This is a genomic window from Lysinibacillus sp. UBA5994, from assembly GCF_002429725.1.
Classification (GTDB): Bacteria; Bacillota; Bacilli; order Bacillales_A; family Planococcaceae; genus Lysinibacillus; species Lysinibacillus capsici.
This window is the reverse complement of record NZ_DJAU01000029.1, coordinates 1-57,671: the sequence shown is the minus strand read 5'-3', so window position 1 is coordinate 57,671 and position 57,671 is coordinate 1. Positions and strand designations below refer to the sequence as shown.

Below are 57,671 nucleotides of genomic sequence, written 5' to 3'. Positions count from 1 at the left end.
AATAATCGTATTTCACCTACATATTGTTCACTCATCCTTCATACCCCCTATTCTGTTGGATACATACCGTAAAGAGCAATAATGTAACTAATTGTTAAAAACGGCATTACATTGTTATGAGAAGCGTTTCCTCCCACACTTGAAACAATGGCGGCATTCATTGTGCCATTTGGTGGTTGTGTCGAATATTGTATATTTTTTGCCCAAACAGCATTTTCTGGACTAGGGGTTGTGCCATCAAGAGAAGAAGCTTTTACCTGATGTGTATGTGCAGGAAGCTGTGACGAGATTAAAGTGACGGTTTCCACCCCTCCCATTTGACCATTGACAAAGGTAGTACCAGTAGTTGGATTCTGTCCTTGATGTACTACAACCCTGCCTTGAAAATTTGGTAATGCAAAGGTTGATTGACCATCTCCCCCATAGGTTGTGCCAATCAAAGAAAAAAGTATTTCATTTTCGGAAATAGATAATAGTTGACCATTACAAAGAGCCCAGCCGTCTGGGGCATAATCGCCAGCAAATAATCGAATTTCTCCAACATATTGTTCCATTCTTAAAACCTCCTTACAAAATATTGCTTTACCTAGCACATTACAATAACAAGGTTAAAATTAGGTTAAAAAATATATTTTTCCAAAATGGACTAACCCACCTACCATTTAATCCAAAATATCAATACAATGTTGTTGCTTATAAGAAAGATTTAAGAGATAAAAGTGGGTAATGATATTACATCTATAAAAATATTAAACTAAATACCTAAAACCAGAATTCGTTTTTATTTCTGAGAATAAAAATGTCAAAAGCTATCGAGAGAAAACTTCTCGATAGCTTTTGTCTACAGTCTGAACATACTAACATTAATATGTTTTTATTTTATTTTTTCTTTTAGCCACTTTTTTATGCAACCTTTGAATAACTGAACGTGTTTCATCTAAATGATCCACTGTTTGCTCATAGGCACTCGTCACTACCCCCATAAATAAAATATCAATGACAAGTAACTGCGCTAGACGTGAGGAAGTGGCACCACTTCTAAAAGTTGCTTCAACATTGGGAGATACATATAAACAAATGTCTGCTAGGCTAGACACTAGTGAACTACCATAGCGCGTTAAACTAATTGTAGTGGCTGGTGTTTGGCCAGCTATTTCAAGGATTTTAGCCACTTCATGCGTTTCTCCAGAGAAGGAAATACCTACTACCACATCCCCCTTCTGTGCATTGACAACGGCTGTAGCTCCTAAATGCAAATCCACAAATGCCCTACTATTTTTATTGATTCGTAAAAATTTTTGATCCGCATCCATTGCTGCTATACCTGATGCACCCACTCCAAAAAATATAATTTTACGGGCTTGTGATAAGGCCGTTACGGCACGCTCCAATTCAGCAATATCTATTAAATTAGCTGTTTGTGTCAAAATTTCACTACTTTGCATCGTTACCTTCTCTACAATCGATGGCAGCGCTTCATTCGCCTCAATATCTCGATCTTCAACTTTAGCATGTTGTAAATCACCAGCAATGCGCAATTTCAGCTCTTGAACACCACTAATATTTAACGATTTACACAGCCGAATAACTGCGGCACTACTTGTTTGACTTGCCTCTCCTAGTTCAACCGCTGTCATTTTTATAGCCTGTGTTGGGTGTGCTAATATATAGCTTGCCACCTTTTTTTCGGAGAGTGGAAGCTTTTCGCACATTTCAGCAAGCATAATTAAACCCGCATTTATTTTTTCCATTTTTCCAGCTCCATCTCTAGATAAAAGGAAGTTATCCATGTACCTCCTTCATCAATATTTCTTTAGAGACACCGCTCTCCGCACATGCCCTTCTGATTGAGCAAGTAATTCCGTCGCCTCTTCAATCGTTGTATTCGTCAGTACCACCACAATCGCGAGCTTTACTTGATAATTGTTTTGCTCCAGAACACTTTCAGCCTGACTATAAGAAACTCCCGTTACCTCACAGACGATTTGTTTGGCTCTCTCTCGCAATTTAAAATTACTAGCATGAACGTCCACCATTAAATTTTTATAGACCTTTCCAAGCTTAATCATGGTTGTCGTTGTAATCATATTTAATATTTGTTTATGAGCTGTTGCAGCCTTTAGTCTTGTAGAACCTGTTAAAATTTCTGGTCCTGTAATCACCTCTATTGCAATATCTGCATGCTTACTAATAATAGAATGAGCGTTGCTCACTAAGCTGATTGTTTTTGCCCCTAGTTGTTGAGCATAATTTAATGCTCCTTTGACAAAAGGCGTTCGACCGCTTGCTGCAATCCCTATCACTACATCTCGGTTTGTTAGCTGTTGTTTCTGTAGTTCAACCTCTCCTAATGAAAGATCATCTTCTGCACCTTCTATGGCAATCATTACTGCATCTGCTCCTCCAGCCAATATTGCCTGCACAAGCTTTGGTGATGTACTAAATGTAGGTGGACATTCTACGGCATCTAGCAAACCAATTCGCCCACTTGTCCCTGCACCAACATAAAATAATCTACCGCCTTTCTTTAGTGCATCCACAACAGCTGTGACAGCCTGCTCGATTTCAGGTAAAACCTTTGCTATGGCTAATGGTACTTTTTTATCCTCTTCATTCATCAGCTTTACAATTTCAATAGTGGACATTAAATCTAGATTTGTCGTATCTGGATGATAGCCTTCAGTCGTCAGTTTTGTCATTCGTTCCATTGAAATCAAATCCCTCCACACTATTTTTCATGGATACTCATCCAAGTTCCTTTTACCTTTCGTTGTAAAGCCTCTGTGATTGGAATTCCTTCACTGAGAAGTCCATTAACGAAAGCTCCTATAACAGGTGGCACCTCTGGTTGTATTAGTCGATTAGGTATTTTAGCAAGCTGTAATTTTTCTCGAAAGCATTGAACAAAATAAAAATTTTCGAATAAACCTCCACATAGGACAATAGAGTCACCTTTTAGCTGAGGCTCTTTTTTCAACATTATTTGGATGAAATGAGTTAAATGATGAGCAGCGTGTTCAATAATTTTTTGTGCCCTATCATTATTTTGCTCTGCTAAACGCAACACCACACGAGCTACGGAGGCTATGAGTACACGTGGCTGTGGATGCTCATAAACATGCGTAATAATTTCAGTAGGATTCTTTAATGCTAGCTGCTCCATAATAGTCGCTGTAAACAGATCCTCATTCACGCCAATAGCATCATAATGTCGCGTAATCAATCGCAATGCCTCTTGCCCAATATAGTAGCCACTGCCCTCATCTCCTAATAAATAACCCCATCCTCCAACACGACTAACTTGATGATTTTTTCCAACTGCATATACGATGGAACCCGTTCCTGCTATCACAACGAGCCCTTGCTGTGTAAATGTGCCGCTAGTAAGTGCCGCTACCGCATCATTGGTGATGGTTATCTTACAGGAGCTAGCAGGGAAAAGGAAGCTAATCCATTGCTCCCAGCGTTCTTTATCTAACTGGCGATCGCCCCCTGCCACACATAAGAACACCGCAGCAATATCATTATTTGTTGCATCTATCTTTTGTAGTAACGTGGCAAGGAGCTTGATAATATGTAGCCTTACCTCGTCAGGTGGCGTTGATTTTATATTCGTTCCAGCTCCTTCAACAAAAGCCAGCACTTCCCCTTTTCTTGTCCCAATCACTGCACGAGTTCTCGTCCCACCACCATCGACCCCAATAATGTATTGCCTATTTAATGGCACCAGCCGTCAGCCCCTCCATAAATTGCTTTGAGGCAATAAAGAATAATAGGATCATTGGTAATGAAGCTAATGTTAAACCTGCAAAAAGAGAGCCCCAATCTGCCGAATGCTCACCAAAAAGTGACATCATTCCAACAGGTATCGTCCGTTTCATTTTTTCTGTAATAAAAATAAGTGGGAAGAAGAAATCATTCCATGAAGCAATAAAATTTATAATAACCACTGTTCCAAGGGCAGGTCTCATTAACGGTAACATTACATGCCAAAGAACTCTTAAGTTCCCCGCCCCATCTATACGGGCTGCTTCCTCTAATTCATAAGGCATTGTTTTAAAAAAGCCAGTTAAGATCAGCATGGATAATGGAATACCTGTCGCCATGTTCATCAAAATTAAAGACCATAAGGAATTTATCAGTCCTAAATCACGCATTAATATAAAGAGCGGGACAATCCCCAATTTTATAGGAATCATCATGCCTAATAAAAAAATAAAGAACAATGCATGATTCCAAGAAAATTTAAAGCGAGCAATATAAAATGCAGCCAGTGAACAAACAACCACTATTAGTATCACAGATATAATACTGACAAATAGACTGTTTAGAAAGTATGTTGTAAATGGAATTTTTGCTAATAATGTACGATAAGTATCTAAGCTAAAGCTAGTCGGTAAACCCAATGGATTTTTATAGATATCCACGCTCTTTTTAAATGAAGATAAAATCATTAACAAAATTGGATATAAACTAATGGTCGCCACCGTAAACACCACAAGATAATAAAATGGTCGAACCCAAATAGCGCCTTGCTTCACTATAATCACCCCTTACATTTGAACATTCTTTTTATTGGTAAAGCGTAAAAATAGCGTGGTACAAACTAATATAAATAAGAATAGTACTGTAGCTAACGCCGAACCCAACCCAATAGCTGTTGCCCCAGAAGCGGTAGAGCTACCAAATGCTAAACGATAGAAAAACACAGCTAACGTATCTGTAGAATAGTACGGCTCTCCCATGGAGCCCTGCATTGCATATACTAATTCAAATGCTTCAAATGACTGGATAAATGTTAAAATGCCCATGATCATAATTGATGGCACCATTAAAGGCAAGTAAATCGTACGCAATAAAGTAAAACCCTTAGCGCCATCTAACTTTGCAGCTTCGACTAACTCACTTGGGATCCCTTGAAAGCCAGCAAGAAAAATTAAGACACCAAAACCTAATCCAAACCAACAATTGACTAAAATAATGGCGATTAACGCCGTGTTGGGATCACCAAGCCAAGCCTTTTGTAAAGTTTCAAGACCTAATTTCTCCAAAATGACATTTAAAGTACCAAAATTCGGATTTAGAATGAGCTTCCATAAGAAACCTACAACAATCACTGATAATAATCGCGGTAGAAAGAAAGCAGCCTTAAAAAACTCTGCACCTTTAATTTTTTGATAAATAATAAAGGCAAGAAAGAAGGCTAATCCATTCATCACAATCATTTGCACAACAAAATAGAGGACATTATGTTTAAAGGCATTCCAAAACATGGAGCCATAGGGTTCTGTCGTAAAAAGCGTCACAAAATTTTGGAAACCGATAAAATCACCACGAGCCATCCCTTTCCATTCAAAAAAACTATAGGATAATGCCGCTATTATCGGATAAAGCACAAACAACCCATAGATTATTAGTGCAGGAATAGGGAAAAGATGGATAGTCCACCTTACTCTCGATTTCCTCCTTCTTACTGATGGAGCTGTATATTCTCTTATCATGAGCAGCCTCCTTTTACTAATCATGAAACAACAAGACCCCTAAACTCCTTATAGCACTTCAGGGGTCTACTGACTTGATACTTTCATTATTTTTGAAATGGCGTAAACCAAGTTTTAGCGTTTTCCTGTACTTTTGTGGCAACCTCTTCAGGCATTACTTGACCTAAATACATGCCTTGTAGCTCACTTTCAAGCAAGCTCTTTGTTGTTGGGTCCCCACCAGTAAAATTAGTTACCCACATATATGGCGTTGCTTCATTTGCAGTCGAATGACTAATAGCATTTAACAATGCATCGTCAGAGGTAATACCTGGAATAGCGCTGATCATAGAAAACTCTTTTACAAACAAATCGCCAAACTCCTTAGTTGTTAAAAATTCTAAAAATACTTTAGCTGCTTCTTTATTTTTCGAATTAGCATTGATCGCAAATGAACCATCTACCCAAGTCGTCACTGTTGTATTACTCTCTTTAGATGGAATAGGAAAATAACCTAAATCTAAATCTGGATTCATTTCTAATACAACAGGAATTTCCCAGCTACCTAACGGAAACATTGCCGCGTCTTCTAGTGCAAACAAAGTACGGATATCATCCATTCCTAAGCCTTCTGAATTGACAGGAAAATACTTTTTCAAGTCATTCATTACTTGAATGGATTCAATAAACTTCGGATCTGTAAAATCCTTTTCTCCTGCGAGCACTGCTTGGTAAAAGTCATTGCCCTCATAAACAGCAGGACCGACAATACCGTGGAGCAACGATAATAGCCAGCCTTCTTTTGTACCCATTGCAATTGGTGTAATACCCTTTTCTAATAATTGGTCATTTAATGCTATGAATTCATCCCATGTAGTAGGAATTTCAAGATTATTATCTTTAAAAATCTTCTTATTATAGAAAAATTGTGTAGAGCTTAAGTTAATTGGTACACCGTACTGATTCCCTTGGTCATCACGAGAAGCCTGTAATGCTTCTTCAGGAAATACATTCAATCCATTTAAACCGTTTATTTTCTCAACATAACCTGCCTCCGCAAGCTTCAATCCAGCTGCATAAGGACGTAAGTGAAAAATATCTGGACCCTCTCCAGCCTGTAATGCCGTATTGAGGACTGTATTATATTCAGTATTTTTAGTTGGGTTAAATGAAACATGTATTTCAGGATGTTGTTCATTGAATAAAGCAATCACTTTTTCATACTTGGCAACATCTTCTGTGCGCCAACTCCCTATTGTTAGCGAAACCTCTTCAGTTTTCGATTTCTCTTCATTATCAGGTGTTGTTGAGGTCGTTATTTTCTCGTTCGTGTTACAGCCTACTAAACCCACAACGAGTAATAAAAGAAGCAGCAATAACCATTTACTCTTTTGTCTCATACCAGCAGATCCACCCTTCATATCAGTAATTTTTCATAAATCATCGTATGAAGCTTCTCTCTAATCCTTCCCATGTTTGTATTTCTCCCATAATGCACAGCATTCGTTAGTAAAATGACAAATGCCTTTTTTACAGGGTCCATCCAAATACTCGTGCCTGTAAATCCTGTATGACCAAATGAGCCCTTGCTCCACCTCCTACCAAAACAAAATGATGCTTCATCTCCTCCCCATACTTCAAACCCAAGTCCCCTCGTTTTAAAAGTTTTCGTATAGGCAAGCTCTAACCATTCATATGGAATTACACTTTGTTGCTTGATCCCCAACCAAATTTCCGCATACTTTGCTAAATCCTCTACACATGAAAATAAACCTGCACTACCAGCAATACCATCTAGTAATAAAGCTTTCTCATCATGGACTATTCCCTGTACAAATTGACCTGCCACCATTTCTGTAGATGCTGCAAGCCTTCTTGTATGCACAGGCAGTTGAAAACATGTATGATGCATGCCCCATGGCTTAAAAACCTCTTGCTCTACAAAACTTTTTAATGAAATGCCAGTAACTTCCTCAATCACCTTTCCTATAATAATCATACCTAAATCACTATATTGCACTTGTTCATTTGGCTGCCATACTACATCACTTGCCAGTACCTCCTGCAGGATGTCACGCTTATGATGTCTTTTAACTACAGGTGTTAAATCTGCTGGCAATCCTGAGCAATGCTGCAATAAATGCTGGATTGTAATAAGAGGATAATTAAAATCAGGCAAATAGGTTTGGACTGGATCTGTTATATAAACTTGATTTCGACTCATCAGGAGTAAAATAGCTGGGAGTGTTGCGACAACTTTTGTTAAGGAGGCTAAATCAAACAACGTATTACTTAAAATAGCTTGCTCGCTGCCATCCTCAGCAGTATAGGCTCCATAATTGCATGAAAATAGCCTTCTTTCTTGCTGCTGAACAATTAATACAGCACCTGGAATTTTCTGTTCTTTCACTAAGCCAGTTATATATGCATCTACCAAGGAAGCACCCCACTATTAAATATCTAAATTTTCTGTAAATTAGTATTATCATATAAAATAAAATGATGAAAAATAACACCAATCCTAAAATTTTTTTTCATGTTTACTCAATAAAAAAAGCCCTAGCCAGTAAATATATACTGGCTAGGGCTACTTTGATTATTTAGTTGGTTTTTTTAAATCCATTGACGCTGCTGCGCTTTCAACTTTTACGCGTTTCAAGAAGAATGCAAGTACCACTGCAATCACTGTTATACCAGCTGCAATTAAGAAGGAATGCGTAATACCATCTAATAAGGCAGTTTGCATAATCTGATCTTGCATTTGTTGCATTTGCTCTGCTGTAGGCGCTGCTCCTGATTGTGCAGCATTCGCTTTGGCTTCTGCAATTAATTCTTCCGCTTTAACTTTTGTACGATTATTCATAAATGTTACAAGGATCGCACTACCGATTGCTCCTGATACCTGCTGTAATGTATTGTTAATCGCTGTACCATGTGGATTCATCATTTGTGGTAGTTGATTTAAACCGTTTGTCATAATAGGCATCATGACCATCGACATACCGAACATACGAATTGTATACATCGATACGATATATGTGTAGCTTGAATCAATTTCTAACTTTGTTAAACCGAAAGTTGCGATTGTTGTAATCGTTAATCCAATAATGGCTAACACACGTGGACCAAATTTATCGAAAAGCTTACCAGTGATTGGTGACATAATCCCCATAACAAGTGCTCCTGGAAGCATCATTAAGCCTGCTTCAAATGGTTCGATACCACGGATAGACTGTACATATGCTGGTGTTAAAATCATCCCTGAGAACATTGCCATAGAGACAATAACTGAGATAACAGACCCTAAAGCAAACATTGGATATTTATAGATACGTAGTTCCAGTAATGGCTCATCCATTTTCAGCTGTTTAACAACGAAAATAATTAAAGCGATGAAGCCAATTGTTATTGTGCCATATACCCATGGACTTGACCAACCTTTATCTCCTGCTGTACTAAAGCCGTATAAAATACCACCAAATGCAACTGTTGATAAAAGTACTGAAAGGAAATCTAAGTGAACTTCACGTGTCTCCATCACGTTTCTTAATTTCCAAACACCAAATAATAAACTAATTAAAGCAAATGGAATAATCATTTGGAAAAGCATACGCCAATCATGATGTTCCACAATATACCCTGATAATGTAGGACCAATTGCTGGCGCCATAATCATAACTAAACCAAAGATCCCCATTGCTGCCCCACGCTTTTCTTTCGGGAAGCTTGTTAGCATAACGTTCATTAAAAGTGGTGACATACTAGAAGCTCCGGCTGCTTGCACCATACGACCTGCTAGCAGCACGCCAAAATTAGGAGCGAAACCTGCCATAATTGTACCAATTGTAAAGATAGACATCGCTGTAATAAATAAATGTCTATTTTTAAAGCGTGTCACAAAGAATGCTGAAGCAGGCACTAAAATACCGCTCACAAGCATATACCCTGTTGCTAACCATTGTACTTTTGAATAGGTGATCCCAAAATCTTTCATGATTGTTGGTAATGCCACATTCAACAATGTGTTATTTAGAAAAGCAACAAAAGCACCCACAAATAGAATAGCTATCATGCCATAAGGGGGCTTTTTCATTGTTTGCTCACTATTCATTTATATCCCTCAATTCTTTCTTGTGTTTTACGATAAAACTTATTTTATACTCGTAGTCTACTTTTTTCAACAAATAAGTTTATATTTTTTATAAACGTTGATATAAAAGCATTCCAAGTGTAGAATAAGAGTATAATATTATAAAAAAGGTGAGGTTATGAACAAAAGAAAAAGACAAATTATAACAGCAGCACGTGAACTTTTTATTGAAAAAGGCTTTCTAGATACATCAATTAATGACATCATCAATGCGGCTAAAATCTCTAAAGGTACATTTTATAATCATTTTACTTCGAAAAATGAATGCTTAATCGCCATCTTAGATGAAGGTCGCGAAGAAGCTAGTAATCGTCGCCATGAGCTCATTTATGGCAAAGACCCTACAGATTTAGAGGTATTGACGCAGCAAGTCGCTGTTCTCATGTATGTCAATCGTGAACATAATTTAGTACAGATATTCGAATCCATCTTCCAATCAAGAGATAAAGAACTAAAAAAAATTATTATTAATTACCATTTACAAGAACTAGAATGGCTCGCCAATCGTCTAGTACAAGTCTTTGGAGAAGAGATTAGCCCTATTAGCTATGAATGTGCTGTTCAAACACTTGGAATGATTAACCTCACTCTACGTGCTGTCTTTATTGCCGATTATAAATATATCAATCGAGAAGCTATTGTACGTGTAGCATTGCGCAATATTAGCGTAATTATACCCACTATGCTTGAGTCAAAAGAGATTATCGTAAGTGTTGAAATGATCAATACCATTCAAAATGTCGTGAACTATAAAACCGTTACAAAAGGAATGGTTATTGAACAACTACAAGGATTTACAAAGGGATTATCGAGTAACGAAACAATGGAAGGTTTGGAGTATGCACAATTCTTATTAGAAGAATTGCAGAAAGAAAAACCAAAGCTTTTTATCATCGAATCACTTCTTACACCTTTCCGTAAGGCTTTCGTCGGCACAGAACATATCGCAGAGGCCCGTGACATCGCCAATAACTTATGGCGTTACGTAAAAATTGAACAGCCCGCTGAACGATGTACGAAAAATAAATAAAAAAAGAGGTATCAAATGAACACTTTGATACCTCTTTACTCTGTTGAATGAAATTAAGTTCTATGAAAGACCTTTGTACAGTCTTAAGAAAGCTCAGAGATTCACCTTAATGACATTGAAATTTTAGCACAAAGATTGTCCCATCCTTACCTGAACGGACACTAATTGTGCCATTGTGTAAATCAATGAGCTGCTTCGTTATGGCTAGTCCTAGCCCTGTTCCTGTTATATCGTCTGTTGTATTCGTACCTCGATAATAGCGTTCGAATAGATTATCGAGCTCCTCCTGTGGAATACCAGGTCCTTGATCAGCAATGGTAAGCATTACTTCTTTACCAGTATGTTGTGCTTCCACAATTACCTTCGTGCCTTCAGGGGTATATTTTTTCGCATTGGTAATTAAATTATCCATTATTCGCTTGAGTAAAAGCTCATCCGCTTGTAACAACACATCACCATACACCTTCACACACACCTGTTCGTCTGCAAATTGTGGTAGCCATGTTGCTAGCGGCAGTACCACTTTATCTAGCTGTATGGCTTTATTTTTTAATTGATACGTATACGTCAAATCCTGAATAAGTGCATCCATATAGGTTGCCTTTTCCTGCATGGTCTGTGCAAAAATACGCATCTCATCCTTTGTCCACTCATAATCCTCCGATGCCAGCATCGTTGAATAACCGTAAATTGAGCTTAACGGGGTCTTTAAATCATGCGATAAACCTGTTATCCACTCCTCCCGTAATTGCTCTGCATGCTTGATTTGCCTTTCATTTGAATCAAGTCGCTCTGATAAGTGATTGAGTGACTCTTCTACTGGTTGAAACAGTTTAAATTTTCTTTTCAACTTACCTGTCTTTTTATGATGGATTTTTTTGTCACTAATCTCACTGTAATCGAATTGGGTAAGTCGCTCAATGCGCGATATCACATAGACAAGTGGTCGCACGAATTGACGTGAAATACTAATAGATAAGAAAATAACGCCCAACAGCAAAATAATATGTCCCCCAAAGAAGATAGAAACAAACAGTACCATTGCCTTATTAAAAGGCTCTTCAAATGGCTTATACGATGGATTAGGCATTCTTACAACAAATGTCTTATCGTTGGCTAAGGCTGTACTTTGCTTCAGCTCCGCATGCTCGAAAATATCGTATTTTTCCTCTAGTAATTGTGGCTTATTTAGCTTCTCATAACGTTCGCCTATGACCTCAATTCGATTCCATTGCTCGTCATAAATTTCAACACTAGCTTTATTTTCTTTTAGACGTTGCTGTGTTACAGCTGAAATGTCCCCTGTCGCTGTCCAGTTTTCAAGCGCATCCTCAAAAAGTGGTTGCACAGGAGTAGTTGGAAGAAATAATAAGTAGTAATTCGGCAATTCCCATGTATGCATGCCTGGTTGCTGCAATGCCAATATTTCACTATCTGACTTTCCACATAGACCACATGTATCTCCTGTATAATCAACAATCGTCATGGTTGGATCAAATAAATAAAGCTGTCCAACATTTTCTTCAGCTCTCTTCACTAAATAATCAGCAATTTTAACTGTCTTCCCTTGCTCTACAACTGCATCATCTTCGATTTCAAAGGAGCTCATCACATGAATGTTGTCACCAACACGGTCATTGATAAAAATAGCAAAAAACACCAAACTCATAATAAAACCTGAAATGATCAATAGATAGAATATGATGAAATACGAAACAAAGCGGAGTGTTAATTTTCCAGCAGGCTTCATGAAGAAATGTCCCCAACAAGCTTATAGCCAATGCCTCTGACAGTAATAATGCATGTTGGCTTTCCAGGATTTTTTTCTATTTTTTCTCGCAGCTTTCTTATATGTACCATCACTGTATTATCATCAAATAAACAATCACCCCATACACGTTCGTATATTTGCTCTTTTGATAACACTTGCCCTGCATTGTCACATAAATATTTTAATAAATGAAACAAGCGACCACTGATTATTTCCTTTACACCGTCTACCTCAATTTCTGCTGCATCAATGTCAAATGTAAAACGGCTGCAAGTAAATATGTGATTTTCTGGTACACCTTTTTTCTTCATATAACGGACTAGCTGCACCTTTACTCGTGCTACAAGCTCTAAGGGGTTAAATGGTTTTGTAATATAATCATCTGCACCATTCATAAAACCACGAAGCTTATCTGCATCACTACTTTTTGCGGTTAAATAAAAAATAGGGGCATCACTTTTTTCTCGAATACTATTCGCAATATCCAGCCCACTTCCATCTGGTAGCATGATATCTAATAGATAAAAATCAAATGTTTTAGTATTCATTTCATCTTTTGCTTCTTCAATTGTATTACATAAGGTAATATTGTTAATTCCTTCTTTTCTTAAAATGATTTCAATCATTTCAGCAATGGCACGTTCATCCTCTAACACTAAAATTGATGCTTCCTGCATTTCCTCACCTACTTTTAAGATTACTTTAAGGTAGTCATTATTTCACCATAAGCTTCCCTATTTATTATATGTATAAGATAACCAATTAAGGAGATAAAACGCAATGACAACTAATCGTGTTACTTTCATTGATACAATGCGTGGATTTAGTTTATTTGGCATCTTAATGGCAAATTTGCTAATCTTCCAATTCGGGATGTATGGCAAAGATGAATTAAAAAAACTTTCTACCTTAGATAACGGGGCTTTATATTTTGTAAAAGTTGTGATTGAAGGCTCGTTTATGCCCATCTTCACTATTTTATTCGGCTTCTCACTTATTAAATTAATTGAATCCATCCGCAGAAAAAAGAATAAAAGCCGTTGGTCTATTTTACGTCGTGCAACAGGATTAATTGCCCTTGGCTTATTACATTCTATTTTATTGTGGGAAGGCGATATTCTATTTTCTTATGGCTGTATGATGTTATTTTTAATCCCATTTATTAATCGTAAACCAAAAACTTTATTTATTTGGGCTGGTATCCTATTTGTACTAACTACGGCGTTAACATACGGCTCTATGGAAACGTCTAAAAAAGAACAAAAAGAGATAGACACATACATCGAGCAAGCGGATGATGTTTACGCTAACGGCAGCTACTTAGAAATTTTTGATTTTAGAGCTAATGCCGAAGTACCAGGAATGGATGATTCTTCATTTATTTTCATTATATTAATTTTTGCACCTATGTTCTACGCACCACTATTCCTGTTTGGGATGGCACTTGCTAAGAAGCAAGCCTTCGTGGAGATGAATAAGGAAATGAAATGGTATAAGCTTGGTGCTCTCCTTGTACCTATAGGACTCGTATGTAAAAGTGTAAGTTTTATAGAAAGTAAAAGTGCATTTTCTTCTATTTTATTAATGGGCGGCTCCCAGTTATTAGCGATTGGCTATGTTTGCCTCGCAGCATACATTTATAACACCCGTCCAGTTCAACTACTGGCTCCTGCATTTGAGAGCGTTGGCAAACTATCACTAACCAATTATTTACTACAAACCATCATTTGTACAACTGTTTTTTATGGCTATGGCCTTGGCTTATATGGCAAATTAGGGGTCTTTGGCGGAATCCTTTTCGGAATCGTTGTTTATAGCCTGCAATGTGTTTTCAGCCTTGCCTATTTAAAGAAATTTAAACGTGGTCCATTTGAAACAATTTTACGAATATGGACAAATTGGTCTTGGACTGGTCAAGTAAAATAAAACCTCTCAAACAAGCAAATTAGAAAGGAATATTTTTTATGAATAGTGACACAAAAGAAGACTTTACAGACTCATGGTGGTTTTTAGGCATTTGTGCAGCTGTAGCAGTAATTTTAACACTATTTGCCTTTTCATAGACAATATCGATTTCATTTGCCTCCTTGCTGTATACTAGTATTACAACTATACAGCTTAGGAGGTATTTTGTTGTTACAGCGTATTATGATTACTGGCTATAAACCACATGAGCTTGGTATCTTTAATGATAAACATCCTGGTATTGTCATCATAAAGAAAGCACTGGAAGCTCATCTACGTACACTGCTTGATGAAGGACTCGAATGGGTTATTATCAGCGGTCAGCAGGGCGTAGAAACTTGGAGTGCTGAAGTTGTTTTAATGTTAAAAAAAGAATTCCCACTTTTAAAATACGCCGTGATCACACCTTTTTTAGAGCAAGAGAAAAATTGGCAAGATCATAAAAAAGAAAAGTATCAAGCATTAATTGCCCAAGCTGATTTTGTCACAAGCGTGACCAAAAAACCCTATGAAGCTCCTTGGCAATTTATTGAGAAGGACAAATTTATTATCCAAAATACAGATGGACTTTTATTAATTTATGATGAAGAAAATGAGGGTTCACCCAAATATATCAAACGGCTTGCAGAAAAATATATGGAGTCCCATGATTATAATCTTTTAACAGTAACTGCCTATGACTTACAATTAATAGCTGAAGAAATTCAACAGCAAAACTGGTAGAAAAATATTGATATAATTTTCTGACAATTATATACTAGAAGTAATAAAAGCTGATTGTTCTTATGGTTTTTACCTATAATTTGAAAGGAGCTGTCATCATTTGAATAAACATATTGAAATGATTCTTGAAGCTTCTCCCGTAAATGTGTCACATGATACGTATCGTAGAGAATGTCGGTATACACGGGGAATTCATATTGAAGAACAAGAATTTATTGCTATTTTAAATACAATGAGTCATGATTCACGCTTATATTTTGATTTCCATAATCCACGTAAAGAGATTAAAAAGGGAACCTATTTGAATGGACACTCCGGTTTAGCCTACAATATTTATGATTACTATAAACAAAATTATAATATTGAGATATCCGAATTAATCAACGGTAAAGATTTTTATGTAAAAATCGTATAAAGCAGCTGAAGCCCCGTTAAAGTTAAAACTTTAACGGGGCTTCTTTGACCTTATAGGTCTGCTACTTGAGCACCTAATTCTTTATTATTATACATTTCTGTATCTAATTCTTTAGTAATACGCGCTGTTGTAACACCAGCAGTCATTGAACCACTTACATTTAACGCTGTACGACCCATATCAATTAAAGGCTCAACAGAGATTAATACACCTGCTAGAGCAATTGGTAAATCAAGTGCTGATAATACAAGGATAGCTGCAAATGTTGCACCACCACCAACACCTGCTACACCAAATGAGCTAACTGCTACTACTGCAATAACTGTAATAATGAACACAGGGTCAAGTGGATTAATGCCGACTGTCGGTGCAATCATAATGGCTAACATCGCAGGATATACACCTGCACAACCATTTTGACCGATTGATAATCCGAATGAGCCTGAGAAGTTTGCAATCCCCTCAGATACTCCAAGACGACCTGTTTGCGTTTTAATATTCATCGGTAAAGTACCAGCACTAGAACGTGATGTAAAGGCGAATAATAATGTTTCTGCCGATTTTTTCAAATACGTAAATGGATTTAAACCACTTAATGTAATGATTAATAAGTGTACGATTAGAACAATAAATAGTGCTACATAAGAAGCAATAACAAACTTACCTAAATTATAGATAGCTCCAAAATCAGATGTTGCTACCGTACGAGCCATAATCGCTAGAATTCCATATGGCGTTAAGCGTAATACAATTGTTACAACACCCATAACAAGGGCATAGATGGCATCCAAGCCTTTTTTAATTGTAGCTGCTGTTCCCTCATCCTTACGTGCCACACGTAAATAAGCAAAACCAAGGAATGCTGAGAAAATTACAACCGCAATCGTTGAAGTAGAACGAGCACCCGTTAAATCAAGGAACGGATTTGCTGGGAATAACTCAATAATTTGTGTTGGTAAATCAGGAGCTGCTAAGCCCGTTGTTTTTTCTTCAAGGTATTGACCACGTGCAGTTTCTGCGTCACCTTGTAAAATTTGTGTTGCATCTAAATCAAAGACTGTTGCAGAAAGAATACCTACAGCTGCCGAAACGGCTGTTGTACCGATTAAAATGGCTAAAATAAGTGCTGCCATTTTTCCGAAATTTTTACCAATCTTCATTTTAGTAAATGCAATTAAAATGGAGATAAATACTAATGGCATTGCTACCATTTGGAGCAGTTTCACATACCCAGTACCGATAATATTGTACCAAGATGTTGTTTTGGCTAATACTTCAGAATCGAGACCATAAATAAAATGAAGTCCAAGACCAAGTACAATCCCTAAGCCTAAACCGGCAAAAACACGATTAGAAAACTTAACGTGCTTTTTATTCATAACATATAAAATTCCAACGAACACAAGTAACACTGCTACGTTAAGAATGATTTGTAAATTCGACAATGGAATGCCTCCTAAGATGTTTTATAATAATGTAATCGAATTATATACCCATAATCCCTATAATTCAAGTATGTTTTATTAAGATTAATAAATTCCTATAACAAAATGCTTTCTTGCTAAGGATTATACCCCGAAAAATGGCGTAACAATCATCCTCTGGCAAAGGATTAATCATGGAAAAGCTCATAAAAAATGTTTGTAAATGTATAGCTAGTTTAATCAATGCCACTACATTTGGTGACAAATGATTAACTGCCCCTATACTGTTAGTTTTTAACAGTGCAGGGGCAGCCTTTTAAGCATTATTTCTAATTACAAATCTTGGTTCGTAGTCACTAATGATGTCAAACACACCGTCATTATAGCAGTAGATATGATGTTCTACGGTAGGAATTTCTTTGCTTCCAATCCACTGGAGTTGATCAAACCATTCTGCTGAAGAATTTTTAGATTGTTCTTGGTCATGGCTTTAGTGACCATGTCTACTAAATCAGATCATGGGATTTCTCCAGTATAGCGAAAAGAACAAACATAATCTTGAATAGGTGACATCTTATTGCATTGTTTCGATCTATTAATGTTAAGCATAGTCCTCAATCTGTATAATTCAATGTGGCATTAACGATTTGGGCTCTTTCTAAGCAAGTGACGGGTTGCCAAATGTGCAGTCTTCTTGAATCCATCTAAACCTCCTGTAACCAAAATATATCAATTTTATTTAAATTTTCATATATTTTACATATCAGTTCCACAAATCTAACATAGTTTGCTAATGAACAAAATAATTTTGTTGTTTATTAATGAGGTAACAACTACCAGCTACTTTTTTACACTGCTTTTTTACATGTGTTACCGCATTGGATAATTGTTCCACAGAGTCAAAATACTGATATTCATTCGTAATAACGGCAATAGATAAAGATGTGCATGTTAAAGGTTCCAGTTCGCCAGATCTATTAGCCACCTGAACATATGCTAGATCCTCTAACTCGTAAAAACTAAGTATGTTGGCATCAAAGTCATCAATAATTTTTTGACACATCTTTTCTACCTCGTAATAAGGTAGAATGGCTACAAAATCATCTCCTCCAATATGTCCTAAAAAATCCTCTACGCCGCAGATATGTCTTTTTAGTATTTCTGTTAAATACCGTAAAATTTTATCGCCTTTATTAAAGCCATATGTGTCATTGTAGGATTTAAAGTGATCTAAATCAAAATAGATTAAACTATATTGCGAGAGCTGTAATGCTTCTTCTAATTTTTCATCGATTAATTTATTGCCTGGAAGACTACTTAATGGATTCAGGAAACTTGCAATGGCTACTTGTGTATCAACGAGCTTTAACAATAACTCTCGAATACTAACCATGCCATAATAAAGATTGTTTTTCGTGACGATGACATCATCATATAAATCCTCTGGAGGTCTAGCCATAGCTAATGTACTGACCTCTGTGATTGGTGCATTACGATCAACGATTAAAGGATTTGTCTTTATCATCAGCTGATTTTGACGTTCCATTAATAAATGATAGCCATATCGAGTACCGATTTTTTGATAGAAATGTGTGCGTGTAATATGTCCAATTGGTTTTTCATCACGCACAACAACAACGCTACGCAACGATGGATTACTTGTAAAAAGTACATCTACTTCTTTGTTTTTCACAAATTCATCAATACATGGAACTTTCTCAATGACTTCCCCTATCTTCATGGTCACCCACCCTTATTTTCCCCATATATATTTCCTTTGCAGGCTTTCCTATCGCATATCCCTGTGCATAATGAATGCCAATACGATGGAGATAATCAAGCTCTTCTTGTCTTTCAATCCCTTCAGCGATGATTTTAGTATTGGCTTGTTCAGCATATTTCATTAACAATGTGACGAGCTGCTGTTGTTCACTATTTTGGTCTATGAATTGAATTAATGAACGGTCTAGCTTAATAAATTCCGGCTTTAAATAGATGAGCGTTTTTAAACTATTATAACCTGATCCTACATCATCTACGGCAATGCGATAGCCCTGTGATCGATAATGCGATAATACACGTTCAAACTCCACAAAATCTATTACTGCACTTCGCTCAGTTAGTTCAAAAACCACTTGCTGAGGTTTGATTCCAAGCTCCTTCAATAATTGTAGTGTTTCGCCACTGTGATATTTTTTATCTAATAAAACATTCGGATGTATATTAAGGAACACTAAAAAGTTTTTATTCACCAAGTCTTTGTGTAAACGTTCCTTGAAACGTTTCAAGGAAAGATTTCTACAAAAACATTCAAATAAAAAAACGCAATCTGTTTGTCCTACAAACTCGTAAAACTGGTCCACACTGTTAAATAATGTTGAGGGTAATGGTCGATTTAAGGCTTCAAATCCTATTGTTTGCTGTGACTGTAAATCTACAATAGGTTGAAAGTATGTATGTAAATCGTTATGTTGAATAATTTGTTTCAATGCCTTTAAACGTTTCATATATAACGAACTACTTTGATGCTGACCATATAAATATTTAAAAAAAGAAAATATATTACTTGTTTTTATACTTTGTCCCACTACAGACTCCATTCCTGCACCTCTTCAATTGGTTATTATGGTTCATTGTACGCTTTGATTGTAAACAGACTGTGAATCGAATGTAAAAAGAGCAAGTTCCAGCAATAGGTTTTAACAAAACTCTTTTCTAGTTAATATTTCGTAATATTAAAACTATTACAAATAATTTATTTGATATAAAATGTTATTAGTGTATGATTGTAATAATAGGTTTATATTACCTATTATATTTTTTTGTGTTTTTACTGTATTGGTCTTAATAGGGAAACCTATTTAGATAAAAATTATTCAAGGGAGGATCCTGTTAATGAGCTTGTCTATTCAACAATTATTGGAGAACAAAGGAATTACACCGAAACCTGAACACCTTGAACTATTAAAAGCACGCTGGGAAGGTATGCAGTCACTTCGCAGCAATTTAGAAGGTATTGCGATCGATGATGCAGACATCGCCGTACGTAGTATTCCTGGAGGTGATCACATTGACAACTGATTTACATTTAAAATCTGTTGAAGAGTTGGCACCTTTACTTGCATCAAAGTCGCTATCTCCCGTGGAATTAACGAAAGCTATTTTAGATTTTGCTGAGGAAAGTCAGCCTAAAATTAATTCCTATATGGCTTTTTATCGGGAAGAAGCCTTAGCAAGGGCAAAAGAAGTTGAACAGGAGATTCTCCAAGGTCATTATAAGGGTATGTATCATGGGATACCTATGGCCTTAAAGGACAACTTGTATTTTAAAGATAAAATAACAACGATGTCCTCAAAAATTCATAAGGACTTCGTTTCTGATTATGATGCGACAGTGGTTGAAAAGCTACGTGATGCTGGTGTTATTTTCACTGGGAAATTAAGTATGCATGAATATGCATGGGGAATTACCAATAACAACCCTCATTACGGCCCTGTTCGTAACCCATGGGACTTAGATAAAATTCCTGGTGGTTCAAGTGGAGGCTCTGGTGCGGCTGTTGCAGCTGGAGCAAGTGTTGCTTCACTAGGGACAGATACAGCGGGCTCTATTCGAATTCCCTCTTCTGCTTGCGGCATTGTAGGTTTAAAACCTACACACGGTCGTGTAAGTAAATACGGCTGCTACCCGCTAGCATGGAGCTTAGACCACATTGGTCCGATGACAAAGACAGTTAAGGATGCAGCGGGCTTGCTCGAAGTCATTGCTGGTTTTGATCATCGAGACCCTACTTGCGTGAATGTTCCAGTAGACAACTATGAGAAGCAGCTTACTGGTAATATCAAAGATCTAGTGATTGGTATCAATGAAGAATATTTCTTTAATAATGTTGATGCTGATGTAGAGAAGGCTGTTAGAGCAAGTATTCAAAGCTTAGTGGATTCAGGCGCTAAAGTAGAAGTGGTGCGTATTCCTTCCCTACAATATGCAGAATGGGCAGAGCTTGTGACGTCTCTTTCAGAGGCAGCAGCTATACACCATTCAGATTTACAAAAGAGACCACAAGATTTTGGTGACGATATTCGTCTGCTATTTGAGCTTGGTGAATTGCCTTCTGCAGTCGATTACTTGCAGGCTCAGCAGGTACGTCGTCAAATAAAGCAGGAGTTTACAGAGATTTTTAATAAGGTAGATGTGCTCATTTCCCCTACCCTACCTGTTGTAGCTAGTACAATTGGGGATGATTTTGCAGAGTTAAACGGTAAAAAGGTAGATTTAATTGATAATATTATCCGCTTTACAGGCCCTAGTAACTTAACAGGCTTACCTGCCCTCTCGGTTCCTTGTGGCTTTAAAGGAAACTTACCAATAGGTCTACAAATTATTGGCCCAGCCTTTAAAGAAGGACGCATTTTAAATGTAGGCTATGCTGTTGAGCAAGCAAATCCACAGAGAAATAGAAAACCAAATATTTTTGCTAATATCTAAACGATAAGCACTAGAAATCTGCTCACTTCACGGTATACCACTGAATGAGCAGATTTTTTTGTGGGGGAAACCTGCTAGCATTCATACTAATGGTTTTTTATGAACAAGTAATTTTATAATAGAAACTAGAAGCTTACTACAGGAAAGGCAATGATCCACTCATGAATGTAGAGAAATTTTTACAACTACCTATTACCAAAGACTTCACTGTTATAGCGGGTCACAACGGCTTAAATAAAGCTGTTCAAAATGTAGAAATATTAGACTTTGAATTTTCACCTGACATCCACCATGTCAGAGATACTATCTTTACACCAAACAGTGTTGTGTTAAGTAGTTTATTATTTGCTAAGCAAAAGCCTGAGTATTTATTCAATGCTGTTAAAAATCTAATTGAGCTTGGGGCTAGTGCTTTAGCTTATAAGCCTGTTATTTTTAAGGAATTACCTGAAGAAGTTTTGTCGTATGCAGAGCAGCATAATTTCCCTATATTGCGCTTTGGTGGAGATGAGTTTTTTGAAAAAATCATTTTAGAAACGATGGCTTATGCTAAGACACAGGATTATTCCTATTTTATAGAAACGATTTTACGAAGGTTAGTGGAGGAAGATGTAACACAGGAGCAAATCAAATCCATTTTACAACAGCTCAATAAGCCCTTTGAAAAATATGTATTTATAGCAAATTTACGAGCTGGTGACACAATCCATCCGAACTGGATGCAGCCCTTTTACTCGTTGGAGCCACTATTAAAATCGGGTATGATTTGTTCTTATAAAAAAAGTCTATTTATCATCATGACACATCCATCTCAGCAATTCCAATTTGAAAGGGTTTTACATGAATGGCTAGCATTATATGCCATACCCACTGATACAATCACTTTCGGCTATAGCAGTTGTAATGATACCCAAACTGGATTCCCAATGGCATTACGCGAAGCTTTTTTTGCCAATATTTTCGCTGAAATCGATATGCTCCCTAGCTGTCATTATAAGAATCTCGCGTCTGATTGTTTATTAATCGAGTTATACCGTAAAGATGCAACATTCGCTATGGACTATGTTAGCTCCTTTTTAGTCCCTCTACTTGATGATAAGGCTGATCCAGACTTAATGGAGACCGCCATAACTTATATCATTAAAAAAGGAAATATTAAGGAAGTTGCTGTAGCACAATTCTGTCATCCAAATACAATTCGCTATCGTATGGCTAAAATACGTCAGCTAGTAGCACCCATAGATAATGATTATGTTTTTTATGAACGCCTAGCTACAGCCGTTAAATTGTACTTATTACATAGCAAAATGACCAGTGACTAATCGCTTTGGAATAAGTACAAAAAAACGCCTGAATATTTAGAAATAAAATCAAATTCTTTTCTTCTCTCTTATGCTATTCTATTGAAGTTAGGAGGAAGAACACATGAAAACTTACATAGCTGATGGCATGTTATTAGTTACTGCAATCGTGTGGGGTAGTGGATTTGTTGTAACGGCCATTGCTCTAGAATATTTAACAGCATATCAAGTAATGGCTGGCAGATTTTTATTAGCTTCAATCATATTAACCGTTTTATTTGGCGCCCGCTTAAAAAAGGCTTCGAGATCAGTAATTTGGAAGGGAGCTTTATTAGGTACGATTTTGTATATAGCGTTTGCACTTCAAACAGTCGGACTGCAATATACAACACCCTCTAAAAATGCCTTTTTAACCGCAGTTAATGTCATTATTGTTCCTTTAATAGCATATGCCGTTTATAAACGGCGTATCGATGGCTACGAAATCATTGGTTCGATAATGGCAATTGTGGGCATTGGCTTTTTATCATTACAAGGCTCATTGACAATGAATATAGGTGATGCCCTATCATTAGCTTGTGCTGTTGCTTTTGCCTTTGATATCTTTTGTACAAACCTTTTTGTTCAAAAAGAAGATGCCATTGCTCTAACTATTATTCAGTTTCTCACAGCATCCTTTATAGGTGTTCTCGTTGTCATTAGTCAAGGTGAAATTCCTACGTCGCTTGAAAAAGAGGCAATTTACTCGCTTGTTTATTTAGGGATTTTTTCTACGACAATAGCTTATCTTTTCCAGAATGTGGCCAATCAATATACAACTGCCACAAAGGCTGCGATTATACTATCAACGGAATCTTTTTTCGGCATGGTTTTATCCGTTATCTTCTTGCATGAAATGCTAACAAGCCGTATGGTCGTTGGTGCCGTCCTTATTTTACTAGCTATACTAATTGCCGAAGTGAAACCCGCACATCCAAAAAAGAAGCTAATGAAAGCACTCGATAATCAGACCCCAAAATAGTTTCAGTTTATACTGGAACTTTTTTTATGTTTATTAAACTCGACTAGTAATAATGCTTGTCGTAATCCCCACAACTAGCACTGTAATTATAGATAATAGCAAGGTCGAGGTTGATAGGAGAAAGCCACCTATAACAATCACGATGGAATCAATAAAAAATATTAATATCCCAACATTGATACCCGTTTTATCACAGATAAATTGTGCTATCAAGTCAGTCCCCCCTGTGCTTGTCTGAAATCGCAGCATTAGACCAATACCAAAGCCTACAAGTATTCCTCCAAGAATGGCACTATAGAGCGCATCAATTTGCACAAGATTGCGGACAGGCTTTAAAAAATCGATAATGAAGGAAGACGTTAGTAAGCCATGTATACTATTGTAAAAATAGGTTTTATATTTAAACCACGCAATAATAAAAATTGGAATACTAATGATAATAATCATTAAACCAATTTGGAGCTTATATAAATAATGTAATATTAGCGCTAACCCTACTACTCCCCCATCTAAAATTTCATAGGGCGTTAAAAATAAGTTTATTCCTAACGACAATGAAATACTTCCTATTATAATGACTAGACTTTTTGTAAAGAAATACATACAACCCCCCTCCGTGTCTATGCATGTCTTATAGTATGAAAATAGGTTATTGAACATGTTATGAAATAACCTTAGATGATTAGCCATTTTTATCGAGTGCATTTGCTAAATTTCTTCGAAACTTATTCAATTTATTTCCGTATATACAGATAAATTTTAAATTAACAAAGGGGATTATGATATGGAGCATGCTTTATTGGAACAAGTTAAACATACTAGAACTTTTTTAAGACAAGAACAATTGGAAACAATCTTTGAAGAGTTTGATGGTCAACGAATGCGCTTAACAGAGGTACAGCGCTTGGAGAAATACCGTAAAATGCTTGAAAGTCCTTTTCGCTTTTTCCGTGGAAGTGCCTATCTCTTTTATTTTGATATGACAAAATCCGCTTCAATCTTCCATACTCCTGATAGAAAACCGACTTGGATTCAAGGTGACATGCATATGGATAACTTCGGTGCTTTTCAAAATGAAGCTGGCTCCATTGTTTTTGATGTCAATGATTTCGATGAGGGCTATGTCGGTTCATATTTATACGATATTATTCGTATGAGTATTAGTATTGCACTTTATTTGCAAGAACAAGGCTTACATAAGACAACCCAAGAAACGGCTATTCAACATTTTCTTAATAGTTATATCAATCAACTAAAACGATTTGAGCGTAAACAGGATGATCCTCTAACACTCATTTTCACAAAGAACAATACCAAGGGACCCGCAAAGAGGTTATTGAAAAAGCTTGAGAAACGCCAACGATCCCATTTTTTACAGGATATTACGTATCTCAATGAAGACGGCGAGCGCGCTTTCTTATGGAATGAAGAAATTCAACCAGTCACTGCTGAGGAATACAGTGCCATTTCAAACGCACTTTCTACATATAAAATTAGGGACATAGCTTATAAGTATGGATCTGGTACAGCTTCAATCGGTTTAAAACGTTACTATATTTTAGTGGAAGATGAAAAGGGTGCATCAGGGGTTGAAAATTTAGTGTTAGAAATGAAAGAAGTACGCACAGCCATTCCTGCTTACTTTCTTCCCTATCAGGATCTGTTTTGGGCTCATTATGAGCACCAAGGAGCACGAGTAGTTGGTACTCAAAAAGCCATGCACCACTTAGAGGATCCACATTTAGCCTTTATTACAATGAATGGTCAGGAATTTTATATTCGAGAACGTTCTCCTTATAAAAAGAAGATTAAGCCTAAAAACTATCAGGATGTAGAGGATTACTTTACAACAACATCACTTATGGGGAAAATTGCTGCTAAAATACATGCACGAGCTGACATCGATTATTCTCATGTTTTTACCTATCACAGCGAGGAGGAGATTTTAAAAGCGATCGGTAAAGAACGAAATGTATTTATAGAACATACAATTTTACAAGCAATGAGTTACAAAGAAACCGTCTATACAGATTATGACTTATTCAAAAACTGGGTTGAAACAAAAATGTAAAAAGGGACCTTCGCTTTTAGCGAAGGTCCTCTCATATTGAATATTATTTTTGCTTGGCCTTCATACGAGCAAGTAAAAAGCCGCCCTTAAATGATTTAGGCTCATACGAGATAATAAACGCATTCGGCTCAAATTGCTCTACTATTTGAAAGAGCTCTCCTTCACGATTCCTCTTCGTTAAGATCTCATATTTATAGCGGTTACTATCTCGCCCTTCTCCTATATAAATCGTGACTGCAAACCCTTCGTGGCGAAGAAATTTCACAAGCTCTTCATTCTTATTTTGCGTATTAATGGTTGTATAAACATAGCCTATCGCTAGCTTTCGTTCTATTTTTGCTCCTAAAAATATACCTAATCCAAACCCAACTGCATAGACAACCATAGATAACATACTTTGCTTCCCACTGAAAACGAGTGAAAGGCCAAATACATACACCAACATCTCCAGCATACCAAATATCGCTGCAAGGAATGTGATATTCTTTACCAAAAATATTGTTCGTAATGTTAAAAAAGGTACATATACTAATTGTAGGATTAAAATTAAAACAATACTTTGCATTTGTGCTAGACCTTTCTGAGAGTAGTTTTATATAAGTATATGTTGAAAGAGAGAGTTACATGCGATTTCAACAACTCTATTTTAAATTCCCTTTTAGTCTAATTTTAAACATTCCTTATGACAGTCTAAAGTTATTTTAACGGAACAAATTTTAACTAAAATCATAATCTATAGTTTAAAACATACAATCCATAACAACAAAAAAGTGACACCTCCTCAAATCTAAATCAATAGATAAAAGTAGGTGACACTTTCTTTTCATCAAAATATGTAAAATATTTAGATGAATATTATTTAATTATCATTTTATACTTCCCCGTGCATCGGGTCTTTTTTATGCTTAGGCCCAATCATGTTGAATAAAATATTTAGGATAATCGCTGTGACTGAACCACAAACAATACCATTTGACGTTAAGATTGAAACGCTTGTTGGCAGTGCATCAAAAATGCCAGGAACAACGGATACACCGACACCTAAACTTACTGCAATCGCTGCAATCATTGCGTTTTCCGCTGATTCATTCATAACAGGTACAAGCATTCCCATACCTTGTGTAATCACCATACCGAACATCGCAAGCATTGCCGCACCTAGTACAGACGTTGGAATAATTGTTGTTAATGCTGCGATTTTTGGTAGGAAGCCTAATGCTACAAGTAGACCACCTGTGATGTAAATGACTTTACGGTCCTTAACGCCTGACATACGAGTTAGTCCCACGTTTTGTGAGAATGTTGTGTATGGGAAGGCATTGAAAATACCACCGATTACTGAAGCTAGACCTTCTGAACGGTAGCCACGAGCCAAATCTTTTGAATCTAATTTTTTATTACAAATATCACTTAGCGCAAAATAGACACCAGATGATTCTACTAAAGATACCATTGCTACAAGTGTCATGGTAATAATCGCCGTTACATCAAATGTTGGCATGCCAAAGTAGAAAGGTTGTACCATGTGAAATACATTAGCATCTGCAACTGGGGTGAAATCCACCTTGTCCATGAAAGCACCTAAAACAGTACCTACTACTAATCCTATTAAAATTGAAATAGCACGAACAAAGCCCGTAGAAAAGCGATAAACGACTAAAATGACAACCAATGTAATAAAGGCTAAAGCTACATTAGAAGCAGAGGCAAAATCCTCAGCACCTTGTCCACCTGCCATATTGTTTAATGCTACTGGTAATAAGGAAATACCGATAATTGAAACAACTGACCCTGTTACGACTGGTGGGAAGAATTTCACAAGCTTGCCGAAGAAGCCAGCAATTATCATTACAATTACTCCAGAGGCAATAATAGAACCATAAATGTCCGTAATACCCTGCTCTGGGTTTGTACCAATCGCAATAATTGGACTTACCGCTGTGAATGTACAGCCAAGTACTACAGGTAAGCCAATACCAATGAATTTACCTGAATAAACCTGTAAAAGTGTAGCGATCCCGCACATCATAATATCAATCGCTACTAAATATGTCATTTGTGTTGAATCGAAGCCAATTGCCCCACCGATAATCAGTGGCACTAAGATGGCTCCAGCATACATTGCAAGTAAATGTTGAATCGCTAGCGCAGTCGATTTAAAGGTATTCATTACGCGCGAGCCTCCGTAGCAAATGTTACTTTGCCATCTTCAAGAGAATCTACAATTGCTAATGACTCAACGCGAACACCTTGCTCACGCAATAATTTTCCGCCATCTTGGAAGCCCTTTTCAATAACAATTCCAACTCCCACAACATTCGCACCAGCTTGTGCAGCAATATCAAGTAAGCCTTTGACAGCCTCACCATTGGCTAAGAAATCATCTACAATTAAAATATTGTCATCTTCGCTTAAGAAATTACGTGAGACAGAGATCTCATTTGTTTCATTTTTTGTGAATGAATGTACCTTTGAAGAATAAAGGTTATCTGAAAGAGTTAATGATTTACGTTTACGAGCAAATACGACAGGCGCGCCAATTTCTAAGCCTAACATCACGGATGGGGCAATACCTGAAGATTCTATTGTTAAAATCTTTGTAATCACTTGATCAGAAAAACGATTTGCAAATTCATGACCAATTTCCTTCATTAGCATCGGATCAATTTGATGGTTTAAAAATGAATCAACTTTTAATACGGATGAAGATAATACTTTACCTTCTTGCATAATTTTGTCTTGTAATAACTTCATTTCTTTCATATCCTTCTTTCGTAAAAAATTATAAAAAAACGCTGAATACTTTGATTCCATTCTGCTACGAGTGGAGCAAAGCATTCAGCGCAAAAACGTCGAAATGAATAGAAAACATCATTAAAATTGAAGTTCTCTAAAAGCATTGCTACCCATAGTCGATTCATTTACGGTAAATCGGTAGAAACTTGCGAGCCCTATTCTCGCTATTATATGAGTGGATTTGTATGAAACTATCAGAATAACCAATTTATCACTTTATTCGGTAAGGGCTACTATCTCTCACCAAAAAAAGTTTGATTTTTCGGAATTTAATGGTATTCTGGAACTTTTTAATTGTAAACGTTCGTGTTTTCAATCAACGTACTGATTATAACAGACTATTTTCTAGCTTGCTAGCATTATTTTGATAAATGGAACGGTACTGTCATAATGACGACATTTCTGTGAAATAACAGTGATGTACGAATGAGAAGACTCGATTGGTTGTGTAGCATATGATGCCACCCTTTTTTCGGTAAGAATTGAGGGATAACAACTGTAACTTTATGACCTGTCTTCGTACATTGATGTTCTACTTTATCAATAAATTTAATTAATGGCTGTGTAATGCTGCGATATGGTGAATAGTAGGTAACTAATCGTACATCAGGTTGCCAGGCGTTCCACTTCTCTTCAAAAGCTTTTGCATCTGCTTGATCGAAAGCTACGTAAAAGGCTATCACTTTATCAACCTTAAGTGATTTGGCATAATGTAGGGAGTTTTCAACCACCTTTGTTATACCAGCTACTGGCACAATGAAAACATTCCCCTCAATAGTAGCCAGTTCCTCATGATTTAATCTTAACTGTTCTCCAACAGCTTGATAATGTTGCTTAATGCGATGGAATACAAAAATAATAATTGGTAAAAAGATAAACACTGGCCATACTTGAGGCATTTTTGTCACAAAAAACATCATTGCCACGATGAAAGAGATAGCAGCCCCAATTGTATTGATCGTAAATTTTGCTACCCAGCCTTTAGGTTTTTCGCGCCACCATTTTCTCATCATTCCCGTTTGCGCTAATGTAAAGGGAATAAATACGCCTACTGCATAGAGCGGAATTAAATGCTCTGTGGCCCCGTCAAAAAGTATAATTAAAAAAATGGCTGCAATACCTAGCATTAAAATACCATTTGAATAGCCAAGACGATCCCCTCGAATTTGGAAGATTCGTGGGATAAAACCATCCTTCGATAAATTCACAGCAAGCAAGGGAAAAGCTGAATATCCTGTATTTGCGGCAAGTACTAAAATCATTGCCGTTGTCCCCTGGACAATATAATAAAGAAAATTCCGACCAACACTAGCTTCTGCTAGTTGGGAAACGACTGTTGCTTCTGCTGTTGGTGCAACGCCATAAAAATAAGCTAGACTAACAATCCCGATGAATAAAACGGCTAAAATGGCGCCCATTGCTAAAAGCGTTTTAGCAGCATTATTCGGAGCAGGATTTCTAAAATTAGGTATAGCGTTAGAAATAGCCTCTACTCCTGTTAACGCTGAGCTTCCTGAAGCAAATGCCTTTAATAAAATAAATAGGCTAATCCCTGCCACTGGTGTGCCAATCTTTGGATGTAGCTCTGCAGGCACCTGTCCAGTTGCCACATTATAGAGCCCAATCCCGATTAGCAACAGCATAACGCCTACAAATAGATAAACTGGGTACGCCAAGATAGAGGCTGACTCTGTTACACCTCGCAAGTTTAAAATCGTTAAGAAAATCACAAATATAATAGCAATGGGTACATTATAAGCATGAAGACTTGGAAATGCAGATGTAATGGCATCTGTCCCGGCCGACACACTTACTGCTACCGTTAAAATATAATCAACAAGCAAAGAACCCCCTGCAACAAGACCTGCATTCACGCCTAAATTTTCTCGTGATACGACATAGGCGCCTCCCCCATGTGGATAGGCGAAGATAACTTGACGATAGGATAAAATCAGTGCCACGAGTAGAATAACCACTCCAGCGGCAATAGGTAAAGAATACCAAAACGCCATTGTACCTACAGTCATTAGGACAATTAAAATTTGTTCTGGTCCATAGGCTACTGATGACAATGCATCTGACGATAATATGGCCAGTGCCTTTGTTTTACTGAGCTTTTGTTCCCCTAACGCATCGGATCTTAATGGTTTGCCGATTACATAACGTTTGAATGAGGATTTCATTGATAAACACCTTCTAGTTTCATAGAATGTGTTTCGCCTTTCTAAATTACATCAAAAAACGCCTACAAGTCATCACTAAATAAGACTTGTAGACGCTCATCCGTCTGCCAAGCTCCACTTTTCTGCTCTTAACGCTTACGAGGTTAGCTGTCGGATTCGGGCCTGAGTAGCCCTACTCCTCCATAAGGAAGAGATTCACCCCAAGAATGGCTATGCCATCCATCAAAATTGGTTCCCCCGCGTTTAGTTGCTTCAGCGATTTAGAAATTTGAAACTTTTATAATGATGTCATATTACGCCTGCTAATTGAAAAAGTAAAGAAGAAAATTTTTCTCTTTTTTGAGTAAAAGCATAGGCTTTTTTTGAACATATAAATAATCGCTTCTTAAAGAAAATTTCCTGAATACCTAGTCAATACCCACAATATAAACAATAAAAACTGCCTTAAAGGTATATTCTACCTTCAAGACAGCTCATTATATTAGTCATCAAAGCCTTGTTCAAAGTCGATAATGTTCCCAGAGACTGCATCCACATCTACTTCGTATTCATATTGACCGTCTTTCAGTTCAATTTCATATACACCATCATCAAGCTTAATTTTTGTCACTTTACCCTTTGCTTTTGTTTGGGCTGTCTTGATAGCCTGCTCTTTTGTAATTATTTTTGTTGTAGCAGTCGTAGCAGGAATATGATCATCCCAATCATCGTCATCTAGACGTTCCTTTTTCTGCTTGAGCAATTTTCCACTATAAGCATCAAATTTTAAATCATATTCTTCTGTATCTGTATACACCTCTACTTCATAAATAGAGCTAAACTGATTTTGGTCAAATTCGATATTGGCAACTGTACCATCCACTACCGCTAGAGCTTTCTTCTCAATTTCCTGCATGGATAAGACCTTTTTTTCTTGGGCATTTCCTGATAATAAAGTCGTCGAGCCAATCGCTGCACCCACTCCCAGTGTAATTACTAGTGCTGGAATCATAATCATTTTTTTCATGTTCATCTCTCCTTTGTTTTATCTAAACTTAGCTTACCAAGTGAAGATGATAGAACTATAAGAGAAACATTAGAATTTCATGAGAATGATTTAATGATCGTCATCCCATGTTACAGACAGTACTTTTCCTGAAACAGCATGAATTTGAAATGTAGCTTCGTCCTCCTGCGTTTCAATCTCAACTAAATAATAACCACCCTCTGAGGTTTCTTCAAAATCAACTGAATCCACTTCACCCTTTAATTGCTTAAGAGCTATTTGAATGGCCTGTTGCTCAGTAATAATAGGCTCTTCGATAGGTTGTTCTTGTGGCTCAAGCTTTTTCTCAGCCAGTAGTTCGCCAGTATAACCATCAAACGTTAAATTCTTTTGAATTTCCTCATTTTCAACACGTACTGTGTAAATGGAGTCTGTAAGCATAACGCTTTCTACATCTCCATATTCCTTTTTAACCATTTGTCTGATCTGCTTTTCTGTTAATAGTAATTTACTATGTCCTTCTTTCAGGATTAGATCAGTCACCTGTTGTGTCGTAACATCGAGTATAGCTCCATACTTGACATCGTCACGCGTAAAAAGCATTTCAAAGGTATTTCCTTGTTTTTCAACCTGTGTAACATGACCATTGTAGATAGTCTCAATATGCCGAATAGCCTGCGCTTCACTAAGAGGTTGAATGTAAAAATAACGATGTTGAACAAACCAAATTACTCCACTACAAAGAAGGATAATAACAACAATTACTAACATCCACTTTTTCATTGCTGTCCCTCCTTTGGTATACATAAAGTAAAGCTTGAGCCTTCCCCTAGCTTACTTTTCACATCTATCGTTATACCTAATTGTTGTGCCAGTTCATGTGCAATTGCTAGCCCTAGCCCTGAACCACCTGTTTTACGATTACGATCCTCTGTTACACGATAGAAACGCTCAAACAAATGAGGAATATGCTCGACTGGAATACCAATACCAAAATCTTGGATGGTAATACGTACATGGTTGGTTGTTTCAGTGGCTTGAATACGTACTTCATCCTCACTATATTTCCTAGCATTATCCAGCAAAATAAAAAGTAGTTGCTTCAATATTTTTTCATCACTATTAATAAATTTTGGTATCTGCGCATCAATTCTAAATGTTCGATGATAAGCCTGTTCCATTTGTGAAGCTACTTTATTTAAGAAAGGGGCAAGCTCTAGTTGTTCGAAATGAATGTCCAATTGCTCTTTGTTTTTAGCTAGCTCTAGCAATTGCAACACCATTTCATGCATACGAGATGATTCATTGGCAATGGCCTGTAAGGATTCCTGAGCAACCTCACGATTATCAAAACCCCTTCTTAGGAGTAGTTTTGCATAACTTTCAATGACAGTTATAGGAGTTTTTAACTCGTGAGAGGCATTTGATACAAATTCTTGTTGCTTTTGATAATGTTGTTCAAGCTTCTCCATCATTATATTAAAAGTGCGGTTAATGTTTATTAACTCGTCCCCACCTTTTTCTGTAGTATCTATTTTTTCATATTTCCCAGTAGATGCACTTTTGCGCATGGTCTCATTTAAACGTTCTAGCGGTAATAAAATAAGTCGCCCAAGTACCAAGCTCGCTAGGAAAATTGGAATCGTTGCCACGACAGATACAACAACTAAGATGACCTTTAACAAATCTAATGTCCGTTCTACTTCTTCCATAGATTGCTGTAATGTTATGTCCACTACCGTTCCGTCGATCCAAATAGCAGGCATAGTGTAGGTAATGGCAGGGACTTCTTGCATTTCAAGGGTAGCTTGAACCTTTGTTTTCAAGCGTTCACCATCATAAATATAAACAGCACCATCTGTTGGCATATAAGCTCTTAATACTTGCTGTAAGTTGGTTTGTGCATTTAACTGACTCAGTGTAGAGCTTAAATCATTTGCCCGTGACTGGAGCTGATTATATTCCGTATCATAGGCAAATTTCTCATACAACAAATAAATTCCACTATTTGTTGCCACTATAATAACTAGCATAAGCAATGTTGTTAGTAGATGAATTTTTGTTTTAAGTCTCATAACTATGTTCCTTTAGCACATATCCAACACCTCGAATTGTTTGGATAAGAGGTGCTGGATTAGCAGCCTCAAGCTTTTGCCGTACATAACGTATATAAACATCCACAACATTTGTATCCCCATAATAATCATAGCCCCACACAGCCTCTAATATTTGCTCCCTTGTCAGTACTTGTTTAGGATGCTTTAGTAAATAGAACAACAAATCATACTCACGAGGTGTCAGCTGAATTTCCTTATCAAAATACACAACTTCCCTTGTTTGCTCGTTTATCGATAAATGGCCAAATGTAAGTGCAACTTGCTTTGGATTTACCTTCTGCGAAAACCGTAATGCATTGCGAATTCGTGCCAGTAGCTCCTCAATTTCAAAAGGCTTTGTCACGTAATCATTGGCTCCTAAATCCAAGCCCTTTACCTTATCCTCTACTTCACTTTTAGCAGTTAGCATGATAACAGGTGTTTGGGATTCTGTTGCACGAATACGCTTTAGCACATCAATACCGCTCATCTCAGGTAGCATGATATCAAGTAAAATTAAATCCCATTGCTGCTCACGGTATTGTAGTAAGCCTTCTGCTCCTGTATGTGCCATTGCTGCCTCATATCCTTCAAATTGAAGCTCCAGTTGTAGCACTCTCGCAATATTCTCTTCATCTTCTATAATTAAAATTCGATGTGTCATGTCGAATCCGTCCTTCGCCTTTTCTTTTCATCGTATACGATACAAGTGGTGAAAGTCTAATTAGAAAATGATGAGAAAGACAATACATTTCTTTTTTTGACACAGGGTACGTCTTTAACTAATAAACTTTCGGTAAAAAGCTGTAAATATCCCTTTTCTCAAAAATTCCTGAGCTTACTTTAGCAACTTTTTTGCCATTTAAACGGCTTGGAAAGGGAAACTCAATATGTGGACCATTATAATGAATAATTGTCACTGTACCATCAGAGTTATTACGCCAATCATAATTCCTTTCATCCGTTTTAATTGAAAGTTTAATCGATACAAAAGCTAAACTTAAGAATAATATGAAGAAGGCAAGACGAACGATTTTCAATAGAAACACTTCCTTTTCTATTAGCATAATAATTTACATCCTTACGCACTATTGAGTAATGTTAATAATTTGAACAAAAAAATCTCACCAAAAGCTTTATGGATAGCCATTGGTGAGGTTTTTAATTATTGATGCAAAGCTCTATACAAAAATGTTACAAACTCCGCACGTGTTACAGGATCATTTGGTCTAAAGTTGCCATTATCTCCAATTGTGATCCCATTTCCTGCAAGTATAGCGATAAAGTTATGTGCCCAGTGTGTTTTTGGCACATCCTCGAAAGTATCTTTATTCGATGAAGTTAAATTAAAGGCAAGAACTAATACTTTTGCCATTTGAGCGCGTGTCAAATTCGTAGTTGGCTGGAAGTTCCCATCTATGCCTTCAAACAGACCTGCTTGTTGCACCTGATCGATTACCCCAAAATAGAGATGGCCTTTAGGTATATCGTTAAATTCTCGCGCATCTTTTTTCGGTTCTAGCGCTAATGCTCTTGTTAATATCAGGGCAGCATGCTGGCGCTGAATTGGTGCATTTGGCTTGAAGGTGCCATCTTGATAGCCTGTAATAATGCCCTGCTTTGCCATCTCCTGAATCATCGCCCAGGCCCAATGTCCTTGAGAAATATCTGAGAAGATGATATCTGGCTCTGTTGGTTGTGGATCAATTGGTTCTTCAGGTTTAGGTTTTTGTTCTTCAGGTTTAGGTTCTTGTTTTTCAGGTATGGTTGGCTCTGGTATTGGGGATGGATTCGGAGATATACTTCCTCCACCACCCGATGAACCGTCTGTTACCCAATGGGCATATAAGGTGATATTGGACTTCACTACATCTTTAGAAAAATTCCATGGTATCGTCAGTTCAATATCCTTATACCAGCCTGTAAATGTATAGCCTGCCTTTGTTGGATTTACTGGATTTGTTGCTAAGGTATCTTTAGTTACCTTCTGTGATGCTACTGCACTTCCTCCATTTGTTTCGAAATCCACCGTATACTGTGCGACGACGTTTTCCCATTTTGCATACAAGGTTGTATTTTGGGTTATCATATCCGTTGTAAAATTCCATGGTGTGGTGAATTGAGCATCCTTATACCAGCCTAAAAATGTATACCCTGGTTTTATAGGGATTACTGGTTTACTTACTAGTGCCTCATAAATTACTGTAATAGGATTGATTGCTGTCCCCCCATTTGTATTAAATGTGACAACATATGAATTTGCTTTCCATTTCGCATACAAGGCAAGATCTGATTCTTCAATATCAACAATGCTATTGACTGTATAATCTATACCATCTCCCACGTTAGTGCTGTTCCAACCATCAAATGTATAGCCAGTTTTTTCTAAAGATCCTATATTATCTAAGATCGTTGCTGGAGTATTTCTTGGATACATATTCATATCTACTGGTGGATTTCCTTGTTCAGAGCCATTTCCATGATAGATAATTTGATAAGTAAGTAACTCGAACTGGTGATTATTTTGATTGGCATAGGCTTGAGCAGTCGATGCATCATGACCATAAATAATTAAATTACTTGGATTTGCATTAAAAATATCTTCTAAAAGAATCGTTGCATCCGATAATATTTTCACTTGTTTAAGATTATTGTCATTAAAGGCATTATCCTCTACAGTCATTACATTTTTAGGAATTTCAATGCTACTAAGTCTATTCTTCCCAAAGGCCCATCTACCAATATTTGTTACACTACTAGGAATCTCTATACTTGTAAGCTGATTATCGAGAAATACACTTTCCGCTATACTTGTTATATTTGAGGGAATCGTTACATTTGAAAGTTCATTGGTAGCAAATGCATACGCTCCTATACTTACGACACTAGTAGGTATTACTAAAGAGGTTATGTGATTATCTGAAAACGCCCATTCTCCTATAGTCTCCAAAGTTGCTGGTAACTCAATGTTTGTTAATTGGTTCTCCATAAATGCGAAATCCCCAATTGTCTTAAGTTGATTTGGCAGCTTAACTGTAGCAAGTGCATTATCTAAAAATGCATATGAGCCAATTTGAGTAACTTGATCTGGTATTTCTATAGCAGTAAGTTTATTTGTAAAGAATACACCTTCACCTATCTTTTTAAGGTTATTTGGTAGTTTCACATACGTTAATTGATTTTCTGCAAATGCTACATCTCCAATGCTTGTTACACTGTCTGGTATAATTACCTGCGTAAGACCTTTTTCACCAAATGCTCCACTACCTATTGCTGTTACTACCCTGCCATCTAGCTGACTTGGAATGGTTATTGCCATATCAGTACCTATGTAATCTCTAATCGTTACTGACCCATCCCTATTTTTTGTCCACTCATAATCCGCTTCATTGACAGGATCTGGAGAATTTATACCTTTAAAGTTTATATTCAACCTATTTGCATACTCTTTTGCAGAAGAATTCTCTGGAGCATAAATAACAAGGTTAGGACTATGCCCTATAAAAGCATCATCACCTATTTCAACATCTTTAGAATATATAATGATTTCCTTTAGGTAATTATTTGAAAAGGCTTCATCTCCAATGCTTTTCACACTTTCTGGTATCTCTAAACTTTCAATATCATTCCTTGCAAATGCATTTGACCCTATTATTTTTACACCTTCTGGAATTTTCGCATTGACAATATCATTCGTTGAAAATGCATGATCTCCTATACTAATAACACTTTTAGGTATATCTACGCTTTCTAGCAAATTTCCAGAAAATGCATAATTCCCGATACTACTTAGATTATTTGGAAGTATCACATTTGTTAGTTGGTTTAAGGAAAATACACCATCACCAATGTTCGTTAGATTACTTGGCAGTGTCACACTTGTTAACTGATTTTGATAAAAAGCATAAGCACCAATTGTTGTTATTGTTTCTGGTATCGTGAGGCTTGTCAGATTTTTATTAGTAAACACCCAAGCGTCTATCCCTGTTACGATTTTCCCTTGTATTTGGTGAGGGATTACCATGTCTCCGCCAGTACCTGTGTATGTCTTTATAGTTATCGATCCATCAGGGCTATCTTCCACATCATAATCAGCTTCATTAGCAAAAGTAAAAGGGATTTTCACTAACATCATGAAGATAAATAGTGTAAACCATATTCCATATCTAACACTTTTTGCTTTCATATAGTCTCTCCTTTCTTTAAAAATGAAATAATTCTTCTTCATCTTAAAGGTAATTATTTACTCCCACTATTGAGGAATGTTAATTATTTTTAGGTAAATACAAAAATCCCATCATTGGTAGTCTTATCACACCAGTGATGGGATTTTTTCTTATTGAGTGAGGGCTCTATATAAAAAGATTGCGAATTCTGCCCGTGTAACAGCATCATTAGGTCTAAAATTACCTTGATCACCTATTGTGATCCCGTTTGACGCAAGAATAGCAATATAATTGTATGCCCAATGAGTAGCAGATACATCATTAAATGTTTCTTTCTTATGGGCTGTTAAGTTTAAAGCCTCTACCAATACTTTGGCCATTTGTGAACGTGTCATATTAGATTTTGGTTGGAAGTTTCCATCTATGCCATCAAACAGTCCTGCTTGTTGCACTTGCTTAATTTCTTCAAAATAGAGATGACTTTCAGGAATATCCTTAAATATAAACGCCTCTTTTTTCGGTTCTAGCTCTAATGCTCTGGTTAACATCAGGGCAACATGCTGGCGCTGAATTGGTGCATTTGGCTTGAAGGAGCCATCTTGATAGCCTGTAATAATGCCCTGCCTTGCCATCTCCTGAATCATCGTCCATGCCCAATGGCCCTGAGGAATATCTGAGAAAGTAATGTTTGCCTCTGTTTGGGGTGTTGGCTTGGTTGGTTGTGGCTTAGCTTGATCTTCAGGTTTAGGTTCTGGTTTTTGAGATAAGGTTGGCTCTGTCTTTTCTGGCTCTGTTAGTGTTGGGGACGAATTTCCTCCACCACCTGACGAATCGTTTGCTAGCCATTGCCATTTTGCATATAAAGTAGTATTAGCTGTCACTATATCTGTATGGAAATTCCAGACTTTTGTGAAATGAGCATCTTTATACCAACCTGCAAATGTATAGCCTACCTTTATTGGGTTGATTGGTTGCATTGCGGTTGTATTAGCAGTAATCCTTTGGGGCGATATAGCACTTCCACCATTTGATGCAAAGTCTAGAATATAATGTACAGCTTCCCTTTCCCATTTTGCGTAAAGCGCTGTATCTTCTACCACTTTATCAGTATCAAAGCTCCATGGTTTGGTCAGCTCTTCATTCTTATACCAGCCTACAAATTTATAACCTGTTTTTGTCGGGAACAGTGGTTCATCTATTACCTCATTATACTTAGCTGTCACAGGAGAAATTACCGTCCATCCATTTGTATAAAAGGTAATGATGTATTCATTTGTTAGCCATTTTCCATATAACGTCATACTCTCTGTCACTTTATCGATCTCGAAGTTCCACGGTATCATCAGCTTATCGTCTTTATACCAACCTGCAAATGTATAGCCAACTTTCGTTGGATCTGATGGCTTGGCTAATAGCTCTCCATTCAATACCTCGACTGTTATTGTGTCTGTATCTGTATGAAATATAACAGTATATGGTTTTTTTGCCCATTTTCCATATAGAGTTATATTTCCCGTTATCACATCTGTATCAAAGTTCCAGGGTACAGTCAATTCTTCATCTTTATACCACCCTATAAATTGAGAGCCATCTTTTATCGGAGTTGCTGGGGCAAGTGCTTTTTCTCCAACCAGTATTTGCTGTTCATCAATAGCTGTATCGCTATTTGGCTCAAATGTTAGTGTATATGTTAACGCATTTCCCTTTGCATAAATTTTTGTTGGCTGTGTGACATTGCCATCCCACGGCTTTGCCCATGCCAAATCACTATACCAACCATCAAACCTGTCACCTTGGTAGTTAAATGTATTAGGCTGCAGCACTAATGGTCTATTAAAGTAAACCCAATGCAACTGATTAGAGGCAAATGCCCAATCTTCTATATATGTAACTGCTTCAGGAATAGTCACTTCTTTCAGGTTATTACCATAAAAAGTATAGAACCCTATCTTCTTTAAGTCATCAGGTAGAATAATGGTTGTTAAGTGATTTTGATAAAACGCGTAGTTCCCTATACTTGTCACGCTACTGGGAATGGTTACACTTTCTAATTTATTCCTCGAAAATACACTGTTCTCAATTCTTGTTATACCATCTGGAATTGTCACTGCTGTTAGCTGATTATTCGCAAATGATTCTGCTCCTATTGTTTTTACGCTATCAGGAATATAGACAGTCGATAACCGATTGTCAAAAAACGCTAGATTACCTATACTCTCTAATCTATTAGGGAGGGTCACAGTCGTGATCTGATTCATCAAAAATGCTCTATCCCCTATTTTGGTCACACTTTCAGGGATAGTTACACTTGTCACATTCTTATTGAAAAATGAAGATTCCCCTATTATCGTAACGGGCTGTCCGTTAATAACAGCTGGAATATCAACATGCCCTCCTGCCCCTCCATAGGCTACAAGTGTTATGCCCGTGTCATTTGGCGCTGTATGGAATCTTGCATTACCAACTAGATTTTTGTTAAGGCTCTTTTTAGCATGACTATCCGCTCCTTCTTCAATAGCATTATGCTCATTCGCATAAGAGGCTGGAACTTGCCCATATTGGAAAAAGAGCAATATTAGAACAATCATCATGTTCGAGATTCTTTTCATTCCTCTCGCTCCTTCCTCTTAAAATCAAGTATTCTCCTCCCTTTATCTTAGAAAATTTCAGATACTTCCACTATTGAGGAATGTTAATTGTTTTATGTAAAAAAAAGACCGCTACCTAAAAAAGATAACGGATAACCTTATTCCAGCGTGTTTAATAATATTGCCTGTGCTCGATTTTTAACACCTAACTTACTATAAATCCCCGAGAGATAGACTCTTACTGTACCTTCCGATAAAAATAGCTGCTCGGCTATTTCTTTATTAGAAGCACCTTTTGATAATAATGTAAATATTTCCTGTTCACGAGTTGTAAGGGAAGCCAATGGTGAAATTTGCTTATACTTTTGAGCACATTGGAGCAAGTGCTCAACGTAGCTCATGGAAACCTCCCTACACTCCTTTTTGGAAGATTGCTTTCGAATAGCTTTTTTTAATAAAGCATATGTTTGAGGCTCATCTATAAAGGTTCTGATATATTGATATGGTTCGGCTAATTTCAAGGCTTGGTGTAATTTTTCTAACGCCTCATCTGCTTGTCCTTGCTCAACCAAACATATGGCTAATAAAATTGTCGCTTCTATACGAGTAGATAGCTGTTCTTGTTGTTGCGCCTCTGATTGCACCTGTATAATCAATTGCTGCGCTGCTAGTAGATGTCCTTCCATGAGTAAATAACGTGCTTTTACTAGCAAATAAAATGTAAAATCCTTATCTACTTTGACCTTAGCTAACTCCTGTTCTGCTTGGACAACATTATCTTCACGTAAAAATAAAAGTGCCTTCATTACTCTTATACTATCAATCCAATGGCGTTCATTGACAGCTTCAATTGCATGATCTAAAACGCCTTGAGCAACTATATATTGCTCTTCTAACACGGCTATTTTACTTTTAAGAATATACATCGGTACTAACAATCCTGCATCTTGAAATTGATGTCCAGAACGTATAGCTTCCTCTAATTCTATTGATAGCTCAGCAAATTGGTTCCACTCATATAATTTTTCTGCACGCACGCCATAGCTATAGCCCGTCATACTTAAGTTTTTAAATTTCCCTGTTCTAAACTTAGCAAAATAAGACATAGCCTGTTCATCTGAAAGTAACTTTCCTCGAGATCCGATATTTGTTCTAAACAACATAGGCTCTGTTTGATTATATTGTATAAATATTGCGTCCCATTTGGAATCAACTGGATTTCTCTCAAGTCTTTGTCGAATATATTCCCCAGCTTGAGAAAGATCTCCGTTTTTCATGACAAAGACATAGGCTTTCACACCTAGAAAATCATCGACAGCAGATGCATACTCACTTTTATTCATCCATTGATTAGTCCTATGCTTTTGTTCTAGGTCTAGGATCGTCCGATAAGCATCTTCTAAATTGTGTAATGCTGCGAGTGTATAGGCATACATTACCATCAACTCTGGGTGTACCTCATAGCCATTAGACAAAAATGTATCAATCCATTTTACATAAGATGTTGAATGTCCACAGGAAAGAAATGTTACAAGATGCTCCTGAATCCATTGTTCAGCATACATAAATACGTTGCCGCATAAAGCAAGCTCTATAGCAGATAAAAAATTTCCATTATTATATAAAGCTACAGCTGCCTTTTCATATAAATACAAAATATCCTGCTGAGTAAAACGATTGCTCAATTCTTGGCGCAATGCTTCTCTAAATAAATTGTGATATCGAAAAACCTGCCCTTTTGCTTCTACTCTACTAATAAATAATCCTTGTTGATCAAGCTCTAATAAGACTAGTTGAGCATCAGTACGGTTTGTTAGGACATTACATGTATCAGCGGTTAATTGTTCCAAAAGTGAAGTATAAAGAAGAAAAATTTGGAGGGATGGTGCTAGTTTGGAAAAAACCTCACTCATTAAATATTGGAACACATATAAATTACTTTCTTTTAACTCTTTGTCTACATTATGGAAATCTGCTAAATTAGTTAGTTGCAACCCTGTTGGCCAGCCCTCTGTTATCTCAAAAACCTTTTGAAATACCTTTACATCCAGCTTTTTATTTAAATTTTTATAAAATTCTTTTGTCTCTTCATACGTAAAAAGAAGTTGCTCTAAACCAATTTCAAGTAAGCAATGGTTTAATCTCCACTTTGCAATAGGTAATGAAATAGTTGATCTACTAGTCAAATAAATAAAGCAATTTTCAGGTAAGAAATCAATTAGTCGAGTCATCGCTTGATGGATAGCAATATTATGAATATGATGATAATCATCAATCATAATATGAATCTTTTTAGTAGATAGCGATAATTCATATAAGAGAGAGTCCACTAAAAACTCTAATGGTAACTGTGGTTGTGCATGGAGTATAGAATTAATCCGAGAGGCAGCTTCTGGCTGTAATGAGTGACCAATAGCATGAATTAAATACTTCCAATAGCGATTTAAATCATTGTCTGTTTGGTCCACCGTATACCATGCTACTGCCGTCTCAAGTTGCTGAAACCAACTACTTAGAAAAGTGGTTTTACCATACCCTGCTGGCGCTTGTACTACTATAAGTTTTGCTGTTGACTGGAGTAGAATGGCATTTAATCGTTCTCGCTCAATAATTTGCTTGCCCGTTTGAGGGACTGTTGTTTTTGAGGCTAATAAAATATTTGGCACATGCAGACCTCCTTTCTCTTTAACAACTTTAAAAGCCTAGCCATTCTTTTGCCCATAAAATGGCCTTCGTGCGAGATTTCACACTTATTTTACTGTAAATTCCTGTTAAATATATACGAATTGTTCCCTCTGTCAGCTGCAATTGTTGTGCAATCTCCTTATTAGAAGCACCTTCTGCGAGTAATTGCAGAACATCTTTTTCTCTTGCAGTAAAGTTAGTGAAAAACTCATCTTCTGTGCTGTCATTTAGTAATAGTTTATTTACATAGGCTAACGGCACTGACTTAAATGTATCTCCCTTATTATGCTGACGTAGACGCCAGTATTTATTAAGTAATGGCCAGATAGAATCCTCCTCTATAAATGTACGGTAATACCCGTAGGACACTCCATGTTCAAGAGCATCATGTAATACTGTTAAAGCGAAATCCTCTTTACCAAGTGAAAAATGACAAATGGCTTCTAGCAAGCCCGCTTCAATAAGCGTAACGATTTGCTTTTCCTGAGTTGCTCCTTCTTTTAAACGAATAGCAATTTGCAATGCTTCCTCCAGTTGATTTTTAGCATATAGAATTTTACCTTGAACTAATAAATAAAATGGATTTTTTGATGCAATTCTATAATTGATAAAATCCGTCACTCTAAAAAATTCCTGTTGTGCATATGAAATATTTCCTTCCAATAAATAAGATTGTGCTTTCATAATATAGAGCATACCTATCCAATAAGGTTTATCGGTTTCCTTCATAGCTTCAAGCAATAACAGATGTGCTTCTTCGAATTGTTTTTTAGTCATATAAATACGAGCCTTTAATAAGTACATTGGTATAAATAATCCTGGATCTTGAAAATGTAAACCATATTGTAAACCGATTTCTAACTCTTTACTTGCTCTATCTAAATCATTTATTTCATACAAAATTTCAGCTAGTAATCCATAGGTAACGCCTGTAATATTTCGCTCCCTTATTTCACTTTCATTCAACACTTGAATCAGTTCATCCATTTTTACTACTGGTAAGAATTTTCCTTTTGCACCTACAAAAGTACATAAAATTCTAGGCTCAAATTGATTATATTTTAAAGAAATATGATATAAAGATGACTTATTCTTTCTTACATTTACGCGTGTTTGTAAACCTACTTTTGCCTTTTCAATGTCTCCATCTTCCATATAACCTATATAAGCCTGTATAATTTCAAAGATTTTTGATACAGCAATGAACTGAAAACCCTCCATCCATTTCCATTTATTTTGTTTAAATAGTAGTTCCTCTATGATTTTATTCGCCTGATCAATTTCATGGGTTGAAAACAGAGTAGTAATATATAAGACAAGCATATTAATATCTACTGGAAACTGAGCATTCCTTAATTTCTGTATCCACTGCCCGAATAATAGAGTATGTCCCTCGGCAAATATTTCGACTAAATATTTTTGAATCCATTCATGTGCAAGCTTATATAATTCGCCATTTAAAGCAAGCTCAATTGCCGCTACATAGTCTTCTCTTTGGCATAAATTAGTGGCTGCTTCGTAATAAATAGAGGTAATCATTTCATAGGAATATTGCCTTTGAAATTCTACCTGTAGGGCATGCCTAAATAAAGTTTGGTAACGATAAACGGGTGGATGAGCTTGTACTTGTTCGATAAACAAACAATTTTTCTCCAGCTCTGAGAATGTAGTTAAACTATCTAATCCGTTCGTGATGGATGCACAAACACTCGGATCTAAGTAGTTTAAAATGGAAGTTCTTAGTAGAAAATCTTGCAATTCTTGAGGTAATATTAAAAGAATTTCTTGCATGAAGTACTCATGTATATATGAACTAGCTTTGGCTAAAATTTCTTCACTACTAAGATTACCTATCATTCCACCTGTTGATAGCTTTATCAGTTGGATACCTGCTATCCAGCCCCCTGTAGTCTTTAATAAAGGCTTCAGCGCATCCTTCTGTTCATCATTAGTAACAGAATTAAAGAAAGATTGTAGCTCTTCTAAATCAAAACATAATTGACCCGTCCCGACTTCTAGTATCCAACCTTTTACACGCCATTTTGCTAGTGGAAGTTCTAAATTAGTTCGTGTGGTTATATAGATCCGTACATTGGCTGGTAAATATTCAATAAGTCGATTGATAATTTGATGAATTTGAGGGTTGTGGATTTCTTGAAAATTATCAAAAACAATATGAATATTTTCTTTATATGTATCTAAATCGTTTAACAGTGTATCTATAATTATTTCAAAAGGTGGTGTTTCATCTAGTATATTGTTTAACTTTTGTTCTATATTCAATATGCTAAAAGATAATGTATGTATTAAGTACTTTAAAAATCTCACAGGATCATTGTCATTCTGATCGATAGTAAACCATGCTACCGATTCATCAATATGCTTCAACCACAGACTTAAAAGAGTCGTCTTTCCGTATCCTGCGGCTGACCGTATAATGGTTAGTTTTTTCATTCGATTGTTAGATAAAATAGAAAATAATTTCTTCCTCTCTAATACATTTGGCACTGTACGTGGAATTGTTACTTTTGATTTTACCCATACCATATCCATCACCTTGTCTCCCTTCTACATTTCATTAGTTCTATAAATTTCGAATTTTTCCTGCAATTTAATTTTTCTACTCATTCACTTCATCCAAAAGAGCATACTTATTTTAGAAGGATAAAGCAAACTACTTCACTTTTTTTATTCCTAGCGTTAGAATACTAATATCTTATTTTCCTATAGGAAACTTTATTTCACTGATGATACTTTTTGAAACGAGGGAACAATATGGTTTACAAACGAGTCACAAAATCGTCTGCAGAGGCGGTTTTAGATGGAGATATAAAAGGTTGGCGAAGATTCTTGCCATTTTTAGGACCTGCTTTCATTGCAGCAGTTGCCTATATTGATCCTGGCAATTTTGCTACAAATATTACAGCAGGCTCTCAATACGGCTACCTGCTACTTTGGGTTATAGCCTTTTCTAATTTAATGGCCGTGTTAATTCAGTCCCTGTCTGCCAAGCTTGGGATTGCGACAGGAAAAAATTTACCTGAAGTAGCACGCGAGCATTTTTCTAAAAAAACATCTATCTTTTTATGGATACAGGCGGAATTGGTCATCATTGCCACAGACCTCGCGGAATTTATCGGAGCAGCATTAGGGCTTTATTTACTTTTTAATATCCCAATGCTTCCCGCCGCATTGATTACAGCAGTAGGTTCATTCGCTATTTTAGAGTTGCAAAGAAGAGGATTTAGAGCCTTTGAAGCAGGAATTTCTGGAATGGTTTTAATTGTTGTATTGGCATTTGCCTTCCAAACATTTTTAGCGCAGCCAGCATGGGGCGATGTGGCGATTGGCATGTTCACACCACACTTTGAAGGTGTAGATTCACTATTATTAGCAACAGGTATTTTAGGTGCAACCGTTATGCCTCATGCTATTTACTTACATTCTTCTTTAACTCAAAGTCGTATTATTGGTCGAAATGAGGCAGAAAAAAAACGTATTTTCCGTTTTGAATTTATCGATATTATCATCGCTATGATTATTGCTGGTGCCATCAATATGAGCATGCTCATAATTGCCGCAGCCGTATTCCATACCCAAGGCGTTGTAGTTGAAGATTTAGATGTTGCCTATAATGGCTTAAAAGATATTCTGGGCCCAATGGCTGCCATTTCCTTTGGTCTTGGTTTACTTATTGCAGGGCTTGCTAGCTCCTCTGTAGGGACTTTAGCTGGTGACGTAGTGATGCAAGGCTTCATTCAAAGAAAAATACCTCTTTATTTACGTAGAGCGATTACCATGGTGCCACCACTTGCAATCATTGCCTCTGGTGTGAATGCTACCTATGCTCTCGTTCTTAGTCAAGTTGTTTTATCATTTGGTATTGCCTTTGCACTTGTCCCTCTTGTTATGTTTACAAGTAAACGAGACATTATGGGAAGCCTAGTTAATCACCGTATTACAACTGTTTTAGGTTGGTTTGTCGTAGTCGTTGTTGTTACGTTAAATATTTACTTACTGTGGGAAACAATTTTTGGATAACAAAAAGCCAGGTACTCTATAGCAATGAGCACCTGGTATCTTTTTGATTAAACATCCACCTTTTCGATATTTCTAATGGCTAAATAAGCAATACCAAGACCCACGATTGCTAAAGTAATTGGAATAATAATAATATCGTTTAAAGTAAAGTTACCTGAATTTGACGAAGTTACAGACACAATTATAATAGATGAAATGATAGTTGTCGGTATAGAGTATTTTCTCATCCCGAAATACAATGGGATTAAAGCTATACCTGAGGCAGCAATCGCATTCATCAATACAGAAGGTATTTGCTGGATAATTAAAGAACTAGATAGTACATCAGGAATTAATTCATATCGATCGCTTATGATACAAAAAATGGTTGTAATAAGAGCATTGGAGATAATGATCATACTGAAAGTAAATAGCATGACAATAGCAAGCTTTGCGACCATTAATTTCTTTCTACTTATAGGATACATAAAGGCTAATGTAATGGTTTTAAATTTATATTCTCCGATGATTAACTTAGCTATTAACGTAGAAGCAAAAATCATAAAAACTGCTCTTACAAATGAATCAATAACACTGAATGCAACCTCATAATTTTCAAGCCCTGGGTCTCCTTCCACTTTAGAAATAAATAAAATCATAAACAAAAAACCAAGAATAACAAAATTAGCGATAATGGCTCCTTTAACATATGAACCTAAATGAAATTTTTTCATTTCTAAACGCATTAAATTAAGCATGGACAACACCTCCATTGATTAGCTTTAAGAAATAATCCTCTAATGAACTAGTTTTTTTACTAATCTCTTCAATCTCAACGTCATGTTCAATTAATGCTCTCGATAGGCTTTGTTGGGATACTGTTGAGTCGTATATACGTATAGAGTTATCATCCATCAGCTTAAAATTCGTAATGTTTAATTCGCTTTCAATAATAAACGCTGCCTTTTTCCCATCACTTACGATCACTTCCGTATAATTGACCTGATCACGATTAATAGTATCCATTGCTACCTCAGTGATGAGCCTTCCATTCTTAATAACACCTATTGTATCGACCAATTGTTCTATTTCAGCTAGAATATGACTAGAGATAATAATAGTTATGCCGTACTCCTTACAAAGCATCTTGAAAAGCTCTCTTAACTCCTTTATCCCTACTGGGTCCAATCCATTAATTGGTTCGTCTAATATAAGTAACTCTGGCTTTGTAATAATGGCCCTTGCGATGCCTAATCTTTGCTTCATCCCCAGAGAAAAATCTTTAACCTGCTTATTCTCTGTATTCGATAACTTTACTAAATTAAGAACATGTGCAATTTCTTTCTTATCATAATAACCCATGTATTCACAATGTAATTCCAGGGTCTCTCTAGCCGTTAATTTTTCATAAAAAATAGGATATTCAATAATTGTCCCCATTCTTTTTAGTATTTCATAGGATTTGTCCGTCAATTTCGCCCCCAAAATTTCTACATCCCCACTTGTAGGTTTCGTAAGATTAGTTAGCATCTTCATAACAGTCGTTTTACCCGCACCATTAGGACCTAAAAATCCATAAATCTCACCTTTCTTAACGTTCATATTGACAGCAGAAACAACTTCCTTTCCATCGTACACTTTCGTAAGCTGATTTGTTTTTACAATGTATGTCATGTAATTCTCTCCCTCAATTGTGACTAGTTTCATTATAAAAAATGAAACTCTCTATTTTATTACTGCATTCTTACAAATTTCTTAAGTAAAAAAGCCTGCAAAGCATTAAAGCTCTACAAGCATAATGGATTCAATACATCATTCGCTTTAACGAAATCGTAAAAATAGTTTTTTCATAGGGAATACTCGATAAACGGATCGAGCCATTCATTATTTCTACAAGCCGCTTTGTAATCGTTAGTCCCAGACCGCTACCTTGGAAAGATTTATTTCGAGAATCCTCAAGTGTATACATCCTTTCAAAAACGCGATCGATATGGTATTCATCAATGCCCTTGCCACAATCCCACACATCAATATCAATATTGGCTTCATCGTTTCTTATAGTAATTCCAATTACATTGCCATCTGCTCCATATGCAATAGCATTAGACAGTAGATTGTTTAGCACTCTATTTAATGCTTCTTCATTACCAAGTGCATATATGGAGCTTTCAGGGATATCAATTTTAATATCTAATCCCAATGAAGTAACCAAATCGTAAAAAGACAAAACATTTTTTCGGCATATTTCACTGACATTGATTTTAGTGATTGGATAATCTGTGTCCCCAGCCTCTAATTTTGCCAAGTCAAAAAATGTATGAATAATTTTTAATACCTCTAATGTTTTAGCATGTACACCCGTAAGTAAACGTTGCTGTTCCTCGTCACTATTCGCGTTTTGAAGTTGAAGCATTTCAATATAGCCAAGTACAACGGTTAAAGGCGTTTTAAGATCATGCGAAATATTGGCCAACATCTTTTTCATAGAATTTTCCATTTTATGATGTGTAGCCTGGACTTTTTGATGTTGATCTAGCAAAGTATTCAGTGTAATAAGTAACTGTTGAATTTCTGAATTTGTAGTTGTTATTAGAATCTTTTCATACGTCTGCTCATTCACAATTACATGTAGTTTTCGATGAATATATTGGATAGCTCGTTCTTGTTCCTTCTTGACTTTCCATTGAAAAATGAGAATGCCAATTAGCAATACAATTATTAATAATAGAAATATCATATATTTTTACCCTTCAAACTTATAGCCGATTCCCCATAGGGTTTTAATATAGTGAGGATGTGACGGATCATCTTCTATTTTTTCACGTAGTCTTCTGATATGTACATTTATAATATTTTCGTCTCCGTAATAGGCATCTTTCCATATCATCTGATAAATTTGCTCTTTGGTAAAAACTCTGTGACGATTTGTCACAAACAATTTTAAAATGGAAAATTCCTTTGATGTCAGCTTTATCTCTTGTCCGCTCTTTGTTATTGAGAAATTAACAATATCTATCTTTAAATTATCAATTTCGAGGACCTCTTGCTTTTGTTCAGCTTGACTAGAGTATTTCGTAGCTCTTCTGATAACAGCCTTTACACGTGCTGAAAATTCTAGCATAGAAAAGGGTTTAGCAATATAATCATCTGCCCCTAACCCTAAGCCCAATGCTTTATCAACATCACTGTCTTTTGCAGACATAATAATGATAGGAAGTGCTGCCTGCTCTCTAATAATCTTTAATACTTCCAATCCATTTAATTTAGGTATCATAATATCTAAGATGACCAAATCAAAGATATTTTGCAAACAATTTTGTAATGCCTCTTCGCCATTAGTCGCTGTTGTGACCTGGAAACCTTCCATCGTTAAGTAATTATCAACCATTTCACGAATGGCTTCATCGTCTTCTACAAGTAAAATATGCTTTTGCACTATGATGCACCTCTCCTATCAAACCCAATTTCCATATGTATATTACATTACCATATTTATGATGTTTGATTAGAGAGATTTTGTTTATGAGTGTTGAAAAAAGAGCTGATCCATAAACCATCACTCTTTGGTTTATAGAACAGCTCTATTATTTAATCTTCAACTTTTAAATCACAATCTTCAAGTGGAAGCATTTTTGTTTTGTGCTTTAATTTATAGCCAAACCATAATGCTAAAAATAATGGAATCCCAATATACGAAACAAGGATACCGTACCAATCAATCTTATCGCCTGTAAAGGCTGTGTAATTTTGTCCAATGACTACGATCATACAAACTGTAAAAGCAAATAATGGTCCAAACGGATATAATTTGGCTTTATAAGGTAATAACTTTGGATCTAAGCCTTGTGCATCAAACGCTCGGCGGAAACGATAATGACTAAACGCAATACCTAGCCATGCAATAAAGCCAGACATTCCAGAAGCATTTAATAGCCAGATATAAACCACTCCATCGCCAAAGAAGGATGCCAAAAATGCTAAACAGCCTACAGCTAATGTTGCCATAAGTGCATAAATCGGAATACCTCTACGACTTAGCTTTGCAAAAAATTTAGGTGCATGTCCATCCACTGCTAATTGCCATAACATACGAGAAGATGCATATAGTCCTGAATTTCCTGCTGACAGCATAGCCGTTAAAATAATGGCATTCATTAATGAAGCAGCAAAGGCAATACCTAGGCGGTCAAACACTAGTGTAAACGGTGATACTGCGATATCTTCTGATAATAAACGTTCGTCTGTAAATGGAATTAACATCCCAATTGCACCAATCGCTAAAATATAAAACAAAAGAATACGCCAAAATACAGATTTAACAGCCTTCGGAATATTTTTACCAGGATCATCTGTTTCACCAGCTGTAATTCCTAGTAATTCTGTTCCTTGGAATGAAAATCCTGCAGCTAGGAAAATACCAAATGTAGCAAGGAAGCCACCATGGAATGGCCCATCACTAACAAAGAAATTAGTGAAACCTACAGGAGCCTGCCCACCTAAAATACCAAAAATCATTAGTAAGCTAATGATAATAAAAACAATAACCGTTGCTACTTTAATCATGGCAAACCAATATTCACTTTCACCATAACTTTTTACGGATAGTAAATTAAACGTCAATACCACAGCAATAAATAATACTGTCCAAAGTGCTGATGAGCTATCTGGGAACCAATATTTCATAATTAATGACACAGCAGCAATTTCGGCAGCAATGGTGATTGCCCAGTTATACCAGTAGTTCCAGCCTAATGCAAAGCCCAAGGCAGGATCTACAAATTTGGTTGCATACGTACTAAATGAACCTGAGGATGGCATATAGGCAGCCATTTCCCCTAAGCTTGTCATTAAAAAATACACCATAATACCAATTAAAGCATAGGCCAGCAATGCTCCTCCAGGCCCTGCCTGAGCAATTGCTCCTCCACTGGCTAAAAATAGTCCCGTACCAATTGTACCGCCTAAAGAAATCATTGTAATATGACGGCTTTTTAATTCTTTTTTCAGCTTCGGTGCTTTATGTCCGAGCTGATTTACTTTTATTTCACTCACGATATAGCTTCCTTCCTATTTATGAGGCAAAAAAATGCCATCACATATACACTGTGATGGCTACATTAATCCTCAGTTTTTCCTACATGATAGCTCAACACGTTGTGCAAACGTGACAGTTCTGTTCCTTTCGGAGACAGCCCCAGCATGAGGTTTTCAAGTCCCCTCACACTTCGGCAATATTTCCTTTCAACTAATTTCATCAATGCTTGTCATTTCAATTAGCATACTTATAAATATCGCGACCTCTACCTCAATACAAACATGAGGCATATAATTATTAAATTTATGATGTTTATTATACTAACATAAGACCATAGACATTTCAATACAACCACAAATGTTCTGTATTTTATGAATCTTCTACTATTTTTAATAGTGTGATAAAGTGTTATAGTAGTTCAATTAGAATGGTTATTATTAGGGGGGATTTTATTTTGACTACAAATGATCATTCCACTAGTTTTCCAAGTAAAAAAATTAGCTGGAAAGGAACAACCTTACTTTTAGTCTTTGGAGTTATCTTTATAGCCTCTACATTACGAATGCCACTAACTGTTGTTGGCCCAATTATATCCTTTATCCGTGAAGATCTTGGAATATCTAATGTTTTGGCAGGCTTTCTAACAACGATACCATTGCTGGCTTTTGCTGTTATATCTCCATTTGCACCAGTTGTAGCACGCAAACTAGGGCTTGAGCTAACATTATTTTTATCCACTTTTCTCTTGGCTTTAGGAATTGTCCTACGTTCACTTGGTACTACAGAATTACTTCTATTGGGTACTGTGCTAATTGGCGTAGCCATTTCTTTTGGAAATGTACTAATTCCAGGATTATTGAAGTTGAAATTTCCCTATCATGTGGGTTTATTAATGGCCTTTTTCACCATGTCCATGAATTTTACTGCTGGCCTTGGTGCTGGTATTAGCTATCCGATAGCTAATTCATCGTTAGGCTGGCAAGGTGCACTTTCCATTGCACTCATACTCGTTCTAATTACAATCTTAATTTGGATACCTCAACTAAAATCAAATAAACCAGAACCAGTTACTACATCTAAGAAGACCAGTACACCTTTATGGAAATCACAAGTTACTTGGGCTGTCACAGGGGCAATGGGTTTACAGTCTTTATTATTCTACACAACAGCAGCTTGGATACCTGAGATCTATATTGCTCAAGGTTTAGCACCTGATAAAGCTGGCTGGATGTTTTCAATCATGCAATTCTCACAAGTACCAATGGCCTTAGCAGTGCCTATTATTGCTGGTAAAATGACTTCTCAACGCCCACTTGTATTGATGTTTACATCCTTCTATTTAGTAGGCTTTGTTGGGGTTGTCATGGAATGGACAAGTCTTGGGGTACTGTGGATGGTTCTTCTAGGGTTAGCAGGTGGTTCTTCATTTGCCCTAGCAATGATGTTCTTCACTCTCCGTACTCGTACTGCATTTGAAGCAGCAGATTTATCAGGCTTTGCACAATCTTTGGGTTATTTATTTGCCGCAATTGGTCCTATTCTTTTTGGCTACTTGCATGATTTATTTGGCGGCTGGAATATTGCGGGATGGCTCTTTGTCGTTGTAGCAATGTTACTCTTCTTTTGCTCAATGAGAGCCTCTAAGGATGAATATGTGCATTAAAATTAAATAAAGCAGGTGGATTAGATTCCTCCATCTGCTCTATTTCTATATAGTGTTTACACATTACTTAATTGTCGGGTTGCTGGAGTAATGTTAGCAATTCAGCAAGGCATTCTGATGCTTCATTATTACGAGCTGTTATAGTAGAAAAAATAGGAACAGCCTCTTGTAAAAGCATATAACTATAATAGTAATAGCCTACAAAAGCTTGCTCCTCATAGCCCTTTGGCGTTTCTTTCTCCCACTCCTGCTCATCATTATCCTCATTTTCTATCCACAAATAGTTGACGTCTAATAGCTCCTGCATATTTTTAACAGTATTGACTGGCTCGAGATAATCCTTGGTAATAGCATGTGCCACAGCTAAATATAACTGTACCTCTTGTAAGGAGACAACCTCTAATTTTTTACTAGTAAGCTTTTTTAGCAGGACAAGCAAAACCCATGGTGTCACCTGCCACAGTGTACCTTGATGTTCAATTAATTCAGCTAGTTGTGTGTATTGCTCCTGTTCTATCAGCTTAGGAATGGCTGTACCTCTACCATAAGGTGTCGTCAATTGTCTCCATGGGATATTGGGAATTTGCTGATTTAACATAGTAAGCGCCCTCTCTCATCAAAAGTATTGAAAGTAAACAATTCCTTTACACTAATAGCATGGTTTTTGGTAAAAATAATTTGGTGTATGATAAATATTTACATAGGGTTTATGGAATATATGAGTTGTGGCAGGGGAAAGTGGTGGGATTAACCATGTCCAGTTGCCTGTAACTTCTCTTCCTGTTGATTTTTCTGCCTCCTCAAACAATTTAAACTGCTGAGCTGCTGTATGATGATCAACAATGCTCACACCATCTTCTTTAAATGAGTGAAGAACAGCAATATTAAGTTCTACTAAAGCACGATCACGCCAAAGAGACGCATGTTTGGTTGTATCAAGATTAAAAATCTCTGCAATTGCAGGTAACATATTATAACGATCATGATCTGCTAAATTTCGTGCACCAATCTCTGTTCCCATATACCAGCCGTTAAATGGAGCTGCTTGAAAATCAATTCCAGCCATTTGAAAACGCATACTCGAAATAATAGGTACGGCATACCACTTCATTCCTAATTTTTCCATATCGTTTGACTCTGGATGACGGATTGAGACCTCTACTATATTTTCTTCAGGAATTACAAACATTTGAGGAGCACGATTATCCACCTGTATAACGAGTGGTAGTACATCAAAATCAGTTCCTTTACCTCTCCATCCTAACGACTCACACACTTTTGTAAATTTAACGGACTGTGAATCTCCAATAATGCCTGCATCTGTTTCATAGCCTGCATAACGAATTAGTTGATGATTCCAAATCCGTACTCTATCTGAAGCAAACACTGTTATAGTTGGGCGGATTTTCCCATGATTTGTCGCATAATCAATATGTTCTAGTAATTTTTGAAAAATAGCCTTTTCATCTAAAACATCACGTGCATCTACCACATGCAGTGACTGCCAAAATAGACGTCCAATACACTTATTGCTATTTCGCCATGCCACACGTGCGCCAAAAACTAGCTCCTCTGTTGTTGGGTGATATTCACCTGCATCCTTAACTGCCTGTAATCTATTCTTTAACCAAAGTTCTGATTCATTTTGTTCTGTCTGATATAGACTTAAAAATTGCTGTATCTCCTGTATATTCATATCGATTCCTCCACTTATCCTCATATTAGAGGAACAAAACAACAAGCACCATGAAAATAGTAATTGAAAAAACATACATATTTTATATATGAAATAGTTTGTTCATATTTACTCTATAGACTCTCTTTGTAAGAGAATGTAAGGGAGAAAGATTTTAATTATTATAAAAAGGCTACAGTAGTCATGTAGCCTTTTTCAGGGGGTTGTAGAACAAAGAAATCAATAGAATATTTGTAAATGGTGAAAAAGCTATTCGTTCTGGGCTACTTACTTGCTGCTATTGCTTCGCTTTCGCATAGAGCAGAACCAGTTTCACAAATTCTCTGGCCAGGATTTCGCCTGTATCGCTATACTAGAGAAATCGTCAAGCAGCCTTCACAAAAGTATTGACCATGGATGTGTACGTGGTAGGTGAAACGGCTTATAGGATGCCCATAGAAAGATGCTAGGGGAATGAAATTCAGTCCCTCACCTTGCCAATAGGTCTTTTTCTGCTATTGCATTATCTTTTATCGATTAACGAACAGGAGAATAGAAAAAAGCATGTAACACACATCTGTGCTACATGCTTGATGACCCGTACGGGATTCGAACCCGTGTTACCGCCGTGAAAGGGCGGTGTCTTAACCACTTGACCAACGGGCCGTGGCTCCGAAGGCAGGACTCGAACCTGCGACAACCTGATTAACAGTCAGGTGCTACTACCAACTGAGCTACTTCGGAATAATGATGGGCCTAAATGGACTCGAACCATCGACCTCACGCTTATCAGGCGTGCGCTCTAACCAGCTGAGCTATAGGCCCATTTTGGAGCGGGTGATGAGAATCGAACTCACGACATCAGCTTGGAAGGCTGAGGTTTTACCATTAAACTACACCCGCAAATAATGGTGGGTCAGGACGGAATCGAACCGCCGACACTTAGAGCTTCAATCTAATGCTCTACCAACTGAGCTACTGACCCGAAATGGAGGAGGTAGAGGGATTCGAACCCCCGCGCGGTGTTACCCGCCTGTCGGTTTTCAAGACCGATCCCTTCAGCCAGACTTGGGTATACCTCCAAAAATATTACAATGGTGGAGCCTAGCGGGATCGAACCGCTGACCTCCTGCGTGCAAGGCAGGCGCTCTCCCAGCTGAGCTAAGGCCCCATTTATCATGAAAGATGGTCGGAATGACAGGATTCGAACCTACGACCCCTTGGTCCCAAACCAAGTGCTCTACCAAGCTGAGCTACATTCCGTAAACATGATTTTATTGGCGCGCCCGACAGGAGTCGAACCCATAACCTTCTGATCCGTAGTCAGACGCTCTATCCAATTGAGCTACGGGCGCATGTTAATTAAAAAATGATGAGCCATGAAGGACTCGAACCTTCGACCCTCTGATTAAAAGTCAGATGCTCTACCAACTGAGCTAATGGCTCGTGAAATTAAAAATGGCTGGGGTACTAGGATTCGAACCTAGGCATGACGGAATCAAAATCCGTTGCCTTACCGCTTGGCTATACCCCAATTTTAAAATGGGGCGACTGATGGGAATCGAACCCACGAATGTCGGAACCACAATCCGATGCGTTAACCACTTCGCCACAACCGCCACTATATAATAACAGCCATATATGAACGAGTACCTCAATACCTGGCAGGGGCAGTAGGAATCGAACCCACACCAAAGGTTTTGGAGACCTCTATTCTACCGTTGAACTATGCCCCTAAAATGGTGGAGGGGGACGGATTCGAACCGCCGAACCCTAAGGAGCGGATTTACAGTCCGCCGCGTTTAGCCACTTCGCTACCCCTCCAAGGGAATGGTGCCGGCGATAGGAGTCGAACCCACGACCTACTGATTACAAGTCAGTTGCTCTACCAACTGAGCTACACCGGCAATAATAATGGCGGTCCCGACCGGGATCGAAC

General features: G+C 36.9%; 47 protein-coding genes, 15 tRNA genes and 3 riboswitches (1 of these 65 running past the window's edge). Of the genes, 11 read left to right on the top strand and 51 right to left on the bottom strand.

Annotated elements, in window-relative coordinates; all coding sequences use genetic code 11:
- From B3D98_RS10365 to B3D98_RS10320, 10 genes are all read right to left on the bottom strand, one after another.
- Positions 1–35: the start of a phage tail protein gene (locus tag B3D98_RS10365; RefSeq protein WP_288582843.1), read on the bottom strand. It extends 466 nt beyond the left edge of the window; only the first 35 of its 501 coding nucleotides appear in the window; its start codon is at positions 33–35; the stop codon falls past the left edge of the window.
- Between the two features lie 12 nt (positions 36–47).
- Positions 48–554: a phage tail protein gene (locus B3D98_RS10360; protein ID WP_054548699.1), complete on the bottom strand. Its 507-nt coding sequence runs from the start codon at positions 552–554 to the stop codon at positions 48–50.
- Between the two features lie 309 nt (positions 555–863).
- Positions 864–1,751 (bottom strand): MurR/RpiR family transcriptional regulator, encoded by an 888-nt coding sequence (locus B3D98_RS10355; RefSeq protein WP_208644733.1) that lies wholly within the window; start codon positions 1,749–1,751, stop codon positions 864–866.
- Positions 1,752–1,802: 51 nt separating this feature from the next.
- Positions 1,803–2,708 (bottom strand): N-acetylmuramic acid 6-phosphate etherase, encoded by a 906-nt coding sequence (gene murQ / locus B3D98_RS10350; protein ID WP_288582835.1) that lies wholly within the window; start codon positions 2,706–2,708, stop codon positions 1,803–1,805.
- 20 nt (positions 2,709–2,728) lie between these two features.
- On the bottom strand, positions 2,729–3,727 hold the full coding sequence (locus B3D98_RS10345; protein WP_112117102.1) for an N-acetylglucosamine kinase: 999 nt from the start codon (positions 3,725–3,727) through the stop codon (positions 2,729–2,731).
- Complete coding sequence (locus B3D98_RS10340) at positions 3,714–4,541, bottom strand: carbohydrate ABC transporter permease (protein ID WP_288582829.1); 828 nt, start codon at positions 4,539–4,541, stop codon at positions 3,714–3,716. Before B3D98_RS10340 ends, B3D98_RS10345 begins: the two co-directional genes overlap by 14 nt.
- 12 nt (positions 4,542–4,553) lie before the next feature.
- Entirely contained in the window at positions 4,554–5,501 is a 948-nt protein-coding gene (locus tag B3D98_RS10335; RefSeq protein WP_288582826.1) for a carbohydrate ABC transporter permease, read from the bottom strand.
- Between the two features lie 86 nt (positions 5,502–5,587).
- Complete coding sequence (locus tag B3D98_RS10330; RefSeq protein ID WP_288582823.1) at positions 5,588–6,880, bottom strand: ABC transporter substrate-binding protein; 1,293 nt, start codon at positions 6,878–6,880, stop codon at positions 5,588–5,590.
- 17 nt (positions 6,881–6,897) lie between these two features.
- Entirely contained in the window at positions 6,898–7,917 is a 1,020-nt protein-coding gene (locus tag B3D98_RS10325) for a serine hydrolase domain-containing protein (protein ID WP_048391885.1), read from the bottom strand.
- 159 nt (positions 7,918–8,076) lie between these two features.
- Positions 8,077–9,591 carry a DHA2 family efflux MFS transporter permease subunit gene (locus B3D98_RS10320; RefSeq protein ID WP_048391887.1) on the bottom strand — a complete coding sequence of 505 codons (1,515 nt, stop codon included), beginning with the start codon at positions 9,589–9,591 and terminating at the stop codon, positions 8,077–8,079.
- 157 nt (positions 9,592–9,748) lie between these two features.
- On the opposite strand from B3D98_RS10320, the gene B3D98_RS10315 reads away from it, so the two are divergent.
- A complete protein-coding gene (locus tag B3D98_RS10315) occupies positions 9,749–10,660 on the top strand; it encodes a TetR/AcrR family transcriptional regulator (RefSeq protein ID WP_048391889.1) in 912 nt (303 codons plus the stop codon).
- 106 nt (positions 10,661–10,766) lie between these two features.
- On the opposite strand, the gene B3D98_RS10310 is transcribed toward B3D98_RS10315, so the two are convergent.
- Both B3D98_RS10310 and B3D98_RS10305 read right to left on the bottom strand, forming a co-directional pair.
- A complete protein-coding gene (locus tag B3D98_RS10310) occupies positions 10,767–12,410 on the bottom strand; it encodes a sensor histidine kinase (RefSeq protein ID WP_048391891.1) in 1,644 nt (547 codons plus the stop codon).
- Positions 12,407–13,108: a response regulator transcription factor gene (locus B3D98_RS10305; RefSeq protein WP_048391893.1), complete on the bottom strand. Its 702-nt coding sequence runs from the start codon at positions 13,106–13,108 to the stop codon at positions 12,407–12,409. Before B3D98_RS10305 ends, B3D98_RS10310 begins: the two co-directional genes overlap by 4 nt.
- Positions 13,109–13,211: 103 nt before the next feature.
- Between B3D98_RS10305 and B3D98_RS10300 the strand changes: the two genes are divergently transcribed.
- The 3 genes from B3D98_RS10300 to B3D98_RS10290 all read left to right on the top strand — a co-directional run bounded on the left by B3D98_RS10300 (position 13,212) and on the right by B3D98_RS10290 (position 15,534).
- Positions 13,212–14,357 (top strand): DUF418 domain-containing protein, encoded by a 1,146-nt coding sequence (locus B3D98_RS10300; RefSeq protein ID WP_288582813.1) that lies wholly within the window; start codon positions 13,212–13,214, stop codon positions 14,355–14,357.
- A 222-nt stretch (positions 14,358–14,579) separates the two neighbouring features.
- Positions 14,580–15,119 (top strand): SLOG family protein, encoded by a 540-nt coding sequence (locus tag B3D98_RS10295; protein ID WP_369700611.1) that lies wholly within the window; start codon positions 14,580–14,582, stop codon positions 15,117–15,119.
- Positions 15,120–15,219: 100 nt separating this feature from the next.
- Positions 15,220–15,534 (top strand): hypothetical protein, encoded by a 315-nt coding sequence (locus tag B3D98_RS10290; protein WP_048391899.1) that lies wholly within the window; start codon positions 15,220–15,222, stop codon positions 15,532–15,534.
- Between the two features lie 50 nt (positions 15,535–15,584).
- On the opposite strand, the gene B3D98_RS10285 is transcribed toward B3D98_RS10290, so the two are convergent.
- The 3 genes from B3D98_RS10285 to B3D98_RS10275 form a co-directional block, all read right to left on the bottom strand.
- Complete coding sequence (locus tag B3D98_RS10285; protein ID WP_004227708.1) at positions 15,585–16,979, bottom strand: L-cystine transporter; 1,395 nt, start codon at positions 16,977–16,979, stop codon at positions 15,585–15,587.
- A 769-nt stretch (positions 16,980–17,748) separates the two neighbouring features.
- Positions 17,749–18,699: a GGDEF domain-containing protein gene (locus B3D98_RS10280; RefSeq protein ID WP_279493711.1), complete on the bottom strand. Its 951-nt coding sequence runs from the start codon at positions 18,697–18,699 to the stop codon at positions 17,749–17,751.
- Positions 18,677–19,558 carry an EAL domain-containing protein gene (locus tag B3D98_RS10275; RefSeq protein ID WP_066038379.1) on the bottom strand — a complete coding sequence of 294 codons (882 nt, stop codon included), beginning with the start codon at positions 19,556–19,558 and terminating at the stop codon, positions 18,677–18,679. Before B3D98_RS10275 ends, B3D98_RS10280 begins: the two co-directional genes overlap by 23 nt.
- Positions 19,559–19,853: 295 nt before the next feature.
- Between B3D98_RS10275 and B3D98_RS10270 the strand changes: the two genes are divergently transcribed.
- The 4 genes from B3D98_RS10270 to B3D98_RS10255 all read left to right on the top strand — a co-directional run bounded on the left by B3D98_RS10270 (position 19,854) and on the right by B3D98_RS10255 (position 23,769).
- A complete protein-coding gene (locus B3D98_RS10270) occupies positions 19,854–20,039 on the top strand; it encodes a hypothetical protein (RefSeq protein ID WP_288582804.1) in 186 nt (61 codons plus the stop codon).
- Complete coding sequence (locus tag B3D98_RS10265; RefSeq protein WP_279493709.1) at positions 20,029–21,447, top strand: amidase; 1,419 nt, start codon at positions 20,029–20,031, stop codon at positions 21,445–21,447. Before B3D98_RS10270 ends, B3D98_RS10265 begins: the two co-directional genes overlap by 11 nt.
- 161 nt (positions 21,448–21,608) lie before the next feature.
- Positions 21,609–22,769 carry a PucR family transcriptional regulator gene (locus B3D98_RS10260; protein WP_259951197.1) on the top strand — a complete coding sequence of 387 codons (1,161 nt, stop codon included), beginning with the start codon at positions 21,609–21,611 and terminating at the stop codon, positions 22,767–22,769.
- A 103-nt stretch (positions 22,770–22,872) separates the two neighbouring features.
- Positions 22,873–23,769, top strand: coding sequence for a DMT family transporter (locus tag B3D98_RS10255; protein WP_066038376.1), 897 nt, complete (start codon positions 22,873–22,875; stop codon positions 23,767–23,769).
- Between the two features lie 33 nt (positions 23,770–23,802).
- On the opposite strand, the gene B3D98_RS10250 is transcribed toward B3D98_RS10255, so the two are convergent.
- Complete coding sequence (locus B3D98_RS10250; protein WP_048391911.1) at positions 23,803–24,372, bottom strand: YitT family protein; 570 nt, start codon at positions 24,370–24,372, stop codon at positions 23,803–23,805.
- 181 nt (positions 24,373–24,553) lie between these two features.
- On the opposite strand from B3D98_RS10250, the gene B3D98_RS10245 reads away from it, so the two are divergent.
- On the top strand, positions 24,554–25,840 hold the full coding sequence (locus tag B3D98_RS10245; RefSeq protein ID WP_288582797.1) for a DUF2252 domain-containing protein: 1,287 nt from the start codon (positions 24,554–24,556) through the stop codon (positions 25,838–25,840).
- Between the two features lie 43 nt (positions 25,841–25,883).
- Here the strand turns inward: B3D98_RS10245 and B3D98_RS10240 are convergent, their stop codons facing one another.
- The 13 genes from B3D98_RS10240 to B3D98_RS10180 form a co-directional block, all read right to left on the bottom strand.
- Positions 25,884–26,405: a DUF2179 domain-containing protein gene (locus B3D98_RS10240; protein WP_048391915.1), complete on the bottom strand. Its 522-nt coding sequence runs from the start codon at positions 26,403–26,405 to the stop codon at positions 25,884–25,886.
- A gap of 306 nt (positions 26,406–26,711) precedes the next feature.
- Positions 26,712–28,010, bottom strand: a complete 1,299-nt coding sequence (locus B3D98_RS10235; protein WP_288582794.1) for a nucleobase:cation symporter-2 family protein — start codon at positions 28,008–28,010, stop codon at positions 26,712–26,714.
- Positions 28,010–28,594: a xanthine phosphoribosyltransferase gene (locus tag B3D98_RS10230; RefSeq protein ID WP_048391917.1), complete on the bottom strand. Its 585-nt coding sequence runs from the start codon at positions 28,592–28,594 to the stop codon at positions 28,010–28,012. The genes B3D98_RS10235 and B3D98_RS10230 overlap by 1 nt, the downstream gene beginning before the upstream one ends.
- Positions 28,595–28,729: 135 nt before the next feature.
- Positions 28,730–28,831: riboswitch (purine riboswitch) on the bottom strand.
- Between the two features lie 164 nt (positions 28,832–28,995).
- Positions 28,996–30,819, bottom strand: a complete 1,824-nt coding sequence (locus B3D98_RS10225) for an APC family permease (protein WP_054548693.1) — start codon at positions 30,817–30,819, stop codon at positions 28,996–28,998.
- Between the two features lie 118 nt (positions 30,820–30,937).
- A riboswitch (cyclic di-AMP (ydaO/yuaA leader) is annotated at positions 30,938–31,087 on the bottom strand.
- 213 nt (positions 31,088–31,300) lie between these two features.
- A complete protein-coding gene (locus B3D98_RS10220) occupies positions 31,301–31,825 on the bottom strand; it encodes a PepSY domain-containing protein (RefSeq protein WP_054548692.1) in 525 nt (174 codons plus the stop codon).
- 90 nt (positions 31,826–31,915) lie between these two features.
- Positions 31,916–32,587, bottom strand: a complete 672-nt coding sequence (locus B3D98_RS10215) for a PepSY domain-containing protein (RefSeq protein WP_288582789.1) — start codon at positions 32,585–32,587, stop codon at positions 31,916–31,918.
- Positions 32,584–33,879 (bottom strand): HAMP domain-containing sensor histidine kinase, encoded by a 1,296-nt coding sequence (locus B3D98_RS10210; protein ID WP_288582787.1) that lies wholly within the window; start codon positions 33,877–33,879, stop codon positions 32,584–32,586. Before B3D98_RS10210 ends, B3D98_RS10215 begins: the two co-directional genes overlap by 4 nt.
- On the bottom strand, positions 33,869–34,564 hold the full coding sequence (locus tag B3D98_RS10205; protein WP_048391922.1) for a response regulator transcription factor: 696 nt from the start codon (positions 34,562–34,564) through the stop codon (positions 33,869–33,871). Before B3D98_RS10205 ends, B3D98_RS10210 begins: the two co-directional genes overlap by 11 nt.
- Positions 34,565–34,682: 118 nt before the next feature.
- A complete protein-coding gene (locus tag B3D98_RS10200) occupies positions 34,683–34,967 on the bottom strand; it encodes a hypothetical protein (RefSeq protein WP_048391923.1) in 285 nt (94 codons plus the stop codon).
- Positions 34,968–35,065: 98 nt separating this feature from the next.
- Positions 35,066–38,086: a leucine-rich repeat protein gene (locus B3D98_RS10195; protein ID WP_288582785.1), complete on the bottom strand. Its 3,021-nt coding sequence runs from the start codon at positions 38,084–38,086 to the stop codon at positions 35,066–35,068.
- A gap of 150 nt (positions 38,087–38,236) precedes the next feature.
- A complete protein-coding gene (locus tag B3D98_RS10190) occupies positions 38,237–40,675 on the bottom strand; it encodes an InlB B-repeat-containing protein (protein ID WP_288582784.1) in 2,439 nt (812 codons plus the stop codon).
- Positions 40,676–40,812: 137 nt separating this feature from the next.
- A complete protein-coding gene (locus B3D98_RS10185) occupies positions 40,813–43,320 on the bottom strand; it encodes a LuxR C-terminal-related transcriptional regulator (protein ID WP_288582781.1) in 2,508 nt (835 codons plus the stop codon).
- Between the two features lie 28 nt (positions 43,321–43,348).
- A complete protein-coding gene (locus B3D98_RS10180; protein ID WP_288582779.1) occupies positions 43,349–45,892 on the bottom strand; it encodes a LuxR C-terminal-related transcriptional regulator in 2,544 nt (847 codons plus the stop codon).
- 222 nt (positions 45,893–46,114) lie between these two features.
- On the opposite strand from B3D98_RS10180, the gene B3D98_RS10175 reads away from it, so the two are divergent.
- Positions 46,115–47,380 carry an Nramp family divalent metal transporter gene (locus B3D98_RS10175; RefSeq protein ID WP_066038370.1) on the top strand — a complete coding sequence of 422 codons (1,266 nt, stop codon included), beginning with the start codon at positions 46,115–46,117 and terminating at the stop codon, positions 47,378–47,380.
- A gap of 47 nt (positions 47,381–47,427) precedes the next feature.
- On the opposite strand, the gene B3D98_RS10170 is transcribed toward B3D98_RS10175, so the two are convergent.
- From B3D98_RS10170 to B3D98_RS10150, 5 genes are all read right to left on the bottom strand, one after another.
- Positions 47,428–48,117 carry an ABC transporter permease gene (locus B3D98_RS10170; protein ID WP_048391929.1) on the bottom strand — a complete coding sequence of 230 codons (690 nt, stop codon included), beginning with the start codon at positions 48,115–48,117 and terminating at the stop codon, positions 47,428–47,430.
- Positions 48,110–49,033 carry an ABC transporter ATP-binding protein gene (locus B3D98_RS10165; RefSeq protein WP_103117310.1) on the bottom strand — a complete coding sequence of 308 codons (924 nt, stop codon included), beginning with the start codon at positions 49,031–49,033 and terminating at the stop codon, positions 48,110–48,112. The genes B3D98_RS10170 and B3D98_RS10165 overlap by 8 nt, the downstream gene beginning before the upstream one ends.
- Before the next feature lie 130 nt (positions 49,034–49,163).
- Positions 49,164–50,096, bottom strand: coding sequence for a sensor histidine kinase (locus B3D98_RS10160; RefSeq protein WP_288582772.1), 933 nt, complete (start codon positions 50,094–50,096; stop codon positions 49,164–49,166).
- A 6-nt stretch (positions 50,097–50,102) separates the two neighbouring features.
- Positions 50,103–50,795, bottom strand: a complete 693-nt coding sequence (locus B3D98_RS10155; RefSeq protein WP_115673848.1) for a response regulator transcription factor — start codon at positions 50,793–50,795, stop codon at positions 50,103–50,105.
- A gap of 152 nt (positions 50,796–50,947) precedes the next feature.
- Complete coding sequence (locus tag B3D98_RS10150; RefSeq protein WP_054548681.1) at positions 50,948–52,411, bottom strand: amino acid permease; 1,464 nt, start codon at positions 52,409–52,411, stop codon at positions 50,948–50,950.
- Between the two features lie 82 nt (positions 52,412–52,493).
- A riboswitch (Lysine riboswitch) is annotated at positions 52,494–52,670 on the bottom strand.
- A 178-nt stretch (positions 52,671–52,848) separates the two neighbouring features.
- Between B3D98_RS10150 and B3D98_RS10145 the strand changes: the two genes are divergently transcribed.
- Positions 52,849–54,057 (top strand): CynX/NimT family MFS transporter, encoded by a 1,209-nt coding sequence (locus B3D98_RS10145; protein WP_288582769.1) that lies wholly within the window; start codon positions 52,849–52,851, stop codon positions 54,055–54,057.
- A 67-nt stretch (positions 54,058–54,124) separates the two neighbouring features.
- Here the strand turns inward: B3D98_RS10145 and B3D98_RS10140 are convergent, their stop codons facing one another.
- The 17 genes from B3D98_RS10140 to B3D98_RS10060 form a co-directional block, all read right to left on the bottom strand.
- On the bottom strand, positions 54,125–54,655 hold the full coding sequence (locus B3D98_RS10140) for a hypothetical protein (RefSeq protein WP_054548680.1): 531 nt from the start codon (positions 54,653–54,655) through the stop codon (positions 54,125–54,127).
- Positions 54,656–54,706: 51 nt separating this feature from the next.
- Entirely contained in the window at positions 54,707–55,753 is a 1,047-nt protein-coding gene (locus B3D98_RS10135) for a nitric oxide synthase oxygenase (RefSeq protein WP_054548679.1), read from the bottom strand.
- Positions 55,754–56,326: 573 nt separating this feature from the next.
- Positions 56,327–56,398: transfer RNA gene (locus B3D98_RS10130), tRNA-Glu, on the bottom strand.
- Position 56,399: 1 nt separating this feature from the next.
- Positions 56,400–56,476 (bottom strand) — tRNA-Asn (locus B3D98_RS10125).
- A 7-nt stretch (positions 56,477–56,483) separates the two neighbouring features.
- Positions 56,484–56,557, bottom strand: a tRNA-Ile gene (locus tag B3D98_RS10120).
- Positions 56,558–56,561: 4 nt separating this feature from the next.
- Positions 56,562–56,635: transfer RNA gene (locus tag B3D98_RS10115), tRNA-Gly, on the bottom strand.
- Positions 56,636–56,641: 6 nt separating this feature from the next.
- Positions 56,642–56,717: transfer RNA gene (locus tag B3D98_RS10110), tRNA-Phe, on the bottom strand.
- A gap of 4 nt (positions 56,718–56,721) precedes the next feature.
- Positions 56,722–56,814 (bottom strand) — tRNA-Ser (locus B3D98_RS10105).
- 13 nt (positions 56,815–56,827) lie between these two features.
- Positions 56,828–56,903: transfer RNA gene (locus B3D98_RS10100), tRNA-Ala, on the bottom strand.
- Positions 56,904–56,918: 15 nt separating this feature from the next.
- Positions 56,919–56,995, bottom strand: a tRNA-Pro gene (locus B3D98_RS10095).
- Between the two features lie 15 nt (positions 56,996–57,010).
- Positions 57,011–57,087: transfer RNA gene (locus tag B3D98_RS10090), tRNA-Arg, on the bottom strand.
- An 18-nt stretch (positions 57,088–57,105) separates the two neighbouring features.
- A tRNA-Lys gene (locus B3D98_RS10085) sits at positions 57,106–57,178 on the bottom strand.
- A 13-nt stretch (positions 57,179–57,191) separates the two neighbouring features.
- A tRNA-Gln gene (locus B3D98_RS10080) sits at positions 57,192–57,266 on the bottom strand.
- A gap of 9 nt (positions 57,267–57,275) precedes the next feature.
- A tRNA-His gene (locus B3D98_RS10075) sits at positions 57,276–57,351 on the bottom strand.
- Positions 57,352–57,394: 43 nt separating this feature from the next.
- Positions 57,395–57,468: transfer RNA gene (locus tag B3D98_RS10070), tRNA-Trp, on the bottom strand.
- 4 nt (positions 57,469–57,472) lie between these two features.
- A tRNA-Tyr gene (locus B3D98_RS10065) sits at positions 57,473–57,556 on the bottom strand.
- Between the two features lie 7 nt (positions 57,557–57,563).
- A tRNA-Thr gene (locus tag B3D98_RS10060) sits at positions 57,564–57,639 on the bottom strand.
- Positions 57,640–57,671: the final 32 nt, after the last annotated feature.

Coding starts and splice junctions, on each gene's coding strand:
- B3D98_RS10360 (WP_054548699.1), bottom strand. CDS start 554: ATGGAACAATATGTTGGAGAAATTCGATTATTTGCTGGCGATTATGCC.
- B3D98_RS10355 (WP_208644733.1), bottom strand. CDS start 1,751: ATGGAAAAAATAAATGCGGGTTTAATTATGCTTGCTGAAATGTGCGAA.
- murQ (WP_288582835.1), bottom strand. CDS start 2,708: ATGGAACGAATGACAAAACTGACGACTGAAGGCTATCATCCAGATACG.
- B3D98_RS10335 (WP_288582826.1), bottom strand. CDS start 5,501: ATGATAAGAGAATATACAGCTCCATCAGTAAGAAGGAGGAAATCGAGA.
- B3D98_RS10330 (WP_288582823.1), bottom strand. CDS start 6,880: ATGAGACAAAAGAGTAAATGGTTATTGCTGCTTCTTTTATTACTCGTT.
- B3D98_RS10320 (WP_048391887.1), bottom strand. CDS start 9,591: ATGAATAGTGAGCAAACAATGAAAAAGCCCCCTTATGGCATGATAGCT.
- B3D98_RS10315 (WP_048391889.1), top strand. CDS start 9,749: ATGAACAAAAGAAAAAGACAAATTATAACAGCAGCACGTGAACTTTTT.
- B3D98_RS10310 (WP_048391891.1), bottom strand. CDS start 12,410: ATGAAGCCTGCTGGAAAATTAACACTCCGCTTTGTTTCGTATTTCATC.
- B3D98_RS10305 (WP_048391893.1), bottom strand. CDS start 13,108: ATGCAGGAAGCATCAATTTTAGTGTTAGAGGATGAACGTGCCATTGCT.
- B3D98_RS10300 (WP_288582813.1), top strand. CDS start 13,212: ATGACAACTAATCGTGTTACTTTCATTGATACAATGCGTGGATTTAGT.
- B3D98_RS10295 (WP_369700611.1), top strand. CDS start 14,580: ATGATTACTGGCTATAAACCACATGAGCTTGGTATCTTTAATGATAAA.
- B3D98_RS10280 (WP_279493711.1), bottom strand. CDS start 18,699: ATGAAGATAGGGGAAGTCATTGAGAAAGTTCCATGTATTGATGAATTT.
- B3D98_RS10275 (WP_066038379.1), bottom strand. CDS start 19,558: ATGGAGTCTGTAGTGGGACAAAGTATAAAAACAAGTAATATATTTTCT.
- B3D98_RS10270 (WP_288582804.1), top strand. CDS start 19,854: ATGAGCTTGTCTATTCAACAATTATTGGAGAACAAAGGAATTACACCG.
- B3D98_RS10260 (WP_259951197.1), top strand. CDS start 21,609: ATGAATGTAGAGAAATTTTTACAACTACCTATTACCAAAGACTTCACT.
- B3D98_RS10255 (WP_066038376.1), top strand. CDS start 22,873: ATGAAAACTTACATAGCTGATGGCATGTTATTAGTTACTGCAATCGTG.
- B3D98_RS10250 (WP_048391911.1), bottom strand. CDS start 24,372: ATGTATTTCTTTACAAAAAGTCTAGTCATTATAATAGGAAGTATTTCA.
- B3D98_RS10245 (WP_288582797.1), top strand. CDS start 24,554: ATGGAGCATGCTTTATTGGAACAAGTTAAACATACTAGAACTTTTTTA.
- B3D98_RS10240 (WP_048391915.1), bottom strand. CDS start 26,405: ATGCAAAGTATTGTTTTAATTTTAATCCTACAATTAGTATATGTACCT.
- B3D98_RS10235 (WP_288582794.1), bottom strand. CDS start 28,010: ATGAATACCTTTAAATCGACTGCGCTAGCGATTCAACATTTACTTGCA.
- B3D98_RS10230 (WP_048391917.1), bottom strand. CDS start 28,594: ATGAAGTTATTACAAGACAAAATTATGCAAGAAGGTAAAGTATTATCT.
- B3D98_RS10225 (WP_054548693.1), bottom strand. CDS start 30,819: ATGAAATCCTCATTCAAACGTTATGTAATCGGCAAACCATTAAGATCC.
- B3D98_RS10220 (WP_054548692.1), bottom strand. CDS start 31,825: ATGAAAAAAATGATTATGATTCCAGCACTAGTAATTACACTGGGAGTG.
- B3D98_RS10215 (WP_288582789.1), bottom strand. CDS start 32,587: ATGAAAAAGTGGATGTTAGTAATTGTTGTTATTATCCTTCTTTGTAGT.
- B3D98_RS10210 (WP_288582787.1), bottom strand. CDS start 33,879: ATGAGACTTAAAACAAAAATTCATCTACTAACAACATTGCTTATGCTA.
- B3D98_RS10205 (WP_048391922.1), bottom strand. CDS start 34,564: ATGACACATCGAATTTTAATTATAGAAGATGAAGAGAATATTGCGAGA.
- B3D98_RS10200 (WP_048391923.1), bottom strand. CDS start 34,967: ATGCTAATAGAAAAGGAAGTGTTTCTATTGAAAATCGTTCGTCTTGCC.
- B3D98_RS10195 (WP_288582785.1), bottom strand. CDS start 38,086: ATGAAAGCAAAAAGTGTTAGATATGGAATATGGTTTACACTATTTATC.
- B3D98_RS10190 (WP_288582784.1), bottom strand. CDS start 40,675: ATGAAAAGAATCTCGAACATGATGATTGTTCTAATATTGCTCTTTTTC.
- B3D98_RS10180 (WP_288582779.1), bottom strand. CDS start 45,892: ATGGATATGGTATGGGTAAAATCAAAAGTAACAATTCCACGTACAGTG.
- B3D98_RS10175 (WP_066038370.1), top strand. CDS start 46,115: ATGGTTTACAAACGAGTCACAAAATCGTCTGCAGAGGCGGTTTTAGAT.
- B3D98_RS10170 (WP_048391929.1), bottom strand. CDS start 48,117: ATGCTTAATTTAATGCGTTTAGAAATGAAAAAATTTCATTTAGGTTCA.
- B3D98_RS10165 (WP_103117310.1), bottom strand. CDS start 49,033: ATGACATACATTGTAAAAACAAATCAGCTTACGAAAGTGTACGATGGA.
- B3D98_RS10160 (WP_288582772.1), bottom strand. CDS start 50,096: ATGATATTTCTATTATTAATAATTGTATTGCTAATTGGCATTCTCATT.
- B3D98_RS10140 (WP_054548680.1), bottom strand. CDS start 54,655: ATGTTAAATCAGCAAATTCCCAATATCCCATGGAGACAATTGACGACA.
- B3D98_RS10135 (WP_054548679.1), bottom strand. CDS start 55,753: ATGAATATACAGGAGATACAGCAATTTTTAAGTCTATATCAGACAGAA.